Source organism: Streptomyces hilarionis, assembly GCF_024539675.1.
In the GTDB taxonomy this organism is placed as follows: Bacteria; Actinomycetota; Actinomycetes; order Streptomycetales; family Streptomycetaceae; genus Streptomyces; species Streptomyces hilarionis.
Genome location: NZ_JAHHIT010000087.1, coordinates 1 through 42,317, shown reverse-complemented (window position 1 = coordinate 42,317; position 42,317 = coordinate 1). Strand labels below are relative to the sequence as shown.

The 42,317-nt window shown below is 75.4% G+C and carries 32 protein-coding genes and 1 riboswitch; of the genes, 16 read left to right on the top strand and 16 right to left on the bottom strand.

The window, feature by feature from the left end:
- Positions 1-159 precede the first annotated feature (159 nt).
- On the bottom strand, positions 160-1,329 hold the full coding sequence (locus KMS84_RS22010; protein WP_256918130.1) for a phytanoyl-CoA dioxygenase family protein: 1,170 nt from the start codon (positions 1,327-1,329) through the stop codon (positions 160-162).
- 128 nt (positions 1,330-1,457) lie between these two features.
- On the opposite strand from KMS84_RS22010, the gene KMS84_RS22005 reads away from it, so the two are divergent.
- A complete protein-coding gene (locus KMS84_RS22005) occupies positions 1,458-2,492 on the top strand; it encodes a LacI family DNA-binding transcriptional regulator (RefSeq protein WP_256918129.1) in 1,035 nt (344 codons plus the stop codon).
- 92 nt (positions 2,493-2,584) lie between these two features.
- On the opposite strand, the gene KMS84_RS22000 is transcribed toward KMS84_RS22005, so the two are convergent.
- Both KMS84_RS22000 and KMS84_RS21995 read right to left on the bottom strand, forming a co-directional pair.
- Positions 2,585-3,262 (bottom strand): hypothetical protein, encoded by a 678-nt coding sequence (locus KMS84_RS22000; protein WP_256918128.1) that lies wholly within the window; start codon positions 3,260-3,262, stop codon positions 2,585-2,587.
- 123 nt (positions 3,263-3,385) lie between these two features.
- Positions 3,386-4,555, bottom strand: a complete 1,170-nt coding sequence (locus KMS84_RS21995) for a Gfo/Idh/MocA family protein (RefSeq protein WP_256918127.1) — start codon at positions 4,553-4,555, stop codon at positions 3,386-3,388.
- Between the two features lie 138 nt (positions 4,556-4,693).
- Between KMS84_RS21995 and KMS84_RS21990 the strand changes: the two genes are divergently transcribed.
- Entirely contained in the window at positions 4,694-5,806 is a 1,113-nt protein-coding gene (locus tag KMS84_RS21990; RefSeq protein ID WP_256918126.1) for a LacI family DNA-binding transcriptional regulator, read from the top strand.
- Here KMS84_RS21990 and KMS84_RS21985 read toward each other — a convergent pair.
- Positions 5,796-6,140, bottom strand: a complete 345-nt coding sequence (locus KMS84_RS21985; RefSeq protein WP_256918125.1) for a cupin domain-containing protein — start codon at positions 6,138-6,140, stop codon at positions 5,796-5,798. The two genes, KMS84_RS21990 and KMS84_RS21985, sit on opposite strands and share 11 nt — an antisense overlap.
- A gap of 189 nt (positions 6,141-6,329) precedes the next feature.
- Here KMS84_RS21985 and KMS84_RS21980 point away from each other — a divergent pair, with 189 nt between their 5' ends.
- The gene (locus KMS84_RS21980) at positions 6,330-6,842 is read left to right on the top strand and encodes a hypothetical protein (protein ID WP_256918124.1); all 513 of its coding nucleotides are present in this window, start codon (positions 6,330-6,332) and stop codon (positions 6,840-6,842) included.
- A gap of 146 nt (positions 6,843-6,988) precedes the next feature.
- Here KMS84_RS21980 and KMS84_RS21975 read toward each other — a convergent pair whose 3' ends face one another.
- The 7 genes from KMS84_RS21975 to KMS84_RS21945 all read right to left on the bottom strand — a co-directional run bounded on the left by KMS84_RS21975 (position 6,989) and on the right by KMS84_RS21945 (position 23,171).
- The gene (locus KMS84_RS21975; RefSeq protein WP_256918132.1) at positions 6,989-7,972 is read right to left on the bottom strand and encodes an alpha/beta hydrolase fold domain-containing protein; all 984 of its coding nucleotides are present in this window, start codon (positions 7,970-7,972) and stop codon (positions 6,989-6,991) included.
- Between the two features lie 101 nt (positions 7,973-8,073).
- On the bottom strand, positions 8,074-9,141 hold the full coding sequence (locus tag KMS84_RS21970; RefSeq protein WP_256918123.1) for a class I SAM-dependent methyltransferase: 1,068 nt from the start codon (positions 9,139-9,141) through the stop codon (positions 8,074-8,076).
- Positions 9,138-10,304 (bottom strand): glycosyltransferase, encoded by a 1,167-nt coding sequence (locus tag KMS84_RS21965; RefSeq protein ID WP_256918122.1) that lies wholly within the window; start codon positions 10,302-10,304, stop codon positions 9,138-9,140. The genes KMS84_RS21970 and KMS84_RS21965 overlap by 4 nt, the downstream gene beginning before the upstream one ends.
- Positions 10,301-11,128, bottom strand: a complete 828-nt coding sequence (locus KMS84_RS21960) for an alpha/beta fold hydrolase (RefSeq protein ID WP_256918121.1) — start codon at positions 11,126-11,128, stop codon at positions 10,301-10,303. Before KMS84_RS21960 ends, KMS84_RS21965 begins: the two co-directional genes overlap by 4 nt.
- A gap of 3 nt (positions 11,129-11,131) precedes the next feature.
- Positions 11,132-11,458 (bottom strand): acyl carrier protein, encoded by a 327-nt coding sequence (locus KMS84_RS21955; protein WP_256918120.1) that lies wholly within the window; start codon positions 11,456-11,458, stop codon positions 11,132-11,134.
- Positions 11,455-16,077 carry a type I polyketide synthase gene (locus KMS84_RS21950; RefSeq protein ID WP_256918119.1) on the bottom strand — a complete coding sequence of 1,541 codons (4,623 nt, stop codon included), beginning with the start codon at positions 16,075-16,077 and terminating at the stop codon, positions 11,455-11,457. Before KMS84_RS21950 ends, KMS84_RS21955 begins: the two co-directional genes overlap by 4 nt.
- Positions 16,078-16,130: 53 nt before the next feature.
- Positions 16,131-23,171, bottom strand: coding sequence for a type I polyketide synthase (locus tag KMS84_RS21945; RefSeq protein WP_256918118.1), 7,041 nt, complete (start codon positions 23,169-23,171; stop codon positions 16,131-16,133).
- Between the two features lie 666 nt (positions 23,172-23,837).
- Between KMS84_RS21945 and KMS84_RS21940 the strand changes: the two genes are divergently transcribed.
- Entirely contained in the window at positions 23,838-25,034 is a 1,197-nt protein-coding gene (locus tag KMS84_RS21940; RefSeq protein ID WP_256918117.1) for a serine hydrolase domain-containing protein, read from the top strand.
- On the opposite strand, the gene KMS84_RS21935 is transcribed toward KMS84_RS21940, so the two are convergent.
- Positions 25,024-25,623, bottom strand: a complete 600-nt coding sequence (locus KMS84_RS21935; protein ID WP_256918116.1) for a TetR/AcrR family transcriptional regulator — start codon at positions 25,621-25,623, stop codon at positions 25,024-25,026. The two genes, KMS84_RS21940 and KMS84_RS21935, sit on opposite strands and share 11 nt — an antisense overlap.
- Before the next feature lie 144 nt (positions 25,624-25,767).
- Between KMS84_RS21935 and KMS84_RS21930 the strand changes: the two genes are divergently transcribed.
- Positions 25,768-27,198: an MFS transporter gene (locus tag KMS84_RS21930; protein ID WP_256918115.1), complete on the top strand. Its 1,431-nt coding sequence runs from the start codon at positions 25,768-25,770 to the stop codon at positions 27,196-27,198.
- A gap of 156 nt (positions 27,199-27,354) precedes the next feature.
- Here the strand turns inward: KMS84_RS21930 and KMS84_RS21925 are convergent, their stop codons facing one another.
- The gene (locus KMS84_RS21925) at positions 27,355-27,711 is read right to left on the bottom strand and encodes a hypothetical protein (protein ID WP_256918114.1); all 357 of its coding nucleotides are present in this window, start codon (positions 27,709-27,711) and stop codon (positions 27,355-27,357) included.
- 112 nt (positions 27,712-27,823) lie between these two features.
- Positions 27,824-28,474, bottom strand: coding sequence for a TetR family transcriptional regulator (locus KMS84_RS21920; protein WP_256918113.1), 651 nt, complete (start codon positions 28,472-28,474; stop codon positions 27,824-27,826).
- A gap of 58 nt (positions 28,475-28,532) precedes the next feature.
- Here KMS84_RS21920 and KMS84_RS21915 point away from each other — a divergent pair, with 58 nt between their 5' ends.
- The 10 genes from KMS84_RS21915 (at position 28,533) to KMS84_RS21870 (ending at position 37,833) form a co-directional block, all read left to right on the top strand.
- Positions 28,533-29,246 (top strand): class II aldolase/adducin family protein, encoded by a 714-nt coding sequence (locus KMS84_RS21915; protein ID WP_256918112.1) that lies wholly within the window; start codon positions 28,533-28,535, stop codon positions 29,244-29,246.
- On the top strand, positions 29,243-30,172 hold the full coding sequence (locus tag KMS84_RS21910; protein WP_256918111.1) for a carbohydrate kinase family protein: 930 nt from the start codon (positions 29,243-29,245) through the stop codon (positions 30,170-30,172). Before KMS84_RS21915 ends, KMS84_RS21910 begins: the two co-directional genes overlap by 4 nt.
- A 277-nt stretch (positions 30,173-30,449) precedes the next feature.
- Positions 30,450-30,572, top strand: a complete 123-nt coding sequence (locus KMS84_RS21905) for a putative leader peptide (protein WP_256918110.1) — start codon at positions 30,450-30,452, stop codon at positions 30,570-30,572.
- 142 nt (positions 30,573-30,714) lie between these two features.
- The gene (locus tag KMS84_RS21900; RefSeq protein WP_256918109.1) at positions 30,715-31,614 is read left to right on the top strand and encodes a glutathione S-transferase C-terminal domain-containing protein; all 900 of its coding nucleotides are present in this window, start codon (positions 30,715-30,717) and stop codon (positions 31,612-31,614) included.
- A 68-nt stretch (positions 31,615-31,682) separates the two neighbouring features.
- A riboswitch (SAM riboswitch) is annotated at positions 31,683-31,802 on the top strand.
- Positions 31,803-31,834: 32 nt separating this feature from the next.
- Positions 31,835-31,984, top strand: coding sequence for a hypothetical protein (locus KMS84_RS21895; RefSeq protein ID WP_256918108.1), 150 nt, complete (start codon positions 31,835-31,837; stop codon positions 31,982-31,984).
- Between the two features lie 195 nt (positions 31,985-32,179).
- A complete protein-coding gene (locus KMS84_RS21890; RefSeq protein WP_256918107.1) occupies positions 32,180-33,160 on the top strand; it encodes an amino acid ABC transporter permease in 981 nt (326 codons plus the stop codon).
- The gene (locus tag KMS84_RS21885; protein ID WP_256918106.1) at positions 33,157-33,987 is read left to right on the top strand and encodes an amino acid ABC transporter ATP-binding protein; all 831 of its coding nucleotides are present in this window, start codon (positions 33,157-33,159) and stop codon (positions 33,985-33,987) included. Before KMS84_RS21890 ends, KMS84_RS21885 begins: the two co-directional genes overlap by 4 nt.
- 133 nt (positions 33,988-34,120) lie before the next feature.
- Positions 34,121-35,146: a transporter substrate-binding domain-containing protein gene (locus KMS84_RS21880; protein ID WP_256918105.1), complete on the top strand. Its 1,026-nt coding sequence runs from the start codon at positions 34,121-34,123 to the stop codon at positions 35,144-35,146.
- Positions 35,147-35,228: 82 nt separating this feature from the next.
- Positions 35,229-36,440: an LLM class flavin-dependent oxidoreductase gene (locus tag KMS84_RS21875; protein ID WP_256918104.1), complete on the top strand. Its 1,212-nt coding sequence runs from the start codon at positions 35,229-35,231 to the stop codon at positions 36,438-36,440.
- A gap of 19 nt (positions 36,441-36,459) precedes the next feature.
- On the top strand, positions 36,460-37,833 hold the full coding sequence (locus tag KMS84_RS21870) for an NtaA/DmoA family FMN-dependent monooxygenase (protein ID WP_256918103.1): 1,374 nt from the start codon (positions 36,460-36,462) through the stop codon (positions 37,831-37,833).
- 100 nt (positions 37,834-37,933) lie between these two features.
- Here KMS84_RS21870 and absR1 read toward each other — a convergent pair whose 3' ends face one another.
- Complete coding sequence (absR1, locus tag KMS84_RS21865; RefSeq protein ID WP_256918102.1) at positions 37,934-39,019, bottom strand: beta-glucuronidase AbsR1; 1,086 nt, start codon at positions 39,017-39,019, stop codon at positions 37,934-37,936.
- A 71-nt stretch (positions 39,020-39,090) separates the two neighbouring features.
- Between absR1 and KMS84_RS21860 the strand changes: the two genes are divergently transcribed.
- Positions 39,091-41,418, top strand: a complete 2,328-nt coding sequence (locus KMS84_RS21860) for a helix-turn-helix transcriptional regulator (RefSeq protein WP_438818971.1) — start codon at positions 39,091-39,093, stop codon at positions 41,416-41,418.
- Between the two features lie 13 nt (positions 41,419-41,431).
- On the opposite strand, the gene KMS84_RS21855 is transcribed toward KMS84_RS21860, so the two are convergent.
- Positions 41,432-42,317 (bottom strand): CHAT domain-containing protein (locus KMS84_RS21855; RefSeq protein WP_256918101.1); only part of this gene is annotated, 886 nt, incomplete at its 5' end.

Sequence of the window (42,317 nt, the reverse complement as noted above, 5' to 3'; positions counted from 1 at the left end):
GTGAGACCCCTTCCGCAAGTCCGCAAGACCCTCAAGGAGCTGCACGTCCCATGCGCATCGGAATCCTCGGCCTCGGCGGTTCCCGCCCGCGGGGCGCCGGGGCGGGGCGGCGGTGCGGCCGGTCTCTTCGTCGGGACGTTCCACGGGTGCCCGCTCCCGTCAGCTGACGCGGCGCTGGGCGGCCGCCCGCAGCGCGTCCCGCAGGGTGCGTGGGGTCCACTCCTCGTGCAGCGCCCGGCGCACGAGGTCGGCCTGCGAGGGCGGTGCGAGACCGTCCAGGGGCGGGTCCGCGTCCAGGTTGGTCGGAAACGGGTAGCCCTCGGCGCTCGCGGCGACGACCCGCTCCAGCCAGCCCTCGTCCACGCCCTGCGCCCGGCGCCGCAGCAGCACCGGGAAGACCGCGCCCGCCACCGCCTCCCGGTCCACCGTCTCCATCGCCCGGCCGAACGCCGAGGACACCTGGAGCAGGTTGGCCGTGCGGCGCACGTCGTCGGTGCGGTTGTGGCCCGCCGCGTGCAGCACGGCCGGGTTGAAGAAGACCGCGTCCCCCTGGGACAGGGGGAGCTGCACCCGGTGGGCGGCGAAGTACGCCTGGAACTCCGGCAGCCGCCAGGCCAGATAGCCCGGCTCGTACGTCTGCGAGTACGGCAGGTACAGCGTGGGGCCCGTCTCCACCGGCATGTCGCCGTGCGCGACCGCCCCCTGGAGGGTGAGCACGGGGGAGAGCCGGTGGACGTGCGCCGGGTAGGCGGCGGCGGTGTCGGCGGCGAGGAACCCCAGGTGGTAGTCGCGATGGGCGCGCTGCGCCGCGCCGCCGGGGTTGACCACGTTGACCTGGGCGGTCACCTGGTAGGCGGGGCCCAGCCAGGCCCGGGAGGCGAGCGCGAGGACGTCGTTGGCGTAGTAGTCCGCGAACGTCTCGGGGTCGTACAGCGCGGTCTTCTCCAGGGCGTTCCAGACGCGGTCGTTGGCGCCGGGCGCGGCGAAGTGGTCGCCGGCCGCGGCGCCCGAGGCGCGCTGCTCCGCGATCAGCGCCTCGAAGACGGCGGTGGCGCGGTCGACGACCGCCGGGTCGAAGGCGCCCCGGAAGAGCACCACGCCGGGGCCGTCGGAGAAGGCGCGCACCAGCTCGGCCCGCACCTCCCGGTCCGCCCCGGCGCCCGCCGCCCGCAGCCGCTCGCTGTCGTAGACGAGGACGCCGCACTCGACCGAGGCGGCGTGCGGGTAGTCGGCGAGGTCGGTGCCGCGCTCGACGAGGGCGCGCAGGTCGTCGAGGTCGCACGGCTGCTCGGTCGGCCAGGCACGGTCGCGGGTGGAGGTGAAGGACATCGTCGTCCCTTCGATGACTGCTCGGTGACAGCGGCGGCTCGGTGCTGTCATTCTTGTCAGTACAAACCCGTCGAACAACCAGCAGGCAGCCCTCAAAAACCCCTCAAGCCGACCTTCCAGGAGCCTTCGTGGGCCACCCCTTCCCGCTGCGCGAGATCGCACGTCAGGCCGGTCTCAGCGAGGCCACCGTGGACCGCGTGCTCAACGGCAGGGGCGGGGTGCGGGACTCCACCGCGCGGGAGGTGCGCCGGGCCATCGCCGATCTCGACCGGCAGCGCACCCAGGTCAGACTCGTCGGCCGCACCTTCATGGTCGACATGGTGATGCAGGCGCCGGAACGGTTCACCACGGCCGTCCGGTCCGCGCTGGAGGCGGAGCTGCCGTCCCTGCACCCGGCCGTGCTGCGGTCCCGCTTCCACTTCCGCGAGACCGGGCCCGTCCGGGAACTGGTGGAGATCCTGGACCGGACGGCCCGGCGCGGCTCGCAGGGCGTCATCCTCAAGGCGCCGGACGTCCCCGAGGTCACCGCCGCCGTGGGCCGGCTGACCGCCGCCGGCATTCCCGTCGTCACCCTGGTCACCGACCTGCCCGCGAGCGCGCGCCTCGCCTACGTCGGCATCGACGACCGCGCCGCCGGGGCCACCGCCGCCTATCTCACGGCCCAGTGGCTGGGGGACCGTCCCGGGAACGTGCTGACCAGCCTGAGCAGCGGCTCCTTCCGCAACGAGGAGGAGCGCGAGATGGGGTTCCGCAGCCACATGCGCGCCCGCCGTCCGGAGCGCGCGCTCGTCGAGATCGCCGGGGGGCAGGGCCTGGACGCCACCCAGTACGACCTCGTCCGGGCCGCCCTGCGACGCGACCCGGCGATCCGCGCCGTGTACTCCATCGGCGGCGGCAACATCGCCACCCTGCGGGCCTTCGCCGACCTCGGCCGCGCCTGCGACGTGTTCGTGGCCCACGACCTCGACCACGACAACACCGCGCTGCTGCGCGAGCACCGGCTGTCCGCCGTCCTCCACCACGATCTGCGGCACGACGTGCGCGAGGCCTGCCACACCGTGATGCGGGCGCACGGCGCGCTGCCCCCGGCCGGACCCCGGCTGCCGTCGGCCATCCAGGTGGTCACCCCGTACAACATGCCGCCCGAGGGGGCGGCCGGCTGACGCGGCCGCCCCCTCGGGCGTGTGCTCCCGCTCGGCGTCCCGGGCCCAGGCTTCGCGTGGACGGCCGGGGAGGGCCGGGCGGGCGGGGCGCCTCAGGGGCGCAGCGCGGGCGACGGGCCCGACGCGCCCGCCGGGGCCACCCGGGCCGCACCGCGGTACACCGCGATGCCCACCGCCAGCAGCCAGTAGCTGAGGACGGCCCCCATCAGCGCCGTCGTGCCCCAGCCGTTCGCCGCGTAGAAGAACGCGGGGTCGTTGCCGAAGAACAGCGACGGCACGAAGAGGAGGTTGACCGCCGCCAGGGCGTACGCGGAGCGCCCGGTCCAGCGCGGCAGCACACCGCTGCGGACGACCGCGTGGCCGAACGCCGCCAGGAACAGCCCCAGCATGAGGCGGGAGATCGACCCGTAGAGGATGTAGGTGCCGCTGACGTCGATCGTCGGGTCGATCGAGTGGTCGACGGCGATGACCGCGCCCGCCTCCAGACCCATCGAGACCAGGGTGACGGTGGCGTAGACGAGCCCGGTGGACAGGGCGATCGAGCCGAGCCAGCCGTGTTCGGGCGCGACCCGGGCGACGAGTTCGCGGAACGCGGTGAAGAACACGACCAGGCCGGCCAGCGCGACGATGCCGAGCAGCAGCCGGGACAGGACGTTCGCGTCCGGCGGCGGGCCGGAGTAGACGAAGTACAGTGGCACCTCGACGATGAGGACGATCGCGGCGACGAGGGCCGCGAGGCCGGTCGTGCGGCGGGCGACGGCTTCGGACATGGGGTTCCCCCGAGTTCTCGGTGTGACGCTGCGGCGCCGGCGTCCGTGTTTCGCCGGCCCCTGAAGCGTGCCGTCCGACGGGGCCCGCCGTCCCTGGGCCTGGGGACCGAACCCGGGGTGGTGCTACCGCCACCCCCCGGGGTGCACGTCCGCCCAGCCGCCGTCGCGCACGGACCGGGTCATCGCGTCCAGCACGCTCGCGCTGTGCACGGCGTCGGCGAGCGTCGCCCCGTGCGGGACGCCCTCGGCGACCGAGCGCAGGAAGCGGTACGCCTCGACGACCTTGAGGTCGTCGTAGCCCATGGCGTTCGCGGCGCCCGGCTGGAAGGCCCCGAACTCGCCGTCGCCCGGACCGACGAACACCGTGCTGACGGGCTGGTCCTGATAGGCCGTGCCGCGGCTGACGCCCAGCTCGTTCATCCGCCGGAAGTCCCAGAACACCGCGCCCTTGGTGCCGTGCACCTCGAAGCCGTAGTTGTTCTGCTCGCCGACGGAGACCCGGCAGGCCTCCAGGACGCCCCGGGCGCCGGAGGCGAACCGCAGCAGACAGCTGACGTAGTCCTCGTTCTCGACCCGCCCGAGCGTGCCGCCCGCGGCCCGGGCGTGGCCCGCGGTCGCGCCCGCCGGCCGGGCCCGCTCGGGCACGAAGACCGCTGTGTCGGCCGTCAGCGCGGTGATGTCGCCGAGCAGGAAACGGGCCAGGTCGGCGCCGTGCGACGCCAGGTCGCCCAGCACGCCGCTGCCGCCGCGCTCACGTTCGTAGCGCCAGGTCAGCGCGCCGTCGGGATGCGCAGCGTAGTCGCTGAAGAGCCGGATGCGGACATGGGTGAGCGCGCCGAGCTCGCCGGACGCGATCAGGTCCCGGGCCGCCTCGACGGCCGGGGCGTTGCGGTAGTTGAAGCCGACCGCGCCCTGGACGCCCGCCGCGGCCACCGCGTCCGCGACGGCTCGCGCGTCCTCGACCGTGAGACCCACGGGCTTCTCGATCCAGAGGTGCTTGCCGGCCTCGGCCATGGCGACGCCGATCTCACGGTGCAGGAAGTTCGGCGCGGTGACGCTGACGGCGCCCACGCGCGGGTCGGCGGCGACCTCCCGCCAGTTGCGGGTGGTGGCGGTGAAGCCGAACCGTTCGGCCGCCTCCTCGGCCCGGCCGGGGACCTCCTCGGCGACGACGACCAGCTCCGGCCGCAGGGCGAGCTCCGGATAGTGGTGCCGGACCCGGGCGTAGGCCTGGGTGTGCACCCGGCCCATCCAGCCGAACCCGACGACGGCGACACCGAGCGCGTCCACCATGACGGCTCCTCTCAGCCCAGCGGACTTATTAGACCGGTCCATGCCTTGTCCAAGTCACCCTGAGGGGGCTCTGAACAGACTGTCAAGGGTCGTACGCCCGATTGACATCCGGTGGGGCGATATGGAACGGTCCAAGTCATGAGACCACCGACCATCCGCGACGTCGCCGACCGCGCGGGCGTGTCCAAATCGCTGGTCTCGCTCGTGCTGCGCGGCTCCGGGCAGGTGCGTGCGGAGAAGCGGGAGGCCGTCCTGCGCGCCGTGCGCGAGCTCGGCTACCGGCCCAACACGGCGGCGCGCACCCTCGGCGAGACCCGCACCCTCGGCGAGGCGGGCGCCTCCGGTGAGGCCGGCCCCCTCCCGTCCCTGCGGCGGCGTTCCGGCGGGGGCGGGGGGACGAGGGCGCCCCTGGTCGGCGTCGTGCTGCACGACCTGCGCAACCCCTGGTACGTCGACCTCGTGGACGGCCTCAACTCCCTGTTGCACGCGAGCGGCCTGCACATGCTGCTCGCCGACGCGCGTCTGAACCGCCGCGTCGGACAGGACCCGGCCGGCTCCTTCCTGGACCTGGGAGCGGACGGACTGGTGGTCGTCGGCACCCTGCCCGACCCGGCGGCGCTGGACGCGGTCGCCGAGCGGATCCCGGTCGTCGTCGCGGGCGCCCGCGAACCCGTCCCGCCGGGCGTCGACGTGGTCGCGGGGGACGACGAGCAGGGCGCGCGGCTGGCCACCGAGCACCTTCTCGCGCTCGGCCACCGCCGGATCGCGCACATCGCGGGCTACGGCGCGGTCGGCGAGCTGCGCCGGCGCAGCTTCGAGGCGGTGATGCGGGCGCACGGGGCGCGGGGGGCCCTGGTCGAGCCCAGCGACATGACCGAGGAGGGCGGGCACCGCGCCGCCGTGCGGCTGCTGGCCCGCGCCGACCGGCCGACCGCCGTGTTCGCCGTCAACGACATCGCCTGCGTGGGCGCGCTGTCGGCGGCCGAGGAGCTGGGCCTGAGCGTGCCCCGCGACCTCTCCGTGGTCGGCTACGACAACACCAGCACGTCGCGGCTGCGCCACCTGTGGCTGACCACCGTGGACAACGCCGGCCACGAGGTCGGCCGCCGGGCGGCCCGCTGCCTCCTCGACCGGATCGAGGGGCGCGGGGGAGCGGGGCGGGTGCAGCTGGCCGCGCCGCTGCTGGAGATCCGCGGGACGACGGCGACGGCCCCGGCGGCCGGTCCCGCGGACCGGGCGCTCACCGACTGATCGCGTAGGCCTTGCGCAGCGTCTCGTGGACCGTCCACGTCGTGCGGTCGCCCTCGCGCAGCACCGCCATGTCGCCGGGGCCCACCGTCAGGACGGGGCCGCCCTCGATCGCGATCGTCGCCGACCCGCTGATCACGACGAACAGCTCGTCGGCCTCGGTGTCGGTGACCACGCCCGGTGTGATCTGCCAGATCCCCCGGAGCTGCCGGCCGTCGTCGGACTCCCACACCACCTTGCCGCTCACCTCGGGCGTGCCGGACAGGATCTGGGCCGGATCGAGCGGGTCGGGTTCGAGGTCGGCGTCGGGGACGTGCAGAGCGAAGCTGTGAGTCATGCGGTGACCCTAACGAGCGGATCCGCCCCCACGGGGTGGACACCGTGTGTGGTGCGGGCGCCGCGCGTGCGGCAGTTCGTCGGCCCGGGACCCGCCGGCGGACCGGCCGCGAAAGGCGGCCGCGACCGGCGCGCCCGGCGGGAGCGGCGGGACTGGCGGGCGGTCCGGGGGCGGGTGATCGTGGGGATCATGACGGACGACACGGCGGCCGGGGACCGCGAGCACCCGCACGACACCCGCGAGGCCGTCCTCTTCGGCGGCGTCTACGGCGCGGTGCTGGCCAGCTCGATGGTCGCCGCGCTCACCCAGTACGGGCACACCTCGCAGCACAGCCGCCGCTACGACGCGGCCTGGCTCCTGGTGACGGCGCTCGCCTCCGCCCTCGCGCACGGCTACGCGCACTACATCGCCGAGCGCGCCCCGCACCGGCGCGGGGACGCGCTGCGCGCCCTGCGCGACGAGTGGCCCCTGGTCGCGGCGGTCGTGCCGACGGTGCTGGTGCTGGCGGGCGCGGGCGTCGGCTGGTGGCCGGCGAACGGCGTCGAGTACCCGGCGTTCGCCCTCAACATCGCCCTGCTCTTCGGCCTGGGGCTGCTCACCGCGCGCTGGTCGCACCGGTCGTGGGCGGCGGCGGTGCTGATCGGGGCGGTGGACGCGCTGCTCGGGGTGTTCGTGGTGGTGGCGAACGCGGTCATCAAGTAGGGCCGGGGCGAGCAGGGGCCGGACGCTCGTCCGCCCCCCGTCCGCGCGGTGCTCCCCGGGCGGCGGCCGCCCGGCCCGACGACGGTGCGCGGCGGCGACCCCGCCGGCCGGCCGTCGCTCAGTGGCCCGCCGCCCCTCGACCCCGGTCAGCCGTCGGCCGCCCCGCCGTCGGCTGTCGCGCCGTCGGCCGGCGCCGGGGCCTCGGTGGCCTGTCGGACGTGCCGGGCGATCAGCGCGTAGACGCGGCGGGCCCGCTCGTCGTCCTGGGCGTCGTAGCCGTGGTCGGCGCCGGCGACGTCGTGGTGCTCGACGAGGGCGCCGGCCGCGTCCAGCCGCTCGGCGTAACGGACGGCCTCGTTCCGCAGGAGGTCGTGCTCGGCGGTGATCACCAGCGCCGGGGTGATGCCCGTCAGGTCGGCGGTGTCCGACGCGCCGGCGGGGGAGACGAGGCGGTGGGCGCGCTCGCGGGCGTCCGGCACGTAGGCCGCGTCGAAGACCTCCGCCATCCAGGGGCGCAGCACCGGCCTGGCGACGGCGGCCCGCTTGTCCCGGCCGGGGGTCGCGAGGTCCAGCGGCGGATAGTGCAGCACCTGGAGCGCGATCGGCGGCCCGCCCCCTTCGTGGGCCTGGCGGGCCACGGCCGCGGCGAGCGCGCCGCCCGCGCTCTGCCCGCCCACCGTGAGCCGCCCGCCGTCCCAGCCGTGCTCGGCGCCGTGCTCGGCCACCCAGCGCACGACCTCGTACGCCTGGATGGGCGGGGCCGGGAACGGATGCTGCGGGGCGACGACGTACCGGACGTTGACCACGACCACCCCCGCCTCCACGGCGAGGAAGCGGCAGAGCGCGTCGTCGATCGCCGGCATCGACAGGACGTAGCCGCCGCCGTGGAAGTTGACGTGCACGGGAGGCGGGGACGCCGTTCCGGCGGGCGGCGCGTACACGGTGACCGGCGCGGGGGCCACGGACGTGGGGACGGTCGACTCGGTGACGTCACGCGGGTACGCGGGGAACCGGGCCTGCCGGGCCGCCGTCGATCCCGGGCCGCCCGAGCGGCGGCTCGCCAGCCGGGTGAGGCTCTGAAGGGTCTTGGCGGCGTGGGCGGCCACCGCGGGTCTGGCCAGGATGGACATGCGGATTCCGTTCGTCGGGCTGCGACCGTCGATCGGCAGGATTCCTGTCGATGGCACGCGCGAAAGCTAGCACGGCGACTCCCGCGCGCGCACCTGTCGGGTCAGTCCCGCCGGGCCACGATCCGGTAGGCGTTCGACACCCCCAGCCGCCGGGACAGCGGCCGCACCGCGAACCGGTCGAGCAGGGTGCCCGCCACCAGCGCCGGGATCCCGGCGATCAGCAGCGCCGCGCGCAGCGCGCGCCGCGCGGCGTTCGGCGGCCCGGGCAGCCAGGGCGCGTCGTCGCGCGGGGCCGCGTGGTCCAGCGCCAGCCAGACGGCGGCCAGCAGGTCCACCGGGTCGTGCGGCTCGGCGTGCTGCTCGGCCACCACCGTGAAGCCCAGCTCCCGCAGGCGTGCGCGAAGGTTGGCCACCGGCACGAAGTGCAGGTGCTGGGGCTGAAGCCAGGGCAGCCACCAGCGGCCCAGGAGCCGGGCGTAGCGGCTCTCGGGATCCGGCACCTCGACGAGGAGGTGACCGCCGGGGCGCACCGTCTCGTGCGCGGCGCGCAGTTCGCGGTCGGGGTCGGTGCTGTGCTCCAGGTAGTGGAACATGCTCACCACGTCGTAGCGGCCCGCCAGTTCGGGCGCGAGGCCGGGGAAGTCCCCCCGGTAGCCGCGCTCCACCCGGCCCTCCCGCTCGGCGAGTTCGGCCCCGTCGGTGAAGTCGAGCCCGTCGAACGCGGTGTGGGGCAGCACGTCGCGGGCGGTCGCGCAGAAGTGGCCGTGCCCGGTGCCGACGTCCAGCCATGTCTTCGGCGCGGGGTCGTGCGCCAGCATCGACTCGGCCCGCCCCCGGTACATCGCCGTCCGGCTCCCGAAGGTGTCGCCGAGCTTCTTCTCGCCCAGCCCGTCGTAGAAGTCCCGGTAGTAGAACTCCAGGCCCCGCTCGTTCAGCCGCGGGTTCTGGAAGGTGTGCCCGCAGTCCTCGCAGCGGTCGAGGACGAACCGGCCCGGCTTGTGCTGGAGCAGGTCCGTGGTGCGCAGCCGGAGGGTCAGCCGCGCCGACCCGCACCAGGGGCAGGTGGTGCGCCGGGGCTCGAAGAAGCCGTCCGGGCCGGCGGCGATGTCCGCCTGGTAGCCGGGTCGCAGCTCGGCGATCCGCGCGGCGCGCTCGCTCTTCTCGCTCATCGTGACTCCCTGGCCAGTTCGTCGAGTCGGGCCGCGGCGGCCGGGGCGCCGCCCGCGGCGCGGAACGCCGTGCCGATCCGGTCGGCCGCGGCGCGGTGCGCGCGGTCGTCGAGGACGGTGTCGACCGCCGCGCCGAGCTGCCGGGCGGCGACCCGGCCGAACCGCACCCGCACCCCGGCCCCCGCGGCCACGACCTGCCCGGCCACGACCGGCTGGTCGTCACGGATGGGGGCCACCACCAGCGGCGTCCCGTGCCACAGGGCCTCGCACACGCTGTTGTGCCCGGCGTGGCAGACCATCGCGTCGACTCCCCTTTCCAGCAGCGCGAGTTGGGGCACGGACGGGACGACCAGCACGTCCTTGTCCTCGGCGTGCGCCGGCAGCGTGCCGCCGGGGTCGACGATCACCGCCTGCACCCGGTCGGCCCGCTCGCGCAGCGCGTCGCGGCACACGTCGAGGAACCGGCCGCCGACGTCGGCGTTCGCGGTGCCCAGCGTGACCAGGACGGCGCCGCGGCCGGGGTCGAGCCATTCCCAGGGGAAGTCCGCCGCGGCCGGCCGGGACGTGATCGACGGCCCCACCCAGCAGACCCCGTCGGGCCCGTCGCCCGCCAGTTCCGGTGTGCTGAAGGCGAGGACGAGATGCGGGGAGAAGCGGGGGTCGGCGGTCGCGGCCGGATCGCCGACGGACTCGCGCAGCGCGGCCAGCCGCCCGCGCAGCCATGCGGCCACCTTGGGCAGCCCGGCGAGCGGATCGGTGAACTCCGCCGACGTGGTCGCCGAGGTCGCCCACGGCAGGCCCAGCCGCTCCGCGACCAGCGCCCCGGCGAACGCCTGCTGGTCGGCGACGACGACGTCCGGCCGGAACGCCTCGACGGCGGCCCGGACCCCCGGGGCCATCGCCTCGGCCAGCGGCAGCAGGTACCACTCCCACAGGAACTTCAGCGCCTCCGGCCCGCGCAGGTCGGCGGGCCGCTCGCCCTGCGGCGCTGCGGCGCAGGGCAGAACGGGGCCGGCCGCGGGGCCCGCCAGCCGGGTGACCAGCGCCGGATCGGGACAGGTCCAGGCCACCCGGTGGCCGCGGGCGGTGAGTTCGGCGGCGACGCCGACGGCCGGGTTGATGTGCCCCGTCAACGGCGGCACCACGAAGAGGAACCGGCTCATCCGGCCGCCTCCGCCGCCACCCGCCCGGTCGGACGCCCCGCCTCCTCGACGAGCCCGAGGACGTGCCCGCCGACCGTCCCCGATGCCTCCACCAGGACCGAGTGCTCGTGACCGGGGATCACCACGGTCCGGCAGTCCGGCAGCGCCGACTCCAGCCAGGGCGCGAGCTCGGCGAGGTCGGAGTCGCCGCCGTACAGGCCGAGCACCGGGCAGCGCACCGCGGCTATCTGACTGTCCGTCAGCACGCGGCTGGCGGGGATGTCCCGGCCGAGGCTGGTGTCCCGGGCCAGTCTGGCCGCGCCCTTGGCCAGGCGCGCGGTGTTGTGCCCGCGGTGGGCGGAGATCCAGCGGATCGCGTCGGGCTCGTTGTGGGCGAGCTCGGTGACGACGCGGTCCAGGATGCCGCCGATCTTCACGGCCCAGGCCGCGGTGGCCGGCTCCGACTCGACGAGGCTGACGCTCGCCGCCCGCTCCGGGCGCCGCGCGGCGAAACCGAAGGCGATCGTGCCGCCGTAGGAGTTGCCGACCAGATGCACGGGGCCGGTCACCGCCAGCCGGTCGAGGAGGGCCTCCAGATCGTCGATGTTGTCGTCCAGCGTGTACCCGTGCGCCGGGCGTTCGCTGCGCCCGTGCCCGCGCAGGTCGTACATGACGACGTCGAGCCCGGCGGCCGCGAACGCCGGCGCGACGGTGAAGTAGTAGCTCGCGAGGCTGTCGGTGAGCAGACCGTGCACCAGCACCACGGTGGCGGTGGCAGGCCGGCCCGCCCGGGGGCCGATCCGCTGGACGTGCAACCGGACGGCGCCGGTGTCGACCATCGCCATGACTCAGCTCGCCTCCGTGGCCTTCAGGCTGGTCACGACGTACTCGACCAGCCGTCCGACGGTCAGCTCGATGATCTCGTCGAACTCCATGTCCGCCAGGAACTCGGCGAAGTTGACCCGCTCCCCGTAGCGTTCCTGGAGCAGCCCGGCCAGGGTGACGAGATCGATGCTCTCCAGTTCCAGGTCGCGGTTGAAGGTCGTCGCCATGCCGATCTCGACGTCGTCGAGGCCGTACTCGTCCTCCAGGAGGCGCGCCAGCATGGCGGTGAGGTCGGCGAGGACGGACGCCTCGTCGGCACAGACGGGGGTGCGGGGGGTGGGGGATGTCATCGGGCGTCGTACTCCTCAGCGGTCGGTTGTCCCGTCGTCCATGCCACGACGTAGGCGCGCTCCGGCAGGCGGGGCGGGTTGGCCGCCGGTGCGCAGTGCACGGGGTAGGCGCGTTCCAGGCGGCCCGCGACGGTCAGCCGGTCGCCGGCCGGCGCCGCGTCGAGCACGGCGAAGTCCCGCGGCCGGCCGGCGAATCCGGAGCCCTCGGCCTTGGCGACCGCCTCCTTCGCCGCCCAGAAGCGCGTGAACCACAGGGCCTCGCCCTCACCCGTGCGCGCCGACAGGCCGCGCAGCAGCCGCAGTTCGTCGGCGCCGAGGGCGGCGGCCATGGCCTGCGGGGCGCGGTCGACGACCTCCTCGACGTCGATCCCCGGGCCGGGGCCGGGCCGGTGCGGCCGCACGATCGCCACGGCCGCCTCCGCGCAGTGGGCCAGCGAGACGTCCAGCGCGGGCAGGACCCTGCCGTGCACCCCGGTGACGTGCGGGCGGCCCCAGTCGTCGTTGTGCACCCGCAGCTCCGCCGGGAAGACCGGCCCCTCGCCCCGGTCCCACAGCCATCGCCGCACGGCGTCCTTGACGGCGATCCGGCCCAGCAGCCACTGCCGGCGCCCGCGCGGAGCGTGCCGCGCGTACTCGGCGCGCTCCGCGCCACCCAGGGAGTTGCGCATGATCAGCTCGCGGGACGCCAGGTCCGGCCACCGCTCGTGCAGCAGCAGCCAGCCGCCCGGCCGCGCCTCGGACAGGGTGTGGCGCTCGGGGAAGCGCTCGACGGGCCGGGTCTGCGGGTCGTTGTCGAAGCGGCGGTCCTGCCAGCCGTACAGCTCCGCCCACACCGTCCCCCCGACCGTCAGCTGGACGTCGGCCTCCAGGACCGTGTCGGTGAGCGAGGTGATCCGCACCAGGGCGCCCACCTCCGTGCCCGGCGCCGGATGCGGCCCGTAGAACCGCATCTCCCGCATCCCCACCGGGAACACCACGGTCCGCTCGGTCCGGGTCGCCATGATCCAGTAGCCGAGGATCTGGCCGACGTTGTCCAGCAGCGCGCCGGGCGCGGCGGGGGTGCGCAGCCGTCCGCGCACATGGCGTTCGCCGATCGCGGTGAGCTCGTCGACCCCCTGGAACGCGGGGCCGTGGAACATCCAGCGTTCGGTGTAGAGCTGGGCGGCGGTGTGGTCCGGGGCGCGCTCGGCGCCGGGGACGGGCCAGGGGGCGGGCGGCGGGACGGGGTGTGCGGCGGCGAGTTCCACCGTGGCGCGGGCGCGGGGACCGAAGGAGACGGCGAGACGGCCCGGCTCCCCGGGCGTCACGGTCACGGGCACGTCGACGGCCGGGGTGGCGGTGAGCCACTCCTCGAAGCGCGCGCCGTGCACGGCGACCGCCACCTCGCCGGGGGCCGCGTCCAGGGCCGCGTCCACGATGTGCTGCACGATCGTCGTCGCCGGGACGACCGGCCAGCGGTCGGCCGGCTCGGGCCAGCCGGGCCGCTGCGGGAAGAAGCAGTGGTCCAGCAGGTACGGCATCGTGTCGGGGGAGACGCGGACGGTCGTGCGCCGCGGCTCCCCCCGCGGGGGCGCGCCGGGGGCGGGGACCGGGGTGCGGGTGGGCGGCGGCCCGGGCGGCGAACCGTCCGCCGGAACTGCCCGCCCCGCCCGACCTGCTTGACCTGCCCGGCCCGCCGGGGCCGTCGTCCGTGCGGACAGCAGGGCGGCGGCCGTGTCCGCGGTCTCGCGCAGCAGGGCGCTCAGTTCGGCGGCCATCGGGGAGCCGTCGGCGAACGCGTCCAGCGGCGACGGGCCGGCCGGGCCCCGCGCGGGGCCGGACGCCCTCGACGTCCGGCGCGGACCGCCTTCCGGTCCGCCCCGCGGCCCGCCGCGCAGTTCGGCCCGCAGGTCGGCGAGCCGTCCGGGGGCCAGGGACACCAGGGCGCCGTCCAGGTCCAGCCGCACCGGCGGACGCCGGCCCGCGGACGCCTTGTCGACCGGGCGCAGGGAGGGCGCCACCGGCGAACCCGCGGTCCACAGGGCGGTGGCCACCCGGCGCAACTGGGCGAGGCCCCCGCGGTGGGGCGAGTTCGCGGCGACCACCAGATGGTCGTGGGCGCCCAGCGTGTCCCCGACGAGCGAACCGAGCTGCCCCGGGCCGACCTGGACGAACACCCGGTGGCCCGCCGCGTGCAGGGCCTCGGTCAGCCGGCGGAAGCGCACCGGTTCCAGCAGGTGCCGCACGAACAGGGCGCGGATGCCCGCCTCGTCGCCGGGGAACGGCTCGGCGGTGGTGCCCGACCAGAGCGGGGTGTGCGGCGGGTGCAGCCGGAAGCGGCGGGCGGCCTCCTCGATCGGCGCCAGATGGGGCCGCAGCATCGGCGTGTGGAAGCCCGACCGGAACGGCAGCACCTGGCCGAGGACGCCCTGGGCGCGCCGCGCCCGCACGAAGTCCTCCACGGCGCTCTGCGGACCGCACACCATCGACTGGCCCGGGGCGTTGTCGTGGGACAGGACCAGACCCGCCCGGTCCCCGCCCTCGTCGCGCAGGGCGGCCAGGACGCTCTCGGCGGACGCGCCGATCGCGCCGAAGGCCAGGCCGGGCACCGTCACCGAGTCCGGGTCGAAGGCGCTCATGAACGCGTCGACCTCGTCGCCCGCGTACACGCCGGCCGCGGTCATGGCCGTCCACTCGCCCACGCTGTGCCCGGCGACCGCGTCGGGCACGATCCCCATGCGGCGCAGGGCCGCGTCGAGGAGGCGGCCGACGGCGACCACGCCGAAGCCGTGCCGGCCCACGTCGGCGGTGCGGCCGGCGTCGACCGTGACGCCGGGCAGCCCGAAGTGGGCGGCCACGTCGTCGACCTGCGGGGTGAACTCGCCCTCCAGGCCGGGGAAGAGGAACGCCAGCCTGCCGTGCCCGGTGCCCAGCAGCGGGCCGGGCCGGAACCAGACGTCGCTGCGGCCGTGCCAGGGCCGCTCCCGGAGCACCGCGCGACGGGCCAGGGCGAGCCGCTTGGCCGTCGGGTCGACGATGCCGAGACGCGCGGGCCCGGCCTGCGGGTGCGGGCGGTCCGCGTCGAGGCCGGCGGCCCGCACGGCGGCGTCGTCGGCGTCGAGGAGGGCGGCCAGGCGGGCCGGGGCGTCGGCGGCGAGCAGCAGCACCCGCTCGGGCTCGGCGACCCGCAGGTCCGGTCGGCCCGGCGCCTGCGCACGGCGCGCGCGGGCGCCCGGCGCCTCCTCCAGCACCACGTGCGCGTTGATCCCGCCGAACCCGAAGGCGTTGACGGCGGCGCGGCGCACGGGCCGGTGCGCGTCGGTCTCCCAGTCGGCCGCCTTCTCCAGGGTGCGGAAGCGGGTGCGGGCCAGGGCGGGGTGCGGGTCGTCGCAGTGCAGGGTCGGCAGGAGCACGCCGTGGTGGACGGCGAGCGCGGCCTTGACCAGCCCGGCCACCCCCGCGGCCGGCATGGCGTGCCCGATCATCGACTTCACCGACCCCAGCACCGCGTCGCCGTCGCCGGGCCCGAACACCTCGGCCAGCGTGGTCAGTTCGGCCCCGTCGCCCGCCGGGGTCGCGGTGCCGTGCGCCTCCAGCAGGCCGAGCGAGCCGGGTTCGGCGGGGTCGAGCCCGGCCGCCCGCCACGCCTGGCGCACCGCCTGCGCCTGGCCGCCCGGATCGGGGTTCACGAGACCGGCCGCCCGGCCGTCGCTGGCCACGCCGGTGCCCCGGATCACGGCGTAGATCCTGTCCCCGGCACGCTCGGCGTCGGCCAGCCTCTTGAGGACGACGACGCCGGTCCCCTCGCCGATCAGGATGCCGTCGGCGTCCCGGTGGAAGGGGCGGATGCGCTGACTGGGGGAGAGGGCGCGCAGCTGGGAGAACACGCTCCACAGGGTGATGTCGTGGCAGTGGTGGACGCCTCCGGCGAGCATCATGTCGCAGCGCCCCGAGGCGAGTTCGCCCACCGCCTGGTCCACCGCGACCAACGACGAGGCGCAGGCGGCGTCCACCGTGTAGGCGGGTCCGCGCAGGTCGAGCCGGTTGGCGACCCGGGAGGCGGCGAGGTTGGGCACCAGGCCGATCGCCGACTCCGGGCTGTCCGGACCGAGCCGTTCGGTGAACGCGGCACGCACCCGGTCGAGTTGGTCGCCGGTCAGGTCCGGCAGCAACTCGCCCAGGGTGCGTACCAGTTGACCGGCGGTGCGGACCCGCTGGTCCAGCCGCACCAGCCCGGGGGTGAGGTAGCCGCCGCGGCCGAGGACCACGCCGACCTTCCCCCGGTCGGGGAGACGGTCCGCGCCGCCCGCGTCGTCGAGGGCCGCCGAGGCCACGTGCAGCGCGATCAGCTGGTCGGGCTCGGTCCCGGCCACCGAGTGGGGCATGATGCCGAACCGGGTGACCTCCACCTGGGCGAGCCCGTCCACGAACCCGCCCCGGCGGGCGTAGACCCGGTCCGCGACGGCCGGGTCGGAGGCCGTGCCCGGCCGGTAGAACCCGGCGTCCCAGCGTCCCTGCGGCGCCTCGCCGATCGCGTCCACGCCGTCGCGCAGGTTGCGCCAGTAGGCGTCCAGGTCGGCGGCGCCCGGCAGCAGCACCGCCATCCCGACGATGGCCACGGGCGTCTGACGTGCCGTCATCGCCGTCATCGCCGTCGTGTCGTCGTGGGGTCGGGGCGAACCCACCGCGCCCGTCACCAGCCCGAGGCGGTGTAGACGACGGCGGTGGCGGACTCCTCGCCCCAGGCGAGTTCCCGCAGCAGCGCTGCCGTCCCCTCCTCGGGGTCGATCAGCCTGATCCCGCGCCGGGCGTACTCGCGGGCGAGTTCCGCCCCGACCATGCCGGCGTGCCCGTCCGAGGGGGCCCAGGGACCCCAGTGCACGGTCACCGCCCGTCGGCCGGTGCGCGCGGCGAAGGCCGCTCCGAGGGTCTCCAGCGCGTCGTTGGCGGCCGCGTAGTCGACCTGGCCCCGGTTGCCCACGACGGCCGAGACCGACCCGAACAGCACGGTGAACGCGGGCGCCGTCGGCAGCTCCTCCAGCGCGGTGAGCAGGGCGTGGGCGCCGGTCGCCTTGGTGCCGTACACCCGCCGGAAGGACTCCGGGCTCTTCTCGGCCAGGAGCCGGTCCTCGATCACGCCGGCCGCGTGCACCACGCCGTCGAGCCGGCCGTGTTCGGCGTGGATCTCCTTGACCGCCTGCAACACCGCCTCCGGTTCGCGGAAGTCGACCGGGCGGTAGCGGGCCCGGCTGCCCAGCGCGGTGAGTTCGGCGAGGGTCGCGGTGATCTCCCGCTGGGCCAGCAGCAGTTCGGCGGCGCGGTTGATCTCGGCCGGCCGCAGGCCTCCGCGAGCGGCGAGCGCGGCCCGCAACTCGGCAGGGGTGCCGGCGGCCGCGGTGTCCGCGGCCTCCGGGCCGTCCGGGGCGGGGGTGCGGCCGAGCAGTTCCAGACGGCAGCGTGACGCGCGGGCGAGCGCGGCGGCGAACTGCGCCGTGATGCCGCGCGCCCCGCCCGCGAGCAGCACCACCGAGTCCCGGTCCAGGCCGAGCGCGGCCGCCTCCGCGGCCCCCACCCCGGCCGGTCCCGCCCCCGTGTCGCCGAGCGGGCCGAGCGGCGCCGCCATCAGGGCGAATCCGTGCCGGCCGGCCGCCGTCCGCAGCACGACGGGCGTGCGGTCCGGAGCCAGGGCCTCGGCGACGACGGCGTCGGCGACGGCCGTCGGCGAGACGTCGGCGAGTTCGACGATGCGGGCGACGGTCTGCGGATACTCCCGCGCCACCGTCCGGAACAGGCCGCGCAGGCCGGCCGTGCGGGGGTCGGGCGCCTCGCCGTCGGCGCTCCGGACGGCCAGCAGCCGGACCGGGCCGTGCGCCAGGGCGGCCTTCAGCACGGGGAACGCGTCGGGCAGCACGGGGGAGCCGTCGCCGTCGGCGAGGGCCCCGAGCCACAGCACGCCGTCCACCGGCCCGTCCGACTCCGTCAGGACGTGGTCGTGGGGGCGGACGACGACGTCGGCGCCGTGGGACGCGAGCCGGGCGGCGGTCTGCGGGGCGTCGCCGAGGACGATCCAGCGGGCTCCGGAGAGCGCGGCCGCCGGGTCGTCGGCGGCGCCGGGCCGCTCATCGAGCGGGACCGGTCGCAGGATCCGCCGTGCGGGGGCCTCGCCGGTGACCGCGTCCGGCCCGGTCGCCGCCGTCGGCTGCCCGGCCGGTTCCCGGACCGGTTCCGCGGCCGGGGCGGCGGGCTCCGGGGCCGGTGCGGCGGTCCGCCCGGCGGGGCCGCCCAGGCGGGCGGTCAGCCAGGCCGTCACGGCGGCGGCCGTCCGCGCCTTCGCCAGCTCCTCCAGCGCGTCGTCGTCCAGGCCCGCGAGGTCGGTGTCCGCACCCGCGCCCAGGCGGCGGGCCAGCTCGCCCGCTATCTCGGCCCGCTTGATGGAGTCGATGCTGAGGTCCGCCTCCAGATCGAGGTCGGGTTCGATCATGTCGACGGGGTAGCCGGTGCGCTCGCTGATGATCTCCAGGACGACCTGCCCCACGTCGACCGCGCCCTCCGGCTCCCGGACGGGCTCCGCGACGGCCGGCGGCACGACGGCGTCGGCGGGGACCACGGCCGTCGACTCCGCCCGGGCGGGCAGGAGTTGACGGGCGTCCTGGATCACCTGGGGGCCCGGCGCGGGGAGCGGGGCGGGCCGCGCGCCCGGATCGGCGCCCAGGTAGGTCATCAGCACGTCGCGTTGGGCGGCGATCATCTCCCGGCTGGTGCGCAGGAACTCGGAGACGAGCGCGTCCCGGTCGGAGGGGACGCCGTGCGGGGGGTTCGTCGTCACAGTCGTCGCTGTCCTCTCGGTGGGGTCCACGACACGTCGGGCCGGCGCCAGCGCACCGGGAAGGAGGGCGCCGTCGGCGGTGCGCACCAGCTGGCCGTCGACCGTCCAGCCGGGCCGCTTCGGCGCCGGGGCGCGCAGCGCGTCCACCGCGTCACGGCCGCGCAGCAGCCACCCGGCACGCACCGGCAGCCCCGCGACGGCGAGTTCGGCCAGCGCGTCGAGCCAGCCGCGCAGACCGCTGCCGGGCCGGGGCTCGCAGGCCACCGCGGTGTGCGGGCGGTCGCCGAGGATCCGGCCGATCAGCCGGGTCAGCACCGCGCCCGGACCGGCCTCGACGAAGACGCGCGCCCCGGCCTCGTACATGGCCTCGATCTGCTCCACGAAGGCGACCGGGGCGCCGATCTGGGCGGCGAGCCCGGCCCGCACGGCGTCCCCGTCGGCGGGGTAGGGGGCGGCCGTGCGGTTGGACCACACCGGGAACTCCGGCGCGTGGACCGGCCGGGCCGCGAGCGCCTCGGCGAAGTCGTCGACCGCGCCGGCGACCAGCGGGCTGTGGAAGGCGCACGCGACGGGGATGCGCTTGGCTCCGTGCCCCGCCGCGCGCAGCAGCCGGACAGCCTCGACCACGGCCTGCGTGGGCCCCGAGATCACCGTCTGCCCGGGCGCGTTGCGGTTGGCGACGACGACGCCGTCCGGTGCGCCCGGCGCCCGGAGCGCCCGCGTCACCTCCTCGGCGCCGGCCGACACCGCCGCCATGGTCCCGGGGTCGGCCCCGGCGCTCCCGTCGCCCCGGGCGGCCCCGGCGGTCTCCGCCGCCCGCAGGATCGCCGCCGCCCGCTCCACGCTGAGTTCCAGCAGCGTCTCGGGGGTGAGCGCGCCGGCCGCGCACAGGGCCACCAGCTCGCCGTAGCTGTGACCCGCGGCCATGTCCGGCTGCACCCCGGCCGCGGTGAGCACGGCGTGCGCGGCGAGACCCGCGACGCCGAGGGCGGGCTGCGCCACGCGGGTGTCGGTCAGCGCGGCGCTCTGCCTCTCGCGCCCGGCGTCGTCGAACGCGGCCGGCGGGTACAGGGCGTCGGCGTGGGCGCGGCCGAGCTCCAGGTAGGGGCGCAGCTCGGGGAAGGCGACGAACAGGTCGGCGAGCATGCCGGTGCGCTGGCTGCCCTGGCCGGGGAAGAGGAAGGCGACCTTGGCGTCCTGCGGGGCGCCGCCCTCGTCCGCGCCGGCGGGCCCGGCCCGGTACATCCCGCGCACCGGGGCGTGCTCCCCTGGGCCCGCGTCCCCCTCCTGGCCGACGGGACCGGCCGTGGCCCGCAGCAGTTTGTCCACCAGGTCGTCCACGTCCGTCGCCACGAGGGCGAACCGGGCGGGGTCCGTGCTCGCGTCCGAGCGCCGGGCCGCGCCGAGCGCGAGGTCGCGAAGCCGCCAGGGCCGGCCCGGCGCCCGGGCTGCCGTCAGCAGGTCCTCCATCGACCGGCGGGCCGTGGCCTCGTCCCGGCCGCGGAAGACGAACAGCTCGGCCGGCTGGACGTCGGCCCCGCGCACCGGGGGGACGCCGTCCGCGTGGGCGGCCAGCACCACGTGGAAGTTGGTGCCGCCGAACCCGAACGCGCTGACGCCGGCGAGCCGTTGCTCCGCCGGCGCCGCCCAGGGGCGGGCCTCGGCGTGGAAGGCGAAGGGGCTGGTGTCCGCCTCCCAGGCCGGGTTGGGCGACTCGACGTGCAGGGTGGGCGGCCGGACGCCGGTGTGCAGGGCCAGCAGCGTCTTGATCAGCCCCGCGAGACCGGCGGCGCACTTGGTGTGCCCGATCTGCGACTTCACCGAGCCGAGCGCGCAGCCGCCGGGCGTGGCCCCTGCCTCGGTGAACACCTCGCTGAGGATGCGCAGTTCGGTGCGGTCGCCGACGACCGTCCCGGTGCCGTGCGCCTCGAGGAGGCCGACCTCGGCCGGTGAGACGCCCGCGTTGCGGTAGGCGCGTTCCAGGGCCGAGCGCTGGCCCTCGGGTCTGGGCGCGGTCAGTCCGAGGGAGCGGCCGTCGCTGGACGCGCCCAGGCCCTTGATGACCCCGTAGACGCGGTCGCCGTCCCGCTCGGCGTCCGCGAGCCGCTTCAGGACCAGGCAGGCGACCCCCTCGCCGAGCGCGATGCCGTCCGCCGAGCCGTCGAAGGCACGGGAGCGGCCGGTCGGGGACAGGGCGTGCACGGAAGAGAAGAGGACGTAGTCGTTGATGCCGTTGTGCAGGTCGGCGCCGCCGCACAGCACCACGTCGGAGGTGCCGCCGACGAGTTCCTTGCAGGCGACGTCCACGGCGGCCAGCGACGAGGCGCACGCGGCGTCGACGGTGTAGTTGGCGCCGCCGAGGTCGAGCCGGTTGGCGACGCGGCCCGAGATGACGTTCGCGAGCATGCCGGGGAAGGAGTCCTCGGTCAGCCGCGGAAGCTGGTCGTCCAGGCCTTCCGGCACGCGGCCGTAGTAGGAGGGCAGCACCGCACGCAGCGTGGCCGCGTTCGACAGGTCGCTGCCCGCCTCCGCGCCGAACACCACGGAGGTGCGGGAGCGGTCGAAGTCCCGTCCTTCGTCGCCGTATCCGGCGTCGTCGAGGGCGCGCCGGGCGGCCTCCAGGGACAGCAGCTGCACCGGCTCGACGTGGCCGAGGGAGGCCGGCGGGATGCCGTAGCGCAGGGGGTCGAAGGGGATGCGGGGGAGGAACCCGCCCCACTTGGAGGGGGTGGACTCGCCATGGTGGACGGCCGGGTCCCAGCGGTCGGCGGGGACCTCGCCCACCGCGTCCACGCCGCCGACGACGTTCGCCCAGAACGCGGGCAGGTCGGGGGCCTCGGGGAACATGCACGCCATGCCGACCACGGCGATGTCGAGCGGGGCGGGCGCGAGGGGCGCGGGAGCCTCCCGCGCCGGGGCGCTCTGCGCCGCCCGCCGGGCGAGATGCTCGACGGCCCCCGTGGTCACGGACTCGTGCAGGGCCGTCAGGGTGGTGGCGGCCGAGCGCAGCACGGCCACCTCGCCCGCCATGAACATCCCCTCGGCGAGCTGGCGTCGCTCGTCGACGGGGACGAGCGCGCCGTCGTCGCCGCGGGTCACGCCCTTGCTGGCCAGGCGCAGCCGGCCGACGTTGAGCCGCTCCAGTTCCTCCCAGATCCGCCGGTCGGCCACGCCCTCGGCGCGCAGCCGGGCCTCCCGGTCGCGGAAGTCCGCGGCGAACGGGCTGGGCACGCAGCGGGTCGCGTGCCCCGGCGCGGACTCCAGCAACGTGGTGGCGTCCGCGTCCATGACCTGTCGCCGGAACAGCGGCCGGATCGCCCCGCAGGACACGGCCTCCTCGGTGAACAGGTACGCGGTGCCCATCAGCAGACCGACGGCCGCTCCGCGCGCGGTCAGCGGAGCGGCGAGTGCGGCGACCATCGCCGCGGACCGTTCGTCGTGCACCCCGCCGGCGAAGAACACCTCGACGTCGTCCGCCGGTCGGTTCTCGAACCAGTCCTCCAGTACCGTGAGTTGGGCCTCCCAGAGCGCGAAGCTGCCACGCGGCCCCACGTGCCCGCCGCACTCCGAGCCCTCGAACACGAACCGGCGCGCGCCGGACTCCAGGAACTGCCGCAGCAGGCCCGGTGAGGGCACGTGCAGAAAGGTGCGGATGCCGTCCTGCTCCAGGGCGCGGGCCTGGGACGGACGTCCGCCCGCGATGATCGCGTGCGTCGGCCGCAGCTCCCGTACCGCCTCCAGCTGGGCCGCGCGCACGTCCTCCGGCGCGAAGCCGAGGACGCCCACGCCCCAGGGCCGGCCGGCCACCGCGTCGCGCGTCTCGGCCAGCATCGTCCGCGTCCGCGCGCCGTCCGCCAGCGCCAGGGCGAGGAAGGGCAGCGCCCCGTCCGCGGCCACCGCCGCGGCGAACGCGGGGGTGTCGCTCACCCGGGTCATCGGCCCCTGCGCGACGGGGAGCCGGGTGCCGAGCGCCCGGCTCATCGGCGAACCGGGCCGCAGCGCCCGCGCGGCGCCGTCGTCGTGGACGGCGTCCAGCATCGCGTCGCGCAGCGCGCGGACCGTGCGCCGCACGTCGTTCCAGCGTTCGGCGAACCGGGCGGCGAGGAAGCCGTCCTGGCCCACCGGGAGCACCTGGGTGCGCGGGTCCCGCGCGCCGAGCATCGCCGCCACCTCTCGCGGTCCGGCGTCCTCCGCGAGCCGGGGGGCGTCCGGGCCCCGCCGAGGCAGGACACGGTGACCGGCCACCACGACGGTCTCCGAACCGTCCAGGGTGCGCAGCGCGGCGGCGGCCGGCTCGGGCAGCGCCGACTCGGCGAGCAGGGCGAGCTGGCCGTCCAGGACGACCCCGGCCGCGCCGCCGGCCACGGCGGCGGCGGCCGTCCGCGGGCCGATGCCGCCGCACGCCCACACCGGCGCCGTCACCTCGGGCGCGGCGAGGAGCTGCTGGAGCAGGACGAAGGCGTTCAGGGCGCCGACGCGGCCGCCGCACTCGGCGCCGCGGGCGATCAGGCCGTGCGCTCCGGCGCGTTCGGCGTCCCGGGCGCCCGCGAGGTCGGTGACCTCGACCAGGACCCGGAAGCGCGCCGCGAGCTCGGCGACCGGCCAGCGGGCTCCGCTCGCTCCGACGGCCGGGCTCGCCGCGTCGGGAGCGAGGACGACGGTGTGGGGACCGTCCGCGTCCAGGTCGGCGGGGGTGAGCCGGCAGTGCGCGTCGACCCGGACGCCGAACCCGCCCGGAGAGGCGCGCCGCAGCCGCGCGAGGGCCTCGCGCGATCTTCGGTCGCCCGGTCCGAGGTCCAGCACGCCGAGGCCGCCGGCCCGGCCGACCGCCAGGGCGAGACCGGCGTCGGGCTCGCCGAACGGAGTGATGCCGATGATCATGTCCTCGGAACGCACAGCGGACGTCATGATTCTCCGAATCAAGGGTGAGACTGCACGGTGGGGGGTTCGGGACAGCAAAGGCGGCTCACCGGATTCCGGCGGGGAGAGGTCCACCGCGGAACGCCGTTCTGTAGCGCGTGCTCGAAACGCGTTGAAAGGTAGTGGCCTTGTTACTCACTGGTCAACGTTCGAACGATCGGCCGGTGACCGGCCGTAGCGATTCGGTCAGACGCACGCGACGGGCCAGGGGGGAGGAAAACGGATCAATTCCGGTTGCCTCGGGGCCTGTTCATGCCCCGGTCACTCCACGGAAACTTGATTGACCGTCAGAAATGGGCTCCTTTGGACCGCATGTCCCCGGACGGACGCCTGTCGTCGGCGTCGATCCGGTGGCCGGGAAAAATCTGTGTGTCGCCCCCGGAGTGACCGGAAGGGCCCCTGCTCGCCCGCGGCCCCGCCGCTCACCCGTCGGGACGGGTCTTGACGCCGGCCGGGCGGCCGCGAAGACTGCGATGACTGCGCGGTCAGACCGGTCCTCGGGAGGTCGTCGACCGGTCCGGCCGCGCGGCCGCGCACAGCGGGACGGCGCTCCCGCGCGCGGCGCTCCTCCGTACGGGTTCTGTCCGGACCCGGGGCGCCGGTGTCCGAGTGTCAGCGACCGGGCCGGTGTGAGGATCAGCCCATAGTGCGCCTATGACGCGTACTCGTACGGCGCTGCTGTGCGCCGCCGCACTCCTCGCCTCGACCCTCCAGACGGCGGTCGCGGCCGCCGGTCCCGGCCACCCCGACCGGGCCTGCGCCGCCACCCGCAGCCCCGACGGCCAGGCGCGCAAGGTCCTCGACATCGTCCGCCGGGCCAAGAAGGAGCTCGACCTCAAGGCCGCGCTCGTCAAGGTCACGATCGACGGGCGCGAGCTCGTGACGGGGGCCGTCGGCGAGTCCATGACGGACGTGCCCGCGACCCCCGCCATGCACTTCCGGACCGGCTCGGTCGGCATCGCCTTCATGGGCACCGTGCTGCTCCAGCTCGTCGAGGAGCGCAAGGTGGACCTCGACGCCCCCGTCTCGCGCTGGCTGCCCGACCTGCCGCACGGCGACGAGATCACCCTGCGCATGCTCGGCGACTCCACCTCGGGCCTGCACGACTACGTCACGGACCCGGCGTTCCTGAAGCAGCTGTACGCGGACCCGTGGCAGCACTGGACGCCGAAGGAGCTCGTCGCCTTCTCCCTCAGCCACCCCCTCTGGTACAAGCCGGGCACGAACTGGAGCTACTCGCACGCCAACTTCGTCCTGCTCGGCCGCGTCCTGGAGAAGATCTCCGGGACCCCTCTCGCGCACCTGCTGAGGCAGCGCGTCCTGCGCCCCCTGGACCTGCGCAACACCCGCAGCAACGACACGGCGGAGATCCCGCAGCCCGTGCTGCACGCCTACGACGAGGAGCGCGGCACCTACGAGGAGTCCACGTACTTCAACCCGTCCTGGACCACCGCCCCGGGGGCTGTCATCACCCAGGACATCTGCGACCTGGCCCGCTCCGGCCAGGGCATCGGTTCGGGTGAACTGCTCTCCAAGAGCTCCTTCCGCACGCAGCTGAACCCGGGGACGGTCGGGCTCGGCCACGCCACCGCCACCTGCCCCGCCTCGGTGTGCCTGCCCATGACGAAGAACTTCCACTTCGGCGTGGGCGTCATCGTCAAGAACGGCTGGGTGCTTCAGAACCCGTCCTTCTTCGGCTATGCGGCCGTGATGGCGTACGAGCCGCACAAGCGGCTGTCGATCGCGGTGTCCACGACGGTGGGCCCGAACGCGCCCGGCGGCAACAACTCGCAGGTGATCACCGAGCGGATCGCCCGGCTGCTGGACCCGCAGCACCCGCTCACGGGCTGACCCCGGCCGCCCCGCGCCCGGCGCGCACCCCGTCCAGGGCGATGGCCAGGACGCGGTCGCGCTGGGCGTCGTCCGTGAAGGAGGTCGCCGTGACCCCGGCGACCAGGCGCAGCAGGTCGCCGAAGTCCATGTCCGCGCGCGCGACACCGGCCTGCTGGGCCCGCTCGAACAGCGGGCCGCAGGCCCCGTACAGCGAATCGCGGCAGGCCTGGAAGATCTCCGACTCGCCCTCCAGCGCCTCGCGCACCGCCCGCTTGGTCACCATGTAGCCGGCGAACCGGTGCACCCAGGCCGTGAGCCCCTCCCACGGCTCCAGGCCGGCGAGCTCCCCGGCCGACCGGCACAGCGCGTTGACCTCGTCCGCGTAGACGCTCTCGAAGAGCGCCCGGCGGGTCGGGAAGTTCCGGTACAGCGTGCCGATGCCGACCCCCGCGCGCCGGGCGATGTCCTCCAGGGAGGCCTCCGAGCCGTGCTCGGCGAACGCCTCGCGTGCGGCGGCGAGCAGCGCGTCGTAGTTGCGGGCGGCGTCCCTGCGGGCGGGGCGCTGGGCCGCGACGATCTCGGTGATGGGGAACTGCTGGGCCGGCACGCGCTGCCTCCAGGGCGACTCGGTTGAAGCGGAGGTATGCCTCCGCTATGGTGGAGGGGTGCCTCCACTTTAACAGTCCCGAGGCCCCTTCCTCGTTTCCCCTTCTCGTCTCCCGTGTCCGGGAGTCCCTCCGAGAGGCTTCTCATGCCCCGCACGTCCACGCGCCTCACCTTCGCCGTGCTCGCGGCCGGTGCCGGCGTGTTCTCCATGCTCCAGTCGCTGATAGCGCCGGCCCTGCCGACCGTCCAGCACGCCCTGCACACCTCCCAGTCCACCGCGACCTGGGTGATGACCGCCTATCTGCTGTCCGCGTCCGTCTTCACCCCGATCCTCGGCCGCGTCGGCGACCTCGTCGGCAAGAAGCGCACCCTCGTCGGGGTGCTGCTCGCCGTCCTGGCCGGCTGTCTGCTCGCCGCGCTCGCGCCCGACATCGGCGTCCTGATCGTCGCCCGGGTGATCCAGGGCGTCGGCGGCGCCCTGTTCCCCCTCTCCTTCGGCATCATCCGCGACGAGTTCGCCCCGTCCCGGGTGCCCGGCGCCATCAGCAACCTGTCCGCCGTCATCGCCGCGGGCGGCGGCGTCGGCATGGTCGCGGCCGGACCCATCGTCACCGCGCTCGACTACCGCTGGCTCTTCTGGATCCCCGTGGGCATCGTCGCCGCGGCCGCGCTGATCGCCCTGCGGTACGTCCCCGAGTCCCGCGACCGGGCGCAGGGCAGCGTCAACTGGCTCGGCGCCCTGCTGCTGTCGGGCTGGCTGGTCGCCCTGCTGCTGCCGCTCAGCCGGGCGGGCGTCTGGGGCTGGGGCTCGGCCCGGGTGACCGGCCTGCTGCTGCTCGCGGCCGTGCTCCTCGCGCTGTGGCTCACGGTCGAGGCCCGCTCCCGCTCCCCGCTGATCGACCTGCGCATCATGCGCCTGCCGGCGGTGTGGACCACGAACCTCGCCGCCCTGCTCTTCGGCGCGGGCATGTACGCGATCTGGTCCTTCCTGCCCGGGTTCGTCCAGACGTCGCGGACCGCCGGCTACGGCTTCGGCGCGAGCGTCACCGCCTCCGGGCTGCTCATGCTGCCGATGCTGCTCGCGATGTTCGTCTCCGGCGTGCTCAGCGGCCGTCTGGAACCGCGCGTGGGCGCCAAGGCCCTGCTCGCCGCCGGCGCCGCACTGGGCGCGCTGGCCCTGGGCTTCCTCGCCCTCTGGCACGACGAGCAGTGGCAGGTCGCGCTCGTGGCGGGCGTGTTCGGCCTGGGCATCGGTCTGGCGTTCGCCTCGATGGCCAACCTGATCGTCGGCAGCGTGCCCGCCGCGCAGACCGGTGCGGCCACCGGCATGAACGCCAACATCCGCACCATCGGCGGCTCCATCGGCGCCGCCGTCACGAGCCTGCTGGTCACCGGCCGGCTCCAGCCGTCGGGACTGCCGTACGAATCCGGCTACACCCACGGCTTCACCCTGCTGGCGCTGCTGTGCCTGGGCGCCGCTCTCGCCGCCCTGTTGGTCCCCGTCCGCCGCGCCGCCCGCCCCTCGGGCCCGGCTGCCCGCCGGACGCCGTCCGCCGCGCCCGCCCCCGTGCGGTGACGGACGGCCGCACGGCCCGGCCCGGTCGGACCCCGGCCTCGGGGGCGGCCGCTCCGGGGGCCCGGCGCCCACGGGGTGCTCGGCGGCGGGGGACTGCGGTGGCGGCCGCTCGCGGCGGGGCGGTCCACCGTCGCGGCCGGCGGTCACCCCCGGCGGTCAGCGGAACTCGTGCACGACCTCGATCCGGCCCACGATGTGCGCGTTGAACTCGGGCAACTCCTCGGCGGGAACCCACAGTTCGAGGATCGTGCGACCGCCCGCGCGCTGGACCGGGTAGCGGCTCAGGAACGCGGAGTCGACCTCGAACCGGGTCACGTACCCCGCACCGTCGTGCTTGACGTTCCAGTCCCGGGCGATCCTGACGGCGTAGTCCTCGTTCAGCACCGGATAGAAGATCGGCTGCTCGGGAAGGCGCGGCGGCCAGGCGCGCCAGGCGAGGTCGCGCACCAGCGCCAGCTCCACCGGGCCGGTGGGGCGCCACAGGGTGGTCGTGGGGCGGGGCTGCCGGGTCACGGGGATCGCCTTCCTGGTGCGGCGGGCCTGAAGGGGGAACGGCCCGCCCGGGAGCCCGACCGTATCCACCGGCCGGCGCCGCGGCGAGCGACTTTCGCCCCCGGCCGCCCGCCTACCGCGGGTCGTGCCGGGCGACGACCTCGGTGAGGTAGCCGCGCAGCATGGTCTTGGCCTCGTCGAGGAGTTCGCCGTCGCCTTCGGGGGTGCGGCGGAAGGCCTCCTGCGCGAGCGCGTCGGCGGCGAGGACCGCGGCGTGGCACGCCCGCGCCAGCCGCTCGTCGTCCCCGGCCACGCCCAGGGCGAGCAGGACCCGGCGGACGCCGTCGGCCATGCGTCGCTTGTGCTCGCGGTCCGCGGCCCGGGTCCGCTCGGTCAGCCCGCTGCCGAACCACAGGGCGCGGAAACCGTGTTCGGTGCGGTAGACGGCGGCGCAGGTGTCGACGAGGACGCCCACCGGATCGTCCCAGCGCTCATCGGCGGCGGCGCGGGTCAGATCGTCCATGACGCCTTCGAGGCGGGCGAAGTACCCCGCGGCCAGGGCGTCGATGATCGCGCCCCGGTCGGGGAGGTACTGGTAGAGGGAGCCGACCGACACCTTCGCCTCGGCCGCGACCCGTGTCGTGGTGAGCGCCTCCACGCCCTCGTCGACCAGGATGCGCTCGGCGGCCCGCAGCAGCAGGGCCAGACGTGCCCTGCTGCGGGCCTGCCGGGGAGTGCGGCGCAGGGGTGCGCCGCCGTCGGGGCCTGTGGTCGGCGGGACCAAAGGACTGCCTCCAAACCTGAACGTGACTTTGTTTCACGTTTACGCTACCTTCGCGCCCATGACCGCCTCAAGCTCGGAGCTGAGTCAGGAGCGGGCCGCCGTGGCGGACGCCTGCCGGCGTCTGGGGGCCGAGGGCCTCCTCATCGGCACGGCCGGGAACGTGAGCGCACGCGTCGACGACCGGGTCGCGATCACCGCGACCGGAGCGGTCCTCGCCCGGCTCACCCCGGACCAGGTGACCGTCGTCGACCTCGACGGGAACGTCGTCGCCGGAGACCTGCGCCCGACGTCGGAACTGGACCTGCACCTCGGCGTCTACCGCCGCTACGGCGTCGGCGCGGTCGTCCACACCCACGCTCCGATGGCCACCGCCGTCTCCTGCGTGCTCGACGAACTCCCGTGCATCCACTACCAGTTGCTGACCCTCGGTGGTGCGGTGCGCGTCGCGCCGTACGCCACCTTCGGCACCCCCGAGCTGGCCGGGTCGGTGCTCGCCGCGCTCGACGGCCGCAGCGCCGCCCTGATGGCCAACCACGGCGCGGTGACCCACGGGAGGACCCTCGACGACGCCGTCGAGAACGCGCTCCTGCTCGAATGGGCCTGCGGCGTCTACCGGAACGCGGCCGCCATGGGAGCGCCACGCGTCCTCGACGAACGGCAGCAGGGCGCCGTCATCGAGGCCGCCCTGGCCCGCGGCTACGGCGCCACCCAGCCCGTGCCGTCCGCACGACCCGTAGAGGAACCAGAGCCGACGAAGGGGGAGAGCCGATGAAGGTCTTCACGATGGGCGTGCACGTGCTGGACGTGCTGGTCCGGCCCGTGCAGGAGATACCCGAGGGCCAGGGCGCGACCCTGGTCGAGGACATCCGGATGACCGCGGCCGGGACCGCCGGCGGGACCGCCCTCACCCTCGCCAAGCTGGGCGCCCAGGTGCGCAGCGCGGGAGCCGTCGGCTCGGACCCGACCGGGGACATGCTGGCGCTCCTTCTCGAACGGGCGGGCGTGGACACCGAGTTCCTGGTCCGCCGCACCGACACCGCCACCTCCGCGAGCGTCCTGCCGATCCGGCCCAACGGCGACCGGCCCTCGCTGCACCTGCTCGGCGCCAACATCACCTACGGACTGGACGACGTCCCCTGGGAGGCCCTCGCCGAGGCCACCCACCTGCATCTGGGCGGACCGGAGCTGATCGGCGTCGACGTCGCCGCCCGCATCCTGTCCTTCGCCAAGGAGCACGGCGTCGTCACCTCGGTGGACCTGCTCGCTCCCGGTGTCCTGGGCAGCTTCGAGCAGATCGAGGCGGCCCTGCCCCACATCGACCACCTGCTGCCCAACGAGGACCAGGTCCTCGGCTTCACCGGCGAGAGCGACCTGCTGACGGGGGCGCGCAAGCTGCTCGGCGCGGGTGCGGGCGTCGTCGCCGTCACCCGCGGCGGGGACGGAGCGCTGGTGGTCACCGCCGACGGCGCGGAGCCGGTGCCGGCCTTCGAGATCGACGTCGTCGACACCACCGGCTGCGGAGACGCCTTCTCGGCGGGCTATCTGCGGGGCGTGGCCCTCGGCCGCACCCCGGGGGACGCGGCGGTCCTCGGCAGCGCCGCCGCCGCTCTCGTGGCGCAGGGTCTCGGCAGCGACCACGGCGACTTCGACCTCGCGGCCGCCGACGCGTTCGCGGCGACCCGCAAGCCCCGCCAGTGAACCGACGCCCGCGGTCCTGACGCGTCGGCCCGCACGGCCGGAAGCGGGCCGTGCGGGCCGCCGAGCTCCTCGTGCGGGCCGGTGGCGTCCCGCGCCGCCCGCCCCCGGCCTCCCTCGCCGCGCGCACGGCGTCCGGCCGGGTCCCGGCCGGGGCCTCCCCCTCCGCTCGGCCGGCCTTCGAGCCCGCGCGTATTCACTGGGTGGACGCCCTCTTGACGGGGGCTCGGGGCGGATCGACACTCGTTCCGGGAATCCTAGTGAACAGGTAGGGAAAGCGATGGGGCGACTGGAGCCGGTCATCGGCCGCGCGAGCCGCACGGCGTGCTCGTCGCCCCTGCTCACCTCCCGCCGTCACATCGACCTGCAGCGCGTGTGCAGCGCGATCGGGTCCCAGGGCTGAGGCGGGCCTCCTCCCCGCGCCCAGCCGCACCGGCGGCGCCCCACGGGCACGTCCGGGCCCGGCGCGCGTGACCAGGTCCCGCACCCTCGACGTCGCATCCGCCGCGCGCACGTCCACCGTGCGCCCCGCCCCGGGGAGAGTCATGTCCGTCACACCGGCGACCGCCGCCCAGCCGTCCGCCCGCCCCGCGCCCGCCTTCCGCGGCCGGATCGGCCGGGACGCCCGCAGCGGCCACTACGCCGTGCCGCGCCGCTACCGGCTCCACCTGGCGGCGGCCGACCCCGACTGTCTGCGCATCGCCGTCACCCACAGCCTCCTCGGCCTGGACGCGGTCTGCCCGGTCACCTTCCTGCCGGCCGTCCCCGACTGCCCCGACGGCGGTCACTCCGCGCTGCGCCCCCTGTACGACGCCAGCGCGCACCACTACACCGGACCGGCCCTGGCCCCGGTGCTCAGCGACGACTGGTCGGGGCGCATCGTCAGCAGCCACGGACCCGACATCGCCCGCGACCTGGCCCGCAGGTTCGGCGGCGGCCGGGCCGCGCTGTACCCGTGCGGCGCGGAGTCCCAGATCGAGGCCGTCGAGCGGATGTGCGCACAGGGCGTCGAGGCGGCCGCCCAGCGGGCCGGAGCGGCCGACGCCGGGGAGGGCGAGCGCGTGGCCGCCCTCGACGCGCTCCTCGCCACGCTCGGCGTGCTGGAGAGCGGACTGGGCGCCCACCGATACCTGATCAGCGATCAGGTGACGGCCGCGGACGTGGAGTTGTGGGTGGCGCTGGTCCAGCTCGACACCGTCCACCGGTGCCACCTCGACGCCGAGGCCGTGCGCCGCATCGCCGACCACCCGGCCCTGTGGGCCTACGCCCGCCGGCTGGCCGCCCTGCCGGCCTTCGGCGCGCACCTCGACCTGGACGCCGTCGCGCGCCGCCACCACGCCCGCTGTCAGGGCCTGGAGGCCGCCGGCGCCGCCGTCCAGATCCTGGACTGGGCGACCCACGCGGCGGACGGCGCCGCGATCCGACCGCAGGTCAACCGGCCCTGAGAGCGGTCCAGTCGGTGGACAGGACGTTGACATCCCGTCGGGCGGCTGGCTTACTTGCAGACCAGAACGGTCATGAGCGTCAGCGACAAGCCCTGGCTTGCTGACCGGCAACCCTCGCTCCGCGGTGGGGTGCCCCAGGTGACGACCGGACCGACGCGTCGGTGACGACGCGCCGGTAAGCGCGAGGGCCCCCGTGGCCGTGACAGTGACGGAGAAGGACATGGACGCAGCTCACCGGACGGCCCCCCGCCGCCCTCTGGGCTGCCTCCGTCCGTACCTCGACATCCTGGTCGGCGACCGTGCCGTCGACCTGCTGCGGGTGAACAGCGCACTGTGTACCGCGCCGGGCCGTGCCCGCCGCCGGGGCTGAAGCCCAGCCTTCCGCCCCGCCCCGCGTTCCTGACGGACACCGCCCGAGCGGTGTCCCGTTGCCCGCCCCACCCCGTCATCGGCACGCGTCCGTGCGCCGTGCCCACGCGCTCCCGCAGCGGTCCCCGCCGCCCGGACGCGCGGGGCCGCCCGCGCCCGCCGTGACCCGGGGTGCCCACTCCCGCCGGAGCCCTCCATGAGTGAACCCCCAGGCGTCGTGACCCTCGCCGAGGCCGCGCCCGCCGCCGACATCCCCCCGGACGAGCCGCGGGCGCAACGGGTCCAGCCGCTGCGCCGGCCGGGCCGCTGGATCGCCACCGCCGTCGCCCTGGTCCTGGTGGCGCAGTTCGCGCACGGCCTGATCTCCAACCCCTTCTACCAGTGGGACCGCTTCGGCTACTGGTTCCTGCGGCCCGTGATCCTCGACGGACTGCTCGTCACGCTCGAAGTGGCCGCCTACAGCGCGGTGCTGGGACTGCTCGGCGGTGTCGTGCTCGCCCTCGCCCGGCTCTCGAAGAGCCCGGTGCTGCGCGCCGTCAGCTGGACCTACGTCTGGGCGCTGCGCTCCATCCCGCTGATCGTGGTGCTGCTCTTCCTCTACAACTTCAGCGCCCTGTACCAGACGTTGAGCCTGGGCGTCCCCTTCGGCCCGGCGTTCGTCCGCTTCGACGAGTCCCGGCTCGCCACCGACATGGTGATCGCCGTCGTCGGCCTCAGCCTCAACGAGGCGGCCTACGCCGCCGAAGTGGTCCGCGGCGGCATCCTCTCCGTCGACCAGGGCCAGCACGAGGCGGCCGCCGCGCTCGGACTGCCCCGGCGCTACCAGTTCTGGAGGATCGTCTTCCCGCAGGCCCTGCGCTCGATCGTCCCCAACTACGTCAACCAGCTGATCGGGCTGGTCAAGGCCACCTCACTGGTCTTCTACGTGTCACTGCTCGACCTGTTCGGCACCGCGCAGACCCTGGGCGCCACCTACCCGGGCGACATCGTGCCGCTGCTTCTGGTCGTCACCGTCTGGTACCTCGTCCTGACCAGCCTCGTCTCCGTCATCCAGTTCTACGTCGAGCGGCACTACGCCCGGGGCGCCACCCGGTCCCTGCCGCCGACGCCGTCGCAGAAGCTGCGGACCGCACTCACCGACCTGCGGGCCCGCATCCGCCGGGAGGCCGCCGTATGACCGCCGAGACCCTGAGCAGCGCGCGCCCCCTGCGGGACGCCGTGACCGACGCCGGCGGCGAGGTCGTCCCCGCCGCGCTCGAAGTGCACGACGTGCACAAGTGGTACGGCGCCCACCAGGTGCTGGACGGGGTGAGCCTGACCGTGCGGCCCGGCGAGGTCACCGTGATCCTCGGGCCGTCCGGCTCCGGCAAGTCGACCCTGCTGCGGGTCGTGAACCACCTGGAGAAGCCGGAGGCCGGTTACGTCAGCGTCAACGGCGAGCCGATCGGTGTGCGCCGCCACGGCGGCCGGCTGCGCGAACTGAGCGAGCGGGCCATCCTGGCCCAGCGCCGCCGGATCGGGTTCGTGTTCCAGAACTTCCATCTCTTCCCGCACCTGACCGTGCTGGACAACGTCGCCGCCGCGCCGGCCGCCACCGGGCAGCTCTCGAAGCCCCAGGCCCTGGAACTGGCCCGCGAACTCCTCGGCAGGGTGGGCCTGTCCGACAAGGCCGCCGCCTACCCGAGGCAGCTGTCCGGCGGACAGCAGCAGCGGGTCGCCATCGCCCGCGCTCTCGCGCTGCGTCCCGGCGTCATCCTCTTCGACGAGCCCACGTCCGCGCTCGACCCCGAACTCGTCGGCGAAGTCCTCGCCGTCATCAAGGACCTGGCCACCGGCGGCACCACGCTCGTCATCGTCACCCACGAGGTCGGCTTCGCCCGCGAGGTCGCCGACCAGGTCGTCTTCATCGACGGCGGCCGCGTCGTCGAACAGGGCCCGCCGGGCCAGGTCCTCGACCGCCCCCGCCACGAGCGGACCCGCGACTTCCTCAGCAAGGTGCTCTGACGCCGGGCCCCCGTGCCTCCCCGACCCCCGTACATCCCGGGCCCTGCGCCACGCCCTCACCCGCGTGTCCGGACACCCGGCAGCCCCCAACGAACCAGTACCCCCGTACTCACCTCACCAAGGACGGACGGCCATGCCTGCCCACTTCACCCGACGCAGCCTGCTCCGCGCAGCCACCGCCGCGACCGCGGTCACCGCTCTCGCCACCGGCCTCGCCGCCTGCGGCGGCGACAGCGAGGCCGCCACCGGGGCCCACGGCGACGCCGCCGGCACCGTGACCATCGGCAGGGTCTCCAACGGCGCCGCCCAGGAGAGCACCCTGAAGGTCCCCGAGGTCGCGTCCATCAGGGCCGAACTGCCCGCCGCCGTCAGGAAGAGCGGCAGGCTGACCATCGGCGTCGGCGCCCTGCCCTCCGGCTTCGCGCCCCTGGCCTACCTCGGCGACGACCAGAAGACCCTCACCGGCGCCGAGCCCGACCTCGGCCGCCTGGTGGCCGCGGTGCTCGGCCTGAAGCCGCAGACGAAGAACTTCACCTGGGAGAACCTCTTCGTCGGCATCGACAGCGGCAAGGTCGACGTCGCCTTCTCGAACGTCACCGACACCGAGGAGCGCAAGAAGAAGTACGAGTTCGCCTCCTACCGCCAGGACAACCTCGGCTGGGAGGTCAAGAAGTCCAGCACGTGGAACTTCGACGGCGACTACGAGAAGCTCGCCGGTCTCACCGTCACCGTCGGCTCCGGCACCAACCAGGAGAAGATCCTCCTCGAGTGGAAGAAGAAGCTGGAGTCCGAGGGCAAGAAGCTCACCGTCAAGTACTACCCGGACCGCAACGGCACCTATCTCGCCCTGAACAGCGGCAAGGTCGACGCGTTCTTCGGCCCCAACCCCGGCATCGCCTACAACGTCGCCAAGACCGCCGGCACCGCCAACGCGACCCGCAACGCGGGCACCTTCTCCGGCGCCGGCGAGTCGCTCCAGGGCCTGATCGCCGCCACCGCCAAGAAGGACAGCGGCCTCGCCAAGCCCATCGCGGACGCCGTCAACCACCTGATCAGGACCGGGCAGTACGCGAAGTGGCTGGCCGCCTACCACCTCTCCAACGAGGCCGTCGCCACGTCCGAGGTCAACCCGCCCGGCCTGCCGGTGACCAACTCCTGACCGCCCGCACCGTCCCCTCGCGCCCAGCCACCCGTCGTCCGAAGGCCGGCGCTCTCCCACGGACCTCCAGGAAGGCACCCTCGTGTCCTCGACCCCCTCCTCCCCCCTGCACCTCGCCGTCGCCCTGGACGGCACCGGCTGGCACCCCGCCTCCTGGCGTGAACCCGTCGCCCGCCCCCGCGAACTGTTCACCGCCGGCTACTGGACCGACCTGGTCACCGAGGCCGAACGCGGTCTGCTCGACTTCGTGACGATCGAGGACGGCCTGGGCCCGCAGTCCTCCCACTTCCTCGACCCGGACGACCGCACCGACCAGGTCCGCGGCCGCCTCGACGCCGTCCTCGTCGCCGCCCGCGTCGCGCCGCTCACCCACCGCATAGGCCTGGTGCCGACCGTGGTGGCCACGCACACCGAGCCCTTCCACATCTCCAAGGCCATCGCCACCCTCGACTACGTGAGCGCCGGCCGCGCCGGTCTGCGCGTCCAGATCACCGCCCGCCCCACCGAGGCCGCCCACTTCGGCCGCCGCACGATCCCCCGCATCCGCGCCTACGACGACCCGGCCGCCCAGGAGCTGCTGACCGAGCTGTTCGACGAGGCCGCCGACCACGTCGAGGTCGTGCGCCGCCTCTGGGACAGCTGGGAGGACGACGCGGAGATCCGGGACGCGGCCACCGGCCGGTTCATCGACCGCGACAAACTGCACTACATCGACTTCGAGGGCCCCCGTTTCCGCGTCAAGGGCCCCTCCATCACCCCGCGCCCGCCGCAGGGCCAGCCCCCGGTCACCGCACTCGCCCACGACACGGTCCCCTACCGCCTCGTGGCCCGCGCCGCCGACGTCGGCTACGTCACCCCGCACGACGCCGACGAGGCCCGGGCGATCGTCGCCGAGATCCGCGCCGCGCAGGAGGCGGCGGGACGGGCGACCGAGCCGCTCCACGTCTTCGCCGACCTGGTCGTCCTCCTCGACGACGACCCGGCCACGGCGGCCGCCCGCCTCGACCGCCTCGACACCCTCGCCGGCGAGGAGTACCGAAGCGACGCCCGCGTGTTCACCGGGACCCCCGCGCAACTGGCCGACGTGCTCCAGGAGTTGCAGACCGCCGGCCTCACCGGATTCCGGCTGCGGCCCGCCGTCGCCGGCCACGACCTGCCCGCCGTCACCCGCGGACTCGTCCCCGAACTCCAGCGCCGCGGCGTGTTCCGCCGCGCCTACGAGGCCGACACGCTGCGCGGGCTGCTCGGCCTGTCCCGCCCCGCCAACCGCTACGCCGCCCCGGCCCACGTCTGAGCGGGAGGGAGACCCCGTCATGAGCAAGCCCCGCAAGCAGATCCACCTCGCCGCCCACTTCCCCGGCGTCAACAACACCACCGTGTGGAGCGACCCGCAGGCCGGAAGCCACATCGAGTTCAGCTCCTTCGCCCACTTCGCGCGGACCGCCGAACGCGCCAAGTTCGACTTCCTCTTCCTCGCCGAGGGCCTGCGCCTGCGCGAACAGGGCGGCAGGATCTACGACCTGGACGTGGTCGGCCGCCCCGACACCTTCACCGTCCTCGCGGCACTGGCCGCCGTCACCGAGCGCCTCGGCCTGACCGGCACCATCAACTCCACCTTCAACGAGCCCTACGAGGTGGCCCGCCAGTTCGCCAGCCTCGACCACCTCTCCGACGGGCGCGCCGCCTGGAACGTCGTCACCTCCTGGGACGCGTTCACCGGCGAGAACTTCCGCCGCGGCGGCTTCCTCGCGCAGGACGACAGGTATGCGCGCGCCAAGGAGTTCCTCGCCACCGCGGGCGAGCTCTTCGACTCCTGGCGGGGCGACGAGATCGTCGCCGACCCGGCCACGGGCACGTTCCTGAGCGACGCCAAGGCCGGCGCCTTCGTCCACGAAGGCGACCAGTTCGACATCCACGGCCGGTTCAACGTGCCGCGCAGCCCCCAGGGCCGCCCGGTGATCTTCCAGGCCGGCGACTCCGACGAGGGCCGCGAGTTCGCGGCCGCCGGCGCCGACGCCATCTTCAGCCGGTACGCGGCGCTCGACGCGGGCCGCGCCTTCTACACCGACGTCAAGTCCCGCCTCGCCAAGTACGGCCGCCGCGCGGACCAGTTGCTCATCCTGCCCGCCGCCAGCTTCGTCCTCGGCGACACCGACGAGGAGGCCGCCCTGATCGCTCGGGAGGTACGCCGCAAGCAGGTCAGCGGCGCGACCGCCCTCAAGCACCTGGAGTTCGTCTGGAACCGGGACCTGTCCGGCTACGACCCGGAGGGCCCGCTGCCGGACGTCGACCCGGACCCCGGCGAGCACCACATCGCGCGCGGCCGCGCCCAGGTGCGCATGTACCGCGACCCGCTGGCCACCGCCCGCGAATGGCGTGCGCTCGCCGAGGCCAACGGCTGGTCGATCCGGGACCTGGTCATCGAGACCGGCAGCCGCCAGAACTTCGTCGGCTCGCCGCAGACCGTCGCCCGCACCATCGACGACTACGTCCAGGCCGACGCCGCCGACGGCTTCATCCTCGTCCCGCACCTCACCCCCGGCGGGCTCGACGAGTTCGCCGACAAGGTCGTCCCGCTGTTGCAGGAACGGGGCGTGTACCGCACCGAGTACGAGGGCACCACGCTGCGCGACCACCTCGGACTCGACCACCCGGACGCCGCCGGCGCCGAACGGGCCGCGTCCTGACGACCGGCCCCGGTGTGGCCGGGGCCGTCACCCTCCCCCGAAGGCGACGGCCCCGGCGCTTCCCCCGGCGGCGGACTGTGGTGTGCGCGGCCTTCCCGGTTCACCAGCACATGAGCGCGCTCTCACCCGATCCCCAGCCGCAGTACTGGCGCACACGGACGACGTAACGGCGGCCGCGGACGAGCCGGGCCCTGATCGTCGCGTTGAACGGAGCGCCCCCGTCGTCCCGCCCCGCGAGGAACCGGGGTTCGCCGTCCCGCTCCTCGAACACGACGACCACCGAGTCGCACTCGCCGAAGACGCCGACGGCGTACTCCCGGGTCTCGAGCGGCTCGACCGTGAAATCGGCCTGTCCGCCCGGCCCGAGCGACAGCGGCGCGGACCGGAACGGCACCAGCGCGGGCGGCCGCTGCACGGACTGCGGCGGATACCAGCGCAGCGCGAACTCCCTGTCGAGCGGCGACAGCGTCCCGGGCGGCTGCACACCTGCGCGGAACTGCTCCGGTTCCAGGATCAGCCCGGCCGCGAACGGATACTCCATCACCGACTGCGCGTCCCACACCGAGCCGTTGGCCTCGGCCGGATCCAGCTTGCGCAGCACGTTGAAGTGGATCCGGTCCCGGCTCCAGTGGTGAGGCGGCCCCGACAGTTCGGCGTACACCGCCTCGTCGTCGAAGTGGAGGCCCGCGAAGGGGCTCTGGTGCTCGTGCCGCATGCCGAGGGCGTGCCCGATCTCGTGCAGGACGACCGCCCTCTCCCCGGGGGCGGTCACATCCCAGCCGACGTTCATGGTGCGCTCGTTGAGCCCGGCCGACAGCGCGTCGCGGCCCACCGCCGACCAGCAGCCGTCACCCGCCTGGAAACCGATGCGCAGCTCCGCCTCCGAGCGGTCGTCGACCTCGGCGAACGTCACACCGACGCCCAGGTCCGCCCACGCGCGGAAGCAGTCCCGCACGACCTCCCGCTGCTCCTGGCCGCCGACCCACGACACCCACCGGGTCCCCGCGTTGCCCGGCAGGGCGATGACCGAGCCGTCGTCCTCGCGGTCGAAGAAGCAGTAGTGCAGCACGGTGCCGTTGACCCACATCAGCCGCCCGCCCCGCAGCGCGCCCAGCCGCTCGGCGGCCAGCCCCGGGGCGAACGCGGGGGCCGACTGCTGAGCGAGCGAGCAGTACCGGGCGGTCATGGGTGCCAGGCTGCCGTGCGAACCGGGCGGGCGGCCAGAGCCGGGGCTACTCAAGTCACCCTGTATCAGGCGTGAGTACCCCTGCTCCCATAGACGTGACGAGCATCGAACCCCTGGCCGGGACCCTGCGAACGCCTTGGCCGTTCACGGGCCGCGAGCGGGAACTGGAGCTCGTGCGCCGCTGCCTGGCGGCGGGCCGGCCCGGTCTCGTCGTCACGGGGCCCGCGGGCTGCGGCCGCACCCGGCTGGCGCGGGAGGCGGTGCGCGGCGCCGACTGCGCGCGGGTGGCCGGCTCGCCCGGCCTCGCCGGGGTCCGCGACCTGCCCTTCGCCGCCTTCGCCCACCTGCTCCCCGAGGGCGTCACCCTGCACCGCGCCGTCCGCCTCCTGTGCGGCGTGCGGCTGCTGGTGGTCGACGACGCCCAGCTGCTGGACGACGCCTCCGCCGCCCTGCTCCACCAACTGGCCGTGCACGGGCACACCCGGCTGCTGGTCCTCGTCGCGGACGACGCGCCCGTGCCCGCGGCCGTGTCCCGGCTGTGGACCGGTGAACTCCTGCCCCGCCTCGCCCTGGGCGCCCTGTCCCGTGAGGAGACCGCCCGCCTCCTCACGGACGGGACGGACGACCCCGTCGAGCCCCTCACCGTCCGCCGGCTGCACCGACTGTGCCGGGGCGACCTGCGGCTGCTGAGGGACCTGCTGGAGGCGGTGCGCGAGCGACGCCCGCCGAACCGGGACCCGGACCGGCGGACGGCAGGGAGCCCGGCACGGGACGTGGGCCGGAACCCGGCATCGAACCCGGCACAGCAGGCGGTACGGGACCCGGAACGGGACACCGGCCAGGACACGGACCGGGAGAGCGGCGACGGTTCGTGGGCGTGGCGCGGTCCGATCCCGCTCACCCCCGCCCTGCGCGAACGCGCCGTCGCCGTGCTCGCCCGTCCCCGCCCCGACGAACGCGACGTCCTCGACCGTCTCGCCTTCGCCGAACCCCTGCCGCTGCCCTCGGACGCCTTCGACGCGCGGGCCCTGGAACGCCTGGAGGCGGACGGCCTCCTCGACGTCGTCGACGGCACCGGCGTCCGCCTGGCCCACCCCCTGCACGGCCCCGCGCTGCGGGCCGCGGCCGGACCGCTGCGCGCGCGGCGCCTCTCCCGCGCCCGGCCGCCCGTCGCACCCGCCCTCGCGGCCGAGGCGGCCCGGCTGGCCCGGCGCATCGAGCGGGTCGACGTGCGGGCGACGCCCACCCCCGTGGGGGAGTGGCTCCTGGCGGAGGGGGAAGCGGTTCCGCCGTGGTACGCCGCCGTCCACGCGCGGTTCTCACGGCTGCGGGGAGAACTGCGCGAGGCGGCGGCCTGGGCGCGCGAGGGCCTGGCCGGCGCCCCGCACGACACCGCCTGCCGCATCGAACTGGCCCTGGCGGCGGCCCAGTCGGGGGAGACCGGCGAGCTGATCGACCCGCTCGCCGCCCACCCCGGCACGGCCCCCTGGGCCCCGGCGGCCCGCGGCGATCTCGACGCCGCCCGCAAGACCCTGCCGCTCCCCGACGCCCGCACCGCCCCCGCGGCCGCTGCCGACTGCGCGCGGGCCTGCCCGGACGCCGTCCCGCAGGGCTCCGCGGCCGCCGACGCCCCGGCGGCAGCAGGGCGCGGGCTCCGGCAGGCGCGTTCGGACGGCCTCCCCGAAGGCTGCGGCTCTCCCGTGGCCGGTGCGGGGGACCGACGCGGGCACGCGGGTGCGGACGGCGGCGTGAAGGCCCTCGCGCCGTCCACGCAGGGCGACGCCGACCCCGTCGCCTCGCGCCCCGGCCTCGGCACGGCCCCCAGCTGCGGCGGCGGTGGCCCCGCGGCCGACGGGCCGGGCCCCCACCGTCCCGCCCGCGGGTGCGCGGTGGACGACCCCTACACCGTCTACGACGCCGTGCGCCTCGGCGTGCCCGAGGCGGCCGTCCGGGTCCTCCCGGCCGGCGGGGTGCTCGCCCTGCACGCCCGTGCGCTGGCCGGGGCCGACGGGCCCGCTCTGGACGCGGCCGCCGCCGAGCTCGCCGAACGCGGGCTGCTCCTCTTCGCGGCCGAGGCGTACGCCCAGGCCGCCCGGGTGCACCGGGACCCGGGCGCCGCGCGCACCGCCCGTGCCCGCGCCGCCGCCCTCGCCCGGCGCTGCCAGGGAGCCCGCACCCCGGCGCTGGCGGGGCTGGCCCTGGGCGAACTCACCGCGCGCCAGCGGCAGATCGTCGCCCTCGCCGCGCAAGGGCTCAGCAACCGGCAGATCGCCGAACGCCTCACGCTGTCCGTGCGCACGGTCGGCAACCACCTCCACGGCGCCTACACCCGCCTCGGCGCCGACGACCGCGCGTGCCTGCCGGGACTGCTCGAGCTGCCGGAGGGGCAACCGGCCTGAGCGGGCTACCCGTTCAGGCCGCCCCGAACGCCGCGAACGCCCAGCCCGTGGCCTGGTGCACGGCGTCCCCCGGAAGCGCGGCCCGCGCGTCGCGCAGCGCCTCCGCCAGGGACAGACCCGCGCTGACGCCCTTGTGCAGGGCCAGCATCAGGGGGACCACCGCCGCGTCGTTGACGGGTGCGCTGCTGGCCACCACGCCCGCCGTGCCCAGCGGGAGCAACGCCGTCACCAGGCCCAGGAGTTCGTCCGCGCCGACCGAGGCGAGCCGGGCCGTGTCGCAGCTGGACAGGATGATCCGGTACGGGCTGCGGGCCAGCCGCTCGAAGTCGTGCACGATGAGCGGGCCGTCGGCCATGCGCAGCGACGAGAACATGGGACTGTCCGCGCGGAACGCGCCGTGCGCGGCGATGTGGGCCAGCGCGGCGCCGTCCAACTCCCGCAGCACACGCGGGACACGGGCCTCCTCCTGCTCCAGCACGACCGGCCTGCCGTAGCGCCCCGCCACCTCCGGCACCTCCGCGCCGCCGGTCGCGAGGCCCGGTCCGCGCACCAGGACCTGGCGGCCGCCCGGCGGGGCCTGCGTGTCCCGCGCGCGCAGCCAGCCGCTCGCCGACGGCGACACGCTGAGCACCCGCTCGCGCAGCGACGGCAGCAACGCCCACGGCACCCGGTGCAGGCGGGCCGGGGGCACCACCACGACCGGCCCGGAGCCCAGCTGCGCGGCCGCCTCCCCCAGCAGCAGCTCCTCCAGCCGGCGACCCGCCGCCTCCACCACCGGCAGCCGGCCCTCCGCGCCGGGGTGCGCGAGGCGGCGCAGCCCGGCCTGGACGTGCTCGGCCTCCCGCTCGGCCTCGGCGAGCAGCCCGCCCGCGAACCGGCGCACCCGCCCGCCCCCGCAC

What these genes read in the sequence shown, in the direction of transcription:
- KMS84_RS22010 (WP_256918130.1), bottom strand. Translation starts at nt 1,329, where the DNA reads ATGTCCTTCACCTCCACCCGCGACCGTGCCTGGCCGACCGAGCAGCCG.
- KMS84_RS22000 (WP_256918128.1), bottom strand. Translation starts at nt 3,262, where the DNA reads ATGTCCGAAGCCGTCGCCCGCCGCACGACCGGCCTCGCGGCCCTCGTC.
- KMS84_RS21995 (WP_256918127.1), bottom strand. Translation starts at nt 4,555, where the DNA reads ATGGTGGACGCGCTCGGTGTCGCCGTCGTCGGGTTCGGCTGGATGGGC.
- KMS84_RS21990 (WP_256918126.1), top strand. Translation starts at nt 4,694, where the DNA reads ATGAGACCACCGACCATCCGCGACGTCGCCGACCGCGCGGGCGTGTCC.
- KMS84_RS21985 (WP_256918125.1), bottom strand. Translation starts at nt 6,140, where the DNA reads ATGACTCACAGCTTCGCTCTGCACGTCCCCGACGCCGACCTCGAACCC.
- KMS84_RS21980 (WP_256918124.1), top strand. Translation starts at nt 6,330, where the DNA reads ATGACGGACGACACGGCGGCCGGGGACCGCGAGCACCCGCACGACACC.
- KMS84_RS21975 (WP_256918132.1), bottom strand. Translation starts at nt 7,972, where the DNA reads ATGTCCATCCTGGCCAGACCCGCGGTGGCCGCCCACGCCGCCAAGACC.
- KMS84_RS21970 (WP_256918123.1), bottom strand. Translation starts at nt 9,141, where the DNA reads ATGAGCGAGAAGAGCGAGCGCGCCGCGCGGATCGCCGAGCTGCGACCC.
- KMS84_RS21965 (WP_256918122.1), bottom strand. Translation starts at nt 10,304, where the DNA reads ATGAGCCGGTTCCTCTTCGTGGTGCCGCCGTTGACGGGGCACATCAAC.
- KMS84_RS21960 (WP_256918121.1), bottom strand. Translation starts at nt 11,128, where the DNA reads ATGGCGATGGTCGACACCGGCGCCGTCCGGTTGCACGTCCAGCGGATC.
- KMS84_RS21955 (WP_256918120.1), bottom strand. Translation starts at nt 11,458, where the DNA reads ATGACATCCCCCACCCCCCGCACCCCCGTCTGTGCCGACGAGGCGTCC.
- KMS84_RS21950 (WP_256918119.1), bottom strand. Translation starts at nt 16,077, where the DNA reads ATGACGGCACGTCAGACGCCCGTGGCCATCGTCGGGATGGCGGTGCTG.
- KMS84_RS21945 (WP_256918118.1), bottom strand. Translation starts at nt 23,171, where the DNA reads ATGACGTCCGCTGTGCGTTCCGAGGACATGATCATCGGCATCACTCCG.
- KMS84_RS21940 (WP_256918117.1), top strand. Translation starts at nt 23,838, where the DNA reads ATGACGCGTACTCGTACGGCGCTGCTGTGCGCCGCCGCACTCCTCGCC.
- KMS84_RS21930 (WP_256918115.1), top strand. Translation starts at nt 25,768, where the DNA reads ATGCCCCGCACGTCCACGCGCCTCACCTTCGCCGTGCTCGCGGCCGGT.
- KMS84_RS21915 (WP_256918112.1), top strand. Translation starts at nt 28,533, where the DNA reads ATGACCGCCTCAAGCTCGGAGCTGAGTCAGGAGCGGGCCGCCGTGGCG.
- KMS84_RS21910 (WP_256918111.1), top strand. Translation starts at nt 29,243, where the DNA reads ATGAAGGTCTTCACGATGGGCGTGCACGTGCTGGACGTGCTGGTCCGG.
- KMS84_RS21905 (WP_256918110.1), top strand. Translation starts at nt 30,450, where the DNA reads ATGGGGCGACTGGAGCCGGTCATCGGCCGCGCGAGCCGCACGGCGTGC.
- KMS84_RS21900 (WP_256918109.1), top strand. Translation starts at nt 30,715, where the DNA reads ATGTCCGTCACACCGGCGACCGCCGCCCAGCCGTCCGCCCGCCCCGCG.
- KMS84_RS21895 (WP_256918108.1), top strand. Translation starts at nt 31,835, where the DNA reads ATGGACGCAGCTCACCGGACGGCCCCCCGCCGCCCTCTGGGCTGCCTC.
- KMS84_RS21890 (WP_256918107.1), top strand. Translation starts at nt 32,180, where the DNA reads ATGAGTGAACCCCCAGGCGTCGTGACCCTCGCCGAGGCCGCGCCCGCC.
- KMS84_RS21885 (WP_256918106.1), top strand. Translation starts at nt 33,157, where the DNA reads ATGACCGCCGAGACCCTGAGCAGCGCGCGCCCCCTGCGGGACGCCGTG.
- KMS84_RS21880 (WP_256918105.1), top strand. Translation starts at nt 34,121, where the DNA reads ATGCCTGCCCACTTCACCCGACGCAGCCTGCTCCGCGCAGCCACCGCC.
- KMS84_RS21870 (WP_256918103.1), top strand. Translation starts at nt 36,460, where the DNA reads ATGAGCAAGCCCCGCAAGCAGATCCACCTCGCCGCCCACTTCCCCGGC.
- absR1 (WP_256918102.1), bottom strand. Translation starts at nt 39,019, where the DNA reads ATGACCGCCCGGTACTGCTCGCTCGCTCAGCAGTCGGCCCCCGCGTTC.